The organism is Plantactinospora mayteni, from assembly GCF_016862935.1.
GTDB lineage: Bacteria > Actinomycetota > Actinomycetes > Mycobacteriales > Micromonosporaceae > Plantactinospora > Plantactinospora mayteni.
The window spans coordinates 55143-111395 of the sequence record NZ_BONX01000032.1 but is presented as its reverse complement, the minus strand read 5'-3'; the positions used below and the strand labels follow the sequence as shown (position 1 = coordinate 111395).

Annotated in this window: 53 protein-coding genes, 2 tRNA genes and 1 riboswitch (2 of these 56 running past the window's edge); of the genes, 32 read left to right on the top strand and 23 right to left on the bottom strand. The window is 70.1% G+C overall.

The window, feature by feature from the left end; all coding sequences use genetic code 11:
* Both Pma05_RS42695 and Pma05_RS23585 read left to right on the top strand, forming a co-directional pair.
* Positions 1-313, top strand: the 3' portion of a protein-coding gene (locus Pma05_RS42695) for a hypothetical protein (protein WP_239312960.1). 206 nt of this gene lie to the left of the window's left edge; only the last 313 of its 519 coding nucleotides appear in the window; its start codon lies off the left edge, out of view; the stop codon is at positions 311-313.
* A 295-nt stretch (positions 314-608) separates the two neighbouring features.
* The gene (locus Pma05_RS23585; protein ID WP_203859640.1) at positions 609-1127 is read left to right on the top strand and encodes an AAA family ATPase; all 519 of its coding nucleotides are present in this window, start codon (positions 609-611) and stop codon (positions 1125-1127) included.
* 443 nt (positions 1128-1570) lie between these two features.
* Here the strand turns inward: Pma05_RS23585 and Pma05_RS23580 are convergent, their stop codons facing one another.
* Entirely contained in the window at positions 1571-1858 is a 288-nt protein-coding gene (locus Pma05_RS23580) for a hypothetical protein (protein WP_203859639.1), read from the bottom strand.
* Positions 1859-2031: 173 nt separating this feature from the next.
* Here Pma05_RS23580 and Pma05_RS23575 point away from each other — a divergent pair, with 173 nt between their 5' ends.
* Together Pma05_RS23575 and Pma05_RS23570 are read left to right on the top strand one after the other, a co-directional pair.
* Entirely contained in the window at positions 2032-2265 is a 234-nt protein-coding gene (locus Pma05_RS23575) for a hypothetical protein (RefSeq protein ID WP_203859638.1), read from the top strand.
* A 245-nt stretch (positions 2266-2510) separates the two neighbouring features.
* Positions 2511-4823 carry an ATP-binding protein gene (locus tag Pma05_RS23570; RefSeq protein ID WP_203859637.1) on the top strand — a complete coding sequence of 771 codons (2313 nt, stop codon included), beginning with the start codon at positions 2511-2513 and terminating at the stop codon, positions 4821-4823.
* A 36-nt stretch (positions 4824-4859) separates the two neighbouring features.
* Here Pma05_RS23570 and Pma05_RS44060 read toward each other — a convergent pair whose 3' ends face one another.
* A complete protein-coding gene (locus Pma05_RS44060; RefSeq protein WP_372441540.1) occupies positions 4860-5636 on the bottom strand; it encodes a GntR family transcriptional regulator in 777 nt (258 codons plus the stop codon).
* Between the two features lie 897 nt (positions 5637-6533).
* Between Pma05_RS44060 and Pma05_RS23560 the strand changes: the two genes are divergently transcribed.
* The 12 genes from Pma05_RS23560 (at position 6534) to Pma05_RS23505 (ending at position 15715) form a co-directional block, all read left to right on the top strand.
* Complete coding sequence (locus tag Pma05_RS23560; RefSeq protein ID WP_203859635.1) at positions 6534-6890, top strand: hypothetical protein; 357 nt, start codon at positions 6534-6536, stop codon at positions 6888-6890.
* Positions 6891-6951: 61 nt separating this feature from the next.
* The gene (locus Pma05_RS23555; protein WP_239312943.1) at positions 6952-7764 is read left to right on the top strand and encodes a GntR family transcriptional regulator; all 813 of its coding nucleotides are present in this window, start codon (positions 6952-6954) and stop codon (positions 7762-7764) included.
* Entirely contained in the window at positions 7752-8507 is a 756-nt protein-coding gene (locus Pma05_RS23550; RefSeq protein WP_344920633.1) for a glycosyltransferase, read from the top strand. The genes Pma05_RS23555 and Pma05_RS23550 overlap by 13 nt, the downstream gene beginning before the upstream one ends.
* A gap of 427 nt (positions 8508-8934) precedes the next feature.
* Entirely contained in the window at positions 8935-9336 is a 402-nt protein-coding gene (locus Pma05_RS23545) for a transcriptional regulator (protein ID WP_203859633.1), read from the top strand.
* A gap of 274 nt (positions 9337-9610) precedes the next feature.
* On the top strand, positions 9611-11248 hold the full coding sequence (locus Pma05_RS23540) for an FtsK/SpoIIIE domain-containing protein (RefSeq protein WP_203859632.1): 1638 nt from the start codon (positions 9611-9613) through the stop codon (positions 11246-11248).
* A complete protein-coding gene (locus Pma05_RS23535; protein ID WP_203859631.1) occupies positions 11245-11505 on the top strand; it encodes a hypothetical protein in 261 nt (86 codons plus the stop codon). Before Pma05_RS23540 ends, Pma05_RS23535 begins: the two co-directional genes overlap by 4 nt.
* Before the next feature lie 6 nt (positions 11506-11511).
* The gene (locus Pma05_RS23530) at positions 11512-11700 is read left to right on the top strand and encodes a hypothetical protein (protein ID WP_203859630.1); all 189 of its coding nucleotides are present in this window, start codon (positions 11512-11514) and stop codon (positions 11698-11700) included.
* Positions 11697-11882 carry a hypothetical protein gene (locus tag Pma05_RS23525; RefSeq protein ID WP_203859629.1) on the top strand — a complete coding sequence of 62 codons (186 nt, stop codon included), beginning with the start codon at positions 11697-11699 and terminating at the stop codon, positions 11880-11882. Before Pma05_RS23530 ends, Pma05_RS23525 begins: the two co-directional genes overlap by 4 nt.
* A complete protein-coding gene (locus tag Pma05_RS23520; RefSeq protein WP_203859628.1) occupies positions 11879-12451 on the top strand; it encodes a DUF2637 domain-containing protein in 573 nt (190 codons plus the stop codon). The genes Pma05_RS23525 and Pma05_RS23520 overlap by 4 nt, the downstream gene beginning before the upstream one ends.
* Positions 12448-14205, top strand: coding sequence for a replication initiator (locus tag Pma05_RS23515; RefSeq protein WP_203859627.1), 1758 nt, complete (start codon positions 12448-12450; stop codon positions 14203-14205). The genes Pma05_RS23520 and Pma05_RS23515 overlap by 4 nt, the downstream gene beginning before the upstream one ends.
* A 5-nt stretch (positions 14206-14210) precedes the next feature.
* Complete coding sequence (locus Pma05_RS23510; protein ID WP_239312937.1) at positions 14211-14426, top strand: helix-turn-helix domain-containing protein; 216 nt, start codon at positions 14211-14213, stop codon at positions 14424-14426.
* On the top strand, positions 14426-15715 hold the full coding sequence (locus Pma05_RS23505; protein ID WP_203859625.1) for a tyrosine-type recombinase/integrase: 1290 nt from the start codon (positions 14426-14428) through the stop codon (positions 15713-15715). Before Pma05_RS23510 ends, Pma05_RS23505 begins: the two co-directional genes overlap by 1 nt.
* 89 nt (positions 15716-15804) lie before the next feature.
* Here the strand turns inward: Pma05_RS23505 and Pma05_RS23500 are convergent.
* A tRNA-Gly gene (locus Pma05_RS23500) sits at positions 15805-15878 on the bottom strand.
* 251 nt (positions 15879-16129) lie between these two features.
* Here Pma05_RS23500 and Pma05_RS23495 point away from each other — a divergent pair.
* On the top strand, positions 16130-17092 hold the full coding sequence (locus Pma05_RS23495) for a zinc metalloprotease (RefSeq protein ID WP_203859624.1): 963 nt from the start codon (positions 16130-16132) through the stop codon (positions 17090-17092).
* Position 17093: 1 nt separating this feature from the next.
* On the opposite strand, the gene Pma05_RS23490 is transcribed toward Pma05_RS23495, so the two are convergent.
* Complete coding sequence (locus tag Pma05_RS23490) at positions 17094-17666, bottom strand: pyridoxamine 5'-phosphate oxidase family protein (RefSeq protein ID WP_203859623.1); 573 nt, start codon at positions 17664-17666, stop codon at positions 17094-17096.
* A 111-nt stretch (positions 17667-17777) separates the two neighbouring features.
* Here Pma05_RS23490 and dcd point away from each other — a divergent pair, with 111 nt between their 5' ends.
* Positions 17778-18356: a dCTP deaminase gene (dcd, locus tag Pma05_RS23485; protein WP_203859622.1), complete on the top strand. Its 579-nt coding sequence runs from the start codon at positions 17778-17780 to the stop codon at positions 18354-18356.
* Positions 18357-18475: 119 nt separating this feature from the next.
* Here dcd and Pma05_RS23480 read toward each other — a convergent pair whose 3' ends face one another.
* Entirely contained in the window at positions 18476-19390 is a 915-nt protein-coding gene (locus Pma05_RS23480) for a C40 family peptidase (protein WP_239312934.1), read from the bottom strand.
* 138 nt (positions 19391-19528) lie between these two features.
* Positions 19529-19667: riboswitch (cyclic di-AMP (ydaO/yuaA leader) on the bottom strand.
* A 266-nt stretch (positions 19668-19933) separates the two neighbouring features.
* On the opposite strand from Pma05_RS23480, the gene Pma05_RS23475 reads away from it, so the two are divergent.
* Positions 19934-21910, top strand: a complete 1977-nt coding sequence (locus Pma05_RS23475; RefSeq protein ID WP_203859620.1) for an N-acetylmuramoyl-L-alanine amidase — start codon at positions 19934-19936, stop codon at positions 21908-21910.
* On the opposite strand, the gene Pma05_RS23470 is transcribed toward Pma05_RS23475, so the two are convergent.
* From Pma05_RS23470 to Pma05_RS23460, 3 genes are all read right to left on the bottom strand, one after another.
* The gene (locus Pma05_RS23470) at positions 21907-22953 is read right to left on the bottom strand and encodes a hemolysin family protein (RefSeq protein ID WP_203859619.1); all 1047 of its coding nucleotides are present in this window, start codon (positions 22951-22953) and stop codon (positions 21907-21909) included. The two genes, Pma05_RS23475 and Pma05_RS23470, sit on opposite strands and share 4 nt — an antisense overlap.
* A complete protein-coding gene (locus Pma05_RS23465; RefSeq protein WP_203859618.1) occupies positions 22950-24296 on the bottom strand; it encodes a hemolysin family protein in 1347 nt (448 codons plus the stop codon). The genes Pma05_RS23470 and Pma05_RS23465 overlap by 4 nt, the downstream gene beginning before the upstream one ends.
* Positions 24297-24522: 226 nt before the next feature.
* A complete protein-coding gene (locus Pma05_RS23460; RefSeq protein ID WP_203859617.1) occupies positions 24523-25248 on the bottom strand; it encodes a hypothetical protein in 726 nt (241 codons plus the stop codon).
* 201 nt (positions 25249-25449) lie between these two features.
* Between Pma05_RS23460 and Pma05_RS23455 the strand changes: the two genes are divergently transcribed.
* Positions 25450-26118 carry a DedA family protein gene (locus tag Pma05_RS23455; protein ID WP_203859616.1) on the top strand — a complete coding sequence of 223 codons (669 nt, stop codon included), beginning with the start codon at positions 25450-25452 and terminating at the stop codon, positions 26116-26118.
* Positions 26119-26218: 100 nt separating this feature from the next.
* Here the strand turns inward: Pma05_RS23455 and Pma05_RS23450 are convergent, their stop codons facing one another.
* The 4 genes from Pma05_RS23450 to Pma05_RS23435 all read right to left on the bottom strand — a co-directional run bounded on the left by Pma05_RS23450 (position 26219) and on the right by Pma05_RS23435 (position 30774).
* The gene (locus tag Pma05_RS23450; RefSeq protein ID WP_203859615.1) at positions 26219-26863 is read right to left on the bottom strand and encodes a response regulator; all 645 of its coding nucleotides are present in this window, start codon (positions 26861-26863) and stop codon (positions 26219-26221) included.
* On the bottom strand, positions 26854-28071 hold the full coding sequence (locus tag Pma05_RS23445; protein WP_239312931.1) for a sensor histidine kinase: 1218 nt from the start codon (positions 28069-28071) through the stop codon (positions 26854-26856). The genes Pma05_RS23450 and Pma05_RS23445 overlap by 10 nt, the downstream gene beginning before the upstream one ends.
* Before the next feature lie 70 nt (positions 28072-28141).
* Positions 28142-30331 (bottom strand): (Fe-S)-binding protein, encoded by a 2190-nt coding sequence (locus Pma05_RS23440; RefSeq protein ID WP_203859614.1) that lies wholly within the window; start codon positions 30329-30331, stop codon positions 28142-28144.
* A gap of 179 nt (positions 30332-30510) precedes the next feature.
* Positions 30511-30774 carry a cell division protein CrgA gene (locus Pma05_RS23435; RefSeq protein WP_203859613.1) on the bottom strand — a complete coding sequence of 88 codons (264 nt, stop codon included), beginning with the start codon at positions 30772-30774 and terminating at the stop codon, positions 30511-30513.
* 225 nt (positions 30775-30999) lie between these two features.
* Between Pma05_RS23435 and Pma05_RS23430 the strand changes: the two genes are divergently transcribed.
* The 4 genes from Pma05_RS23430 to Pma05_RS23415 are packed head-to-tail and all read left to right on the top strand — an operon-like array spanning position 31000 to position 34879.
* Entirely contained in the window at positions 31000-31809 is an 810-nt protein-coding gene (locus Pma05_RS23430) for a DUF881 domain-containing protein (protein WP_203859612.1), read from the top strand.
* Positions 31806-33914, top strand: coding sequence for a class E sortase (locus Pma05_RS23425; RefSeq protein ID WP_239312929.1), 2109 nt, complete (start codon positions 31806-31808; stop codon positions 33912-33914). The genes Pma05_RS23430 and Pma05_RS23425 overlap by 4 nt, the downstream gene beginning before the upstream one ends.
* A 6-nt stretch (positions 33915-33920) precedes the next feature.
* Complete coding sequence (locus Pma05_RS23420; protein ID WP_203859611.1) at positions 33921-34223, top strand: hypothetical protein; 303 nt, start codon at positions 33921-33923, stop codon at positions 34221-34223.
* Between the two features lie 5 nt (positions 34224-34228).
* A complete protein-coding gene (locus Pma05_RS23415) occupies positions 34229-34879 on the top strand; it encodes an aminodeoxychorismate/anthranilate synthase component II (protein ID WP_203859610.1) in 651 nt (216 codons plus the stop codon).
* 71 nt (positions 34880-34950) lie between these two features.
* On the opposite strand, the gene pknB is transcribed toward Pma05_RS23415, so the two are convergent.
* The 7 genes from pknB to Pma05_RS23380 form a co-directional block, all read right to left on the bottom strand.
* Positions 34951-36750: a Stk1 family PASTA domain-containing Ser/Thr kinase gene (gene pknB / locus Pma05_RS23410; RefSeq protein WP_203859609.1), complete on the bottom strand. Its 1800-nt coding sequence runs from the start codon at positions 36748-36750 to the stop codon at positions 34951-34953.
* A 19-nt stretch (positions 36751-36769) separates the two neighbouring features.
* On the bottom strand, positions 36770-38140 hold the full coding sequence (locus Pma05_RS23405) for a serine/threonine-protein kinase (RefSeq protein ID WP_203859608.1): 1371 nt from the start codon (positions 38138-38140) through the stop codon (positions 36770-36772).
* Position 38141: 1 nt separating this feature from the next.
* Positions 38142-39647, bottom strand: a complete 1506-nt coding sequence (locus Pma05_RS23400) for a peptidoglycan D,D-transpeptidase FtsI family protein (protein ID WP_203859607.1) — start codon at positions 39645-39647, stop codon at positions 38142-38144.
* Positions 39644-41035 (bottom strand): FtsW/RodA/SpoVE family cell cycle protein, encoded by a 1392-nt coding sequence (locus Pma05_RS23395; RefSeq protein WP_203859680.1) that lies wholly within the window; start codon positions 41033-41035, stop codon positions 39644-39646. Before Pma05_RS23395 ends, Pma05_RS23400 begins: the two co-directional genes overlap by 4 nt.
* A 145-nt stretch (positions 41036-41180) precedes the next feature.
* A complete protein-coding gene (locus Pma05_RS23390; RefSeq protein ID WP_203859606.1) occupies positions 41181-42599 on the bottom strand; it encodes a PP2C family protein-serine/threonine phosphatase in 1419 nt (472 codons plus the stop codon).
* Positions 42596-43078, bottom strand: a complete 483-nt coding sequence (locus tag Pma05_RS23385; protein ID WP_203859605.1) for an FHA domain-containing protein FhaB/FipA — start codon at positions 43076-43078, stop codon at positions 42596-42598. The genes Pma05_RS23390 and Pma05_RS23385 overlap by 4 nt, the downstream gene beginning before the upstream one ends.
* 5 nt (positions 43079-43083) lie before the next feature.
* A complete protein-coding gene (locus tag Pma05_RS23380) occupies positions 43084-43881 on the bottom strand; it encodes an FHA domain-containing protein (RefSeq protein WP_203859604.1) in 798 nt (265 codons plus the stop codon).
* A gap of 275 nt (positions 43882-44156) precedes the next feature.
* Between Pma05_RS23380 and Pma05_RS23375 the strand changes: the two genes are divergently transcribed.
* The 7 genes from Pma05_RS23375 to Pma05_RS23345 all read left to right on the top strand — a co-directional run bounded on the left by Pma05_RS23375 (position 44157) and on the right by Pma05_RS23345 (position 52183).
* A tRNA-Leu gene (locus Pma05_RS23375) sits at positions 44157-44239 on the top strand.
* Positions 44240-44351: 112 nt separating this feature from the next.
* Complete coding sequence (locus tag Pma05_RS23370) at positions 44352-45422, top strand: NAD-dependent epimerase/dehydratase family protein (protein ID WP_203859603.1); 1071 nt, start codon at positions 44352-44354, stop codon at positions 45420-45422.
* A gap of 125 nt (positions 45423-45547) precedes the next feature.
* Positions 45548-46354 carry a WecB/TagA/CpsF family glycosyltransferase gene (locus Pma05_RS23365; RefSeq protein ID WP_203859602.1) on the top strand — a complete coding sequence of 269 codons (807 nt, stop codon included), beginning with the start codon at positions 45548-45550 and terminating at the stop codon, positions 46352-46354.
* 115 nt (positions 46355-46469) lie between these two features.
* On the top strand, positions 46470-47324 hold the full coding sequence (locus Pma05_RS23360; protein ID WP_239312927.1) for an ABC transporter ATP-binding protein: 855 nt from the start codon (positions 46470-46472) through the stop codon (positions 47322-47324).
* Positions 47318-49810: an FtsX-like permease family protein gene (locus Pma05_RS23355; protein WP_203859600.1), complete on the top strand. Its 2493-nt coding sequence runs from the start codon at positions 47318-47320 to the stop codon at positions 49808-49810. The genes Pma05_RS23360 and Pma05_RS23355 overlap by 7 nt, the downstream gene beginning before the upstream one ends.
* A 122-nt stretch (positions 49811-49932) precedes the next feature.
* A complete protein-coding gene (locus Pma05_RS23350; RefSeq protein WP_203859599.1) occupies positions 49933-51327 on the top strand; it encodes a hypothetical protein in 1395 nt (464 codons plus the stop codon).
* Positions 51328-51403: 76 nt separating this feature from the next.
* Complete coding sequence (locus Pma05_RS23345) at positions 51404-52183, top strand: 3-ketoacyl-ACP reductase (protein WP_203859598.1); 780 nt, start codon at positions 51404-51406, stop codon at positions 52181-52183.
* Positions 52184-52252: 69 nt separating this feature from the next.
* Here Pma05_RS23345 and Pma05_RS23340 read toward each other — a convergent pair whose 3' ends face one another.
* Positions 52253-54121, bottom strand: a complete 1869-nt coding sequence (locus tag Pma05_RS23340; RefSeq protein WP_203859597.1) for a S8 family peptidase — start codon at positions 54119-54121, stop codon at positions 52253-52255.
* 245 nt (positions 54122-54366) lie between these two features.
* Here Pma05_RS23340 and Pma05_RS23335 point away from each other — a divergent pair, with 245 nt between their 5' ends.
* Complete coding sequence (locus tag Pma05_RS23335) at positions 54367-54966, top strand: hypothetical protein (RefSeq protein ID WP_203859596.1); 600 nt, start codon at positions 54367-54369, stop codon at positions 54964-54966.
* Here the strand turns inward: Pma05_RS23335 and Pma05_RS23330 are convergent.
* From Pma05_RS23330 to Pma05_RS23320, 3 genes are all read right to left on the bottom strand, one after another.
* Positions 54934-55374 (bottom strand): hypothetical protein, encoded by a 441-nt coding sequence (locus tag Pma05_RS23330; RefSeq protein ID WP_203859595.1) that lies wholly within the window; start codon positions 55372-55374, stop codon positions 54934-54936. The genes Pma05_RS23335 and Pma05_RS23330 overlap by 33 nt on opposite strands.
* Positions 55375-55743: 369 nt before the next feature.
* Positions 55744-55971, bottom strand: a complete 228-nt coding sequence (locus Pma05_RS23325) for a DUF397 domain-containing protein (protein ID WP_372441539.1) — start codon at positions 55969-55971, stop codon at positions 55744-55746.
* Positions 55935-56253, bottom strand: partial view of a helix-turn-helix domain-containing protein gene (locus tag Pma05_RS23320; RefSeq protein ID WP_203859594.1) — the final stretch only. Its footprint extends 563 nt past the window's final position; the window shows 319 of its 882 coding nt (coding positions 564-882); its start codon lies beyond the right edge, outside the window — the gene reads right to left on this strand; its stop codon occupies positions 55935-55937. The genes Pma05_RS23325 and Pma05_RS23320 overlap by 37 nt, the downstream gene beginning before the upstream one ends.

Genomic DNA, 56253 nt, shown 5'->3' with positions numbered 1-56253 from the left:
CGACGACCTCTCGCACCTGCTGGCGGAGGTCTGTGCAAGACATGTCGCCCATACCCTCCGCTTCGAACACCGCATCGGTAAAGCTGCCCACGTCGCGTGGGGGTGCCTCGCACAGTTCGCGGCGCTCGGCAGGTGGCAGGCAGAAGCCCAACTTGACACACAGCTCGTAGAGAAGCCGCTCGACATCCGATTCGTGATCAACGCGCTGTCCCATGCACAGCAGCATGTCCGACCCGGCCAGCGCCACGACGGAGGGCACGGAAGGACACGCCGAACCGGAGGGGCACGCAGGGGGCACGACGGGCGCATTTGACCTGGGCCTTAGCTCGTGGAGCGGGTGACGGGAATCGAAACGCGCACTGTCAGCTCCGCGAGGCGTCAATCAGGTCTACGAGGACGTGCGCAAGCCCACCGACGGCACCGGCAACGTATGACTGCCAGCGATAGATGGCGGTTATCAGCGATGATTGGCAGGATCGTGCCCCCGAGGCCTCCGGTGCCTGAGTCGAGCCCCGGTAACTGAAACCTGGTCACGGTCGTTAGAACCGAATGGCATCAGATCAAACGTCTATCCCCCGGGCGACGCGCTACATGTAGCGTCGGTCCCCATGATCGTGTGGCTCAACGGCACCCACGGCGCAGGCAAGACGACGACCAGCGCACTCGTGCAGCAACTGATCCCGGACTCACGGGTGTTCGACGCCGAGAAGGTCGGCGAGACACTCATGGACATCACGCCAGGGCTGCCTGCGACGGACAACTTCCAGCACTGGCCGCCGTGGCGGCAACTCGTCGTCGAGACCGCCCGCCGCGTACTCGACTACACCGGCGGCACTCTGGTGATGCCCATGACTGTCCTAGTCGAGCAGTACTGGCGCGAGATCAGCACGGGCCTCGCCCACCATGCCATCCCGGTAAGGCACTTCGTCCTCCACGCCGACCAAGACACCCTCCGCAGGCGCATCGAAGGGGAACACCCTACCCCCTCCCCGTTCCGCCTCAAATACCTCGAGCCCTACGCGGAGGCGGCTCGCACGTGGCTACGCGACGAGGCCGAGGTCATCGATACCACGCACCTCATGCCCGCCCAGGCCGCCCTACAGATCGCGAAGGCCATCAAGAGTTGAGGCCCCGCCCCACCCTGTCAACCCTCGGCCAGTTTCGGGCGTCTCCGCCACCCAGACCTGGCAGGAGTGCCCGCCTCGGCCTCCTAGTCGGTAGTAGTCACACAACGGGGACCAGGACCAGGCGCCCGCAGACCCGGAGGGGACACACGCACGGGCACGACGCCCGGAGAGATCAGATACAACGAAGGCCCAGCGTCAGGAAATGTCCTCTGACCTGGGCCTTCATTGTTGGAGCGGGTGACGGGAATCGAACCCGCACTGTCAGCTTGGGAATTGGACCGAGACGGGTCCTGGTACGGCGTTTCGCCTGGTCGACGCGGTCTCGGGCGGCCTGGTTTGGCCTGGAATTACACCGGCTTATGGCCCGTGGATGGCCCGGCCTCCTGCCCTCGGCTTCGGGGCTGACGCACCCAGATCACCGGCCGTGGGAGGAGCACCTTCGTTCACTCGGCGAGTCTGCCATCCCAGCGAACACGTAACCCTCCAACATCGGCCCAGCCCTTGATGGCCGCCGCAAGCGCTCGCCGCTCCTCCCGACTGATCGGCACCATAGCCGGCCGCACCCAGTTCTCCAGGTCGCTAAGGTCAACAGACCAGTCGTGATCCGGACTGTCCGGCAACGTCTCGGCATACAGATCGATCTCCCGGCCGGTGGCGACGCAGGTGAGGAGCAGCGCGCGGAAACTTGGCCGGCTTGCCCTGATGGCGATGTCACCAGGTGTCAGCGTCATCCATCCAGCATCGCGCATCTGGGTGGGCTACGCCTGGAGGTCGACGGGCCGGTACCCGGCGGCTCGGTGGCAAGCCAGTCCCGGGGTTGGACTGGCGCGGCAGTCGGAAGCCCCGACCTCGACGGCGGGTGGTGCGCCGGCTTCCGTTCCGGCGTTCGTGGTCCAATCCTCGGATGGGGTGGGATGAGCGTGTACCGGAGTTGCTGACGCGTCTCGGCGAGTTGGGCTTGGTGGGCGCCATCAAGATTGACGGGGAGCGGGCGTACAAGCCCTGGACCGTGGTGATCTCCGGCCAGCAGCTCGGCGGGGCGTCAATCAGGTACGACGGCGACAGCCTTGACCACTGCTTGCGCGATGCGGTTGCCGCGCTCCGCGAGCGCTACCCGGACGATCTCAGCCTGAGCTGACCTACGCGCCCGGCGGCTCACGACAGCGCGTGGGGCGAGTGTCCCGGCGGCTGTCGGTGGCTCACCGCCCGGCGCCGAAGGCGGCCGGGGCGGCTTGCCGCCGGCCGGGCTTGCCGCCCCGCACCGCGCGGAGCGCGGTGCCTTGATCCAAGAACAGGGAAATTCGGCAGACGGTAAGTGTCAGCATCCTGACCTTTCAGCTCCGCCCCTAGCAAACATGACATCGGCTCATGTACATAGGACCCGTGACGACGCGCGCGGAGACGCCTGATACTGATCCGCCGGAACAGGACCAAGTTGGCGCAGGCGACTTGGACGATCCTGGACCCTCCCGCACGAGCTTACGCACCAAGACGAAAGGCCTACTTGTTGACTTTGCCTACTTGGCAATGGATGGCCTTGAAAAACTCATTGAGCTGGGTATCCGACTCAACTCCGATTGGAAAGAGAATGCAAACGAACGCCGCCTAGAGAGGCGAGAAAGACTGGTAGTCGGTGCCGTTACAGGAATCCTAGCAACACCGGAGTTTTACCACTCAATGAGGGTCCACGGCGGCTCTTCAACATTCGTTCTCTCCTATATAAAAGAGCGCGAAGACGAAATCCTCATGCACTACGCGGCGCTTTACGAAGATCTTCGACAGGGAAGTAAGAAGATCATCGCCTACACTCCGCCGGGCGCACTTGGGCTTTGGCTGTTTGGGAATGCTCTGCGAGATAAATGGCATGAGAATGATAGGAGCGCCCCCGGAACCTTCCCATCTACCGCATGGCTTCAGAAAACTCTCGATACCCTTGGTGATCCTGGCCTAGTGGCCACCTCCTTGGTAGCAATATTTGTGCTCATTTCGATGACTGCCGGGCTGTTCAAAGATGCGATCGACCACCGTAAGGCCTATGTTCGCGTCAAAATGGAACTCAGGGAGGCCATTCTTCCGCATGTAAGAGTTGCCATGAACATATGGTCGGACAAGCATTCGCCAACAGCCCTTCGGTTCGACCAGGCACCGGCCCTGAGCTCGGCCACTGACGATAGGTACCTCATTGATCGAGATGAACTGAAGCGAATTCAAACCTTAGTTAGCGAGCTTGGCGCTTCAGCAGTCGCAATTAGTGGTCCCCGCGGAGCAGGCAAGAGTACCTTGCTACGAAGCCTTACAACGCCACAAGCAGCACCTCGAAACTTGGTCGTCTCACTGGACGCGCCTGCCTCTTACGACGCTAAGGAATTTGTGATTGCACTGTATCGGCAGCTATGCGAACGCGTGAGAGAGCGCCTATCCGGTATGGTCGACGCAAGGTGGAAACGCGTCTCGCGAGGAATACTGAATGCTATTAGAATTTTAGTCGCACTCGCCAGCATTTTTCTCATTCTTATTCAAGTCAGACCAGACGCGATATCAATTCTTCCGATACGTGTCGACCCGATACCGCTACCAAAAAATATATGGCAAATGGCTTCCTATCTAGCACTGTTCGCCGTTGTCTTTACTCTCGCAGGGAGTTTACGGCCCCACAAGGGTCGGACAGGTGCAGCGGAATTGGTTCGACGTTCGATAGAGGAAGAAAAGGCCCTCCGCTTTCTGCAAACCATTTCCGTTGAGCGAAGCGGCGGCCTTAAAGCAAAGGTCGGATTTGAACTAGGAAGAAAGAACACGAGACAGCTGATTGAGCAGGTCGCGTCACTTCCTGACCTCATTCGCGCCTATAGGTCATTCGCGGCAGACTCAATATTGTGGTGGCGTGAGTCGCTCTACGATGGAAATCTCGTTGTAATCATTGATGAGCTAGACCGGGTAACCGATGTTGAATCAGCCGAGCGTTTCATTAACGACATCAAGGGCATCTTCGGCATTCTGCATTGCACCTATCTGGTGACGGTTTCTGAAGACGCACTTGCACAATTTGAGCGTCGCATGGTTGGCATCCGACCGGTACTCGATAGCACATTTGACGAGGTGGTTAGGTTGCCTGTCCTTAATATATCGCAGGCAAAGGAACTGTTGGGTCGCAGGCTTGTCGGGTTCCCTCAAGCCTTCGTTACCCTTTGTCACGCGTTAAGCGGAGGAATTCCACGAGATTTGATACGGACTGCCCGAGCCCTTATCGACGCCCGCCGGAGGCTCGACCAGGATGACCTGGTTCCTTTAACTTACGAGATTGTCCACCAAGAGATTCGGCGCCTCAAATCGGGGCTAATCGGCCGCGTGAATAGTGAACTTACAGGAGAGGCAGCGTTCGATCTACTTAAGGTGCTTGCCGACCCCGATTGGCCAGAACTAGAGTCGGAATCGGTTCTAGCAGCTGCTAACACCGCGCTCCGCCCCGATGCGGACAGGCCTGCTAATAGGGTCTCCATGCAACTTGGCGTAGCCCTTTACTACTACGCCACAATCCTCCAAGTATTTGAGGCGTTTGAACCCCAGCACCCCGAGGATTCGGCTAGGCTCGCTGATTTGGGCCTGAGACTGGCGGTAGCTCGCAGCGTCATGCCGACGAGCGTCGACTTAGCTTATGTGCACGTTCAGAGGCTGCGGATTCAGGAAGGCCTAGGCTGAATCTGATACTAGACGTCTGTAAACTGTTCTACGACGCTATCCCTCCCAGAGAAGTAATTCGTAGTCGAGTTCCGTTCGATCAGCAGGAAGAACGATCTCCATTGCGACTTCAACTACGTCGTCCTGGGCTTCCGTTAGACGGGTCACAGCAAGAACCGAAGCGCCTGCTGACAACCGAAGGATCCTCGCCTCGTCGGTAGTGGGAATACGAGAGCGTACTGTCTCCCGAATCCTGGTAACTGTAACACCAAGCGAACGGAGCTGTGAGATATGGCCCCCGCGCCAAGGTTCACGGCCAGGATCAGCTACAGGTGTGCCTGCGACCATGTCGAATAAATAGTATGAAGTAGTTATTTGTTGCGGGATTCCAGATTCTTTCGCAATTAGACGCCGCTGCAAGAGCATTGTTCCGGGAACTACATTGAATGCCCTCGCAACTTCCGCCGATGCATGTACCTGGGAATAGTCGGCTTCAACCCCTTCCGGGGCAATGGGTGAGCCGCTGGCGCCTGAGCTCGGAACCACGTCACTCGGGCTTAGGGCAGGGCGATATCGATCTGGGCCGAGCCTGCGTACAGCGACGTTGGGACGAGCATAGGTGCCTCTGCCATGTTCGGTGACAACCAGGCCATCAACGCGGAGCACGTTGATTGCTTCGCGGATGGTTCCTCGGGCGACGCGGAACTCTGCGGTTAGTGCGCTTTCGGACGGGATGAGGGCGCCGGCTGGGATGGCGCCTGCGGCGATGCGGCGTCGGAGCTCGTCAGCGATGGCGCGGTAACGGGGTTGTCTGTGCGGGGCTGGCACGGGCATCACCGTACCTGTCTGCCATATTCTCGGCGGCCATCCACGGTCAGAATGGACGTCTAGACAAGCTGTCTACTTGTAGGTACCTTTCGGTAAGTGCGGCCGGGACGGCAGGTCTGGCAAGGGGTTGGCACGCCGCCGGCCCGGTCGCACGACCGGAGAGCACTGACGCGCTGGACAGCGGTTCGACGCGTCCCCGCGTGTGCCTGATCCGGGCACGGCGATACCCGACGCCGCCGATCCGGCGGTGCGCCGTGCCGTCATCGGGCCGGTGGTCGGTCTGCCTTCCCCCCGGGAGCCGGCCACCGGCCTACCTCACCCTGCAAGGAGATCGTGATGGTTCGTGCTCGCTTGCTCATCCGACTCGCGTTCTGGCGGTCGTCGCGGTGTCGCGCTCGTCACTCGGAGCCTGCGCCGTCTGTTCACCGGGGCGTGGCCCACCCGACTCCCCCGCCCGCTGTCCCGTCGTGGGCCATCGCCCGAACGTGCGAGTACACCCGTTGGCGGTCTGTGCCGCTGTTGACTCTCGGGCAGGCGTTCCGGGGGCATGGCGGGCGGCGGCCCCAGTGAGCGCAACGCCTCGGCGGCGGCCTGACGTGGTGCATCCGCCATGGTGCGTACCGCAGCGATGTGAGTTCATGCTGTCTGCTCAGGTCGAACGGGCTCTACGCCATCACAAGGGGCCGGTTCGGTTGCTTGGGGACCGGCGCGGCGGCGGCGCCGTGGCTGTGTATCTGTTCGCTGGGCAGGCCGGTCTACCGATGCTGGGCGTCCACGCTGCTGGTCGATTCCGGGGATCCGGCGGGGCGGTGCTCCGGCTGGCCGAGGTGTGGCGGCTGTCTCGGCACCTGGACGACCTGCTACGCCAAGCAGGATTCAAGCCGCCGCCGCAGGGAGGCGACGATGGTCGAGCGTGACCAGGGCGACGAAGGGAAGACGCGAGTCCGGGTTTTTCCGCGTGATGTGTGCCCCGGGTGGTGTCGGGGCTGCCGGGCGACGGACCCGAAACACCGGAGCCGGCTGGCGACCGTCGGCCGGGAGGGCAGTGGTTGGCTCAGTGTCCAACTCGTCGCCGATCGAGGGGCCGCGCACGCCCCGCTGTTGAAGATCGATGTCACGCACCACGGGTCTACGGAAACGGTGCTGCTCACGTTCGCGCAGACAGGGCGGATGATCGCTGAGATCATCCATCTCCCGCATCCGGTCGGAGCCTGGCAGCTTCAAGAGGATCCGCTGCTTGGGGACGAAGGCGGTGGCTGACCGGCGCGACAGGTCGACGGCCCGGCAGACGTATCAACGTCTAGGCGGTAGCGTAAGCGCCGTGAACTCTCGTGACTGGCGTCCGCGCTACCTCCAGCTTGCGGAGGAGCTGCGCGCCCGGATCGAGAGCGGCGAGCTTCCCCGGGGTACGGCCATGCCGAGCGAGACGGAGTTAGCCGACTCGTCCGGGCTGTCCCGGACCAGCGTGCGTAACGCCATCCGGCAGCTTCGGGAATGGGGCCTGGTCCGGGCCGAGCAGGGTCGGGGCACCTACGTACGGGCGCCTCGGCAGCGGGTCCGCCGGCGTAACACCGAGCGGTATCAGTGGGAGAAGGACCGGGTACTCCTCGACGAGGCCGAACGGCGGCGGACCGGCGGAACCGAGCATGACACCGGCCTGACGGTCGATGACCTCAAGTTCCACGCCGAGTACTCCGAGGTGAAGGCGGACGAGGAGATGGCGGCGGCGTTCGGCCTGCCGGTCGGTGCGCCACTGCTACGGCGGGTCTACTGGACCAGTTCCCGGCACGAAACCGCGCCGCTGTCGGCGTCGTACTCCTACCTGCCGTATGACCTGGTGAAGCGCAACAAGCAACTGCTGTCCGCCGACTACGAACCATGGCCGGGCGGTACCCAACATCAGCTCTCCACCGTCGGAATCGAGCTGGACCGGATCGAGGAGGTCGTACAGGCCCGGCCGCCGCTGCCGGACGAGGCCGAACTACTCGACATCGAGGCTGGGGTTGCTGTCCTGGACGTGCGCAAGACGTCGTACGACATCCAGGATCGGGTGGTAGAGGTCGCGGACGTCGTTTTCCCAGGTGACCGGACGGAACTCTGCTTCACGACGAAGCTGAAGCGGTGGAACGCTTGAGCCGACTCGTCTCGGTCATCACACCGGTCCACGGCCCGAGTGTCGGCTACCTCGCCGACGCCTACGGGTCGTTGGCCGGGCAGAAGATGCCGGACGGCTGGGACTGGCAGTGGCTCGTCCAGGAGGACGGGCAGGACGGGCTACTGCTCGACCAACTCCCCGACGATCCCCGCATCCTTCCCGGCAGCGGCCGGCCCGGCGGTCCCGGCGTCGCCCGAACGCTTGCCCTGGCGCGTGCTGAGGGTGATCTTGTCAAGGTCCTCGACGCCGATGATCAGCTCACCCTAGGTGCGCTCGCCCGCGACATCGCGGTACTCACCGAGAATCCGCACCTCGGCTGGACCACGTCGCGGGTCTTGGACCTGCTCCCGGACGGCACGACTCAGGGATTCGACCAGGATCCGCCCGACGGGCCGATTAGCCGCGGTGCGGTCCTCGCCTTCTGGAAGGCCAACGGCCACCGGGCACAGGTACACCCGGCGACGCTGTGCCTGCGCCGGGACCTTCTCCTCGCTCTTGGCGGCTGGATGGCGCTGCCCGCCAGCGAAGACACCGGGCTACTAATCGCGGCCAGCGTCATCACCGAGGGCTACTTCACCGCCGAAACCGGCCTCCTTTACCGCAAGTGGCCCGGCCAGGCAACCAGCCAACCCGCGCACAGAGAACCCGCCGAACACTCGGCCCGCATGCGGATCATCGAAGCCCGCGCGTACGCGCTCCGCGCGCTGCTGTCGGCCCGCTGACCATCGCCACTCGTCGGCGTTGAAGCCCCGGCCGGTTCTTCAGATCGAACCCTAGGACGGGTGCTTCGGCCCGGGCCACGAGAAATTTCACCGTCCACACCCGGCGTTTTCCCTGCTCACAAAGGTGACTCCCGAAGACTACATAGACGGATTGGAAGCCCCTATGTAGTTCTACAGACGTGCCGGGAACGTCGGACGCTCGACACTGTGTCCACAGTGAGAGACAAACCAAACAGCCGTTCCTGACGGTACAGATGCCTGCCGTCGTTCGAGTGGTTCAACCTGATCACCACCGCTCGTAGACGTGAGCCTCGAATCTCGTCGGCACCAAGACATTGACTTGTCTGCCAAGCGCCCGTACCTTCAAAGCATCAACTTGGCAGACAAGTTGACTACTTGGCAGACAACACCATGGAGGTCTTGAGCGATGGCTCTGCGTGGCGGGACCCGGTTCGCGGTCCGGTGTGAGGACGTGTTCCCGGCGGGGTGCGCGTTGGTGCCCGAGTCGCTGGGTGAGGTGGAGGACTACGACGAGAAGTCGGGTCGCCGTAGCCCGGCTAAGGACAAGGTGACGGGTCAGCGGGTGTGGCAGGTGCGGGTGATGGACCTTGACCCCGAGTTGGGGAAGCGGTCGCGGGAGACGACGGTCAAGATCTCGGCCGACTACCAGCCGGTCCCGCCGACCGGTGCGCCGTTCGAGGCGGTGGAGTTCGAGGGCTTGACGGTCACGCCGTACGTGGCCAACAACGGCCGGATGGCGTACTCGCTGCGGGCGACCGGGATGCGTGCCCCTGCCGGCGTCAACCGCGACTCGATGGCGGCGGCCTGACCGCTGGTTGGTGGGCGGGGCTGTCTGGTCTTGGCGGACGGCAGCCCCGCCCCTCTCTTGTCAATCCCCCTGCTCCTCTGGAGAGAGGTTTCGACGTGTCCAAGCGTAGGCGCCGGACGGCCGAGACGCGGTCGCGGTGTGGTGTGTGTCAGTCCTTGTTCGACCCGGCCGGCAGCGCGGACGGTCAGTGTCCGCTCTGCGTCGACCAGCTCGTCCTACCGCTGCCGGCGGTCCGGGACGCGTCGGGCCGGTTCGTGTCGCTGCGGGGCGTCCGATGATCGGGCGGCGGCCTCGGGGTGAGGTGGTGCTGACCTCGGCCGGGGACCTGATGGTGATCCGGCCCAAGCGTCTCGAACTCCCGTTGTGGCTGGTGATTCCCGGCCTGCTGCTGCGGTGGGGCTGGCGGGCGGTGTGGTGGTGCCTACGTCACCCGGTCGCCACCGCCTCGACGGTGTTCCTGCTCGCCGTGTACGTCGACCACGGCTGGCAGGGTCTCGTATCACTGCTGGTCGGGGTGGCCGGGGTGTCGGCTGTCTGGCGATGGCGGCACGAATCGTCGTGGTGGACCTGGCTGGCCGGTCCGCTGCTCGGCTGGTTCCGTCGGGTGTTCGTCTACCGGCGGATATGGCGCGAGGCGATGACCCTGTGCCGGCTGGCCGCGAAGTACGACCATCAGACGGTCCTGCCCCGGCTGCTGTCCGTGCGCTCAGATCCGGCATTGGACGTGCTGACGATCCGAATGGTGCGCGGCCAGACGCCGGAGGACTTCCAGCGGGTGACGGCGAACCTGGCGTACGCGTTCGGGCGGCGGCATGCCCGGGTGTACTCCGAGCACCCCGACGACCCACCGACGCGGGTTGGCCGGTGGGCGTGGCTGCTCCGACTGGTGGACCGGGTGCGGTTCCGGGACCGGCCGAGCGTGGTCTACCTGGTCCTGGTCCGGACCGACGCACTCCGCACCACCGTTCCGCCGTTCGAGGTGCCGGCGGTGCCGGACTTCACCGCGCTGCCTCTCGCCCGGCGAGAGGACCTGACCACCTGGCGCCTGCACCTGCTGGCGACTCACGTCCTGGTCGGCGGTGCTACCCGACGTGGCAAAGGCTCCGTGCTGTGGTCCCTGGTCCGGGCGCTCGGTGGAGGTGTCGCGTCGGGGCTGGTCCGGCTGTGGGTCATCGACCCCAAGGGCGGGATGGAGTTCGCCATGGGGCGACCGATGTTCGCCCGGTTCGCTTGCAAGTCGTTCGAGGCCATGGCCGACCTCTTGGACGAGGCGGTAGCCGTGATGCGGGAACGGCAGGCCCGGCTTGCCGGCGCGGTCCGGGTCCATACGCCGAGCGTCGCCGACCCCCTGGTCGTGGTCGTCATCGACGAAATGGCGGCGCTGACGGCATACCTACAGGACGCTGAGCTGCGGAAGCGGATCGCGGGCTCGTTGGGGCTGCTGCTGTCCCAGGGCGCCGGGGTCGGTGTGCTGGTGGTGGCGGCGTTGCAGGACCCGCGCAAAGAGGTGCTGCCGTTCCGGGACCTGTTCCCCACCCGCATCGCACTCGGCCTCACCGAGGCGTCGCAGGTTGACATGGTTCTCGGTGACGGTGCCCGTAACCGGGGTGCTCTGGCTGACCAGATGCCGCGCTGGGCCAAGGGCGTCGGGTACGTGATCCTCGACGGCACCCCGGAACCGGCCCGGGTCCGCTTCTCCTACATCTCCGACGACGAGATCCGGGCCATGGCCGCGACCTATCCGGCGCCGGTGGATGCGGCGGACATCTTGGCCCAGGTCGGCCGGGAAACCGCCGACGAACCCGCGCGGCCAGCCCTGCCCCGGCAACGGTCGTCCGGGCCACTGCTGCCCGACGCGCTACTGAACCTCCTCGACCCGGACCGGAACCGCGACGGGGGTGAGCAGGCATGACCGACTCGACCGGGCGGCGGTTCTTCCGCCTCCGCACCCCGAACGACACCGGGTCAGGCACCGCCGTTTCGGTACGCGTCGACCCGGACCGGCCGGACCCGTACCCCGTCTACCTGGCCGTCGGTGCCGGCCGCCGCCGGATGTACCTGACCGAGGGCGAGGCGTGGGCGTTGTGGCGGTGCCTCTCCGAAGCTGTCGCCACCCTCGGCGAACCGCCCGACAACATCCGCACCACCATCCGACCGGCCCGGAGGTAGCCAGCCATGACACCCCTCAACCGGATCGCGGCTGCACTCCGCCGGCCGCTACGCATCCGACTCGTCGCCCCACCCGACAAGGCTGCGGCTGCTCTGCGCGGCCTGGCTGCCTTCATCCACCACCGCACCGAACTGCGGTACCGGCGCATCCGCATCGACCTGACCATCCGGCCTGACGAGGAGGGCAACCGATGAACTCGTGCACCCTCCACCCCGGCGAGTTGGCCTGCGATCGGTTGGGCCTCATCGAGATCGAGGACAGGACCGGCGCCCGTGCCTGGACCTGCGAGGACCACGCGATCCGCGCCATCTGGACCATCGACGGTGCTCGCATCGTCCGCGACCTGCGCACCGAGCGAACGGGGGCCGGCCGATGATGCGGGTACGTGCCGAAGCTGCGGCCCGGCTGCTGATTCTGCTCGCCATCGGCGGGATGGCCGGCGCTGCCGCGTTCACCCATGTACATGACCTGACCGTCGCGCACGGTCAACCCGACTGGATCGGCTGGGCCAACGCGGTTGCCGTCGAGCTGATGGCCATCTACCTCGGCCTGGAGATCCGCGCCCGGCGTCGTGCCGGTCGTCCGGTCGGGTTCGTCGCCGTGCTCCTGGTCGGCTTCGCCATCCTCTCCCTCGCCGCCCAGGTCGCCGAAGCCGAACCGTCCGTCTGGGGCTGGATCGTCGCCGCCGTTCCCTCCCTCGCCTTCCTCGCTCTGGTCAAGGTCGTCCTGTCCAGCGCACCCGCCTCCGTCCCGACCACCGATGAGCAGGCGTCGGCCGTCGTAGACGACCCCGACCCGGAACCCGTCACCGTTGACCACGAACCGGTCCAGGACCGTACGCCGGTCGTCTACGCCCCGGTGCCGGCATCGCGGCCGGGGTCGTCGGCGGTGCTGCCTCCGCTCGGCGTCGTCCATCCCACCCGGTCCGCTCGGGTCGCCCGATGACTGCACCGGCCCTTCCCGGCCTCGGCCCGTCCGCCCCGACTCCGGAGCAACCTCGGCCGGGGTCGCGGGCGGCACGAATGGGCCTACCCCGCGCCGTCGACGTCCTCAAAGACGTCGCCACCGAGTACGGCGTCTGCATCCGGCCCCTCGCCATGCGCCGCACCGACCTGAACACCGGGCAGACCGAGGTCATCGACCTGCCCTGCGGCGCGACCCGGGAGGACAAGTGCCCGGCTTGCGCGAAGAAGAACCGCCGGCTACGGCAGGCGCAGATCCGGGAGGGCTGGCACCGCTCGGACGAACCCCTGCCCGGTCCGGAACCCGCGACCGAGGAGCAGAAGGCGCTGGTCGTGCTGCGGGCGCACCTGGAGTACGGCCGCGACGAGGCGGCCCGCGCGTCCGAGTGGGATCAGGTCGAAGACCTCGATGAGGCCATCCGGGAGGTGGAAGAGGCGATTACGGCCGAAGGGCTGCGCGGTCGGGTGGGTCCACCTCACCAGTCCGGCGACGACGGCCAAGACGACGAGGACACCGGGCGGCGGCGGAAGCGCTCGACCAGGCGGCGGCAGGACGCACCCGACCTTCCTCGACGCAAGGTCGAGCGCCGCACGGTCGGCAAGGTCTACACCGCCCCGGACGGCTCGACCTACCAGCCGTCGATGTGGCTGACCCTGACCCTCGACTCGTACGGCCCGGTCCGTCCCGACGGCACTCCGGTCAACCCCGACCGGTACGACTACCGCCGGGCAGCCTGGGACGCGGTCCACTTCCCCCGCCTCCTCGACCGGTTCTGGCAGAATCTCCGGCGCTGTGAGGGCTGGAACGTCCAGTACGCGGGCTGTGTCGAGCCGCAACGCCGACTCGCCCCACACGCGCACTTCGCCATCCGGGGCACCATTCCGCGTGACGTGCTGCGCACCGTGGCGGCGGCCACCTATCACCAGGTGTGGTGGCCTGCCGTCGACGTGCAGCTCTACACCCGCGACCGTCCACCGGTCTGGGACGAGGAGGCGGCGGCCTGGGTCGATCCCGACACCCGGCGACCACTGACTACCTGGAGCGAAGCGCTCGACGCTATCGACCAGGACCCGGACGCCGAACCCGTGCACGTCGTCCGGTTCGGCAAACAGGTCGACGCACGCGGCGTCATGCCTGGTACCGACGACGCGGCCCGGACGATTCGCTACATCACGAAGTACATCACCAAGGCCACCGGCGACTGCCACACCATCGCCACCGAGCGGCAGCAACGCCACCTCGACCGGCTCTGGCAGCAACTCCAGATCACCCCATGCACCGACCGATGCGCCAACTGGCTGCTCTACGGCGTCCAACCGAAGAAGGCGCACGCCAAGCTCAAGCCCGGCCGCTGCAAAGGCAAGGTGCACCAGCGGGAGACCCTCGGCATCGGCGGCCGGCGCATCCTCATCTCGCGGGACTGGTCGGGAAAGACGCTCGCCGACCACAAGCACGACGCGCGGGCCTGGGTACGCGCGCTGCTCGGCGTCACCACCGACCTTGCCGGCGTCGACCACGCCCAGGGCGCCACCACCGAACCGGTACGCCACGCCTGGGAACTCGCCCGACCGGACGATCCGGACGTCGGACCCATGGCACACCGGCTCATGCGCGCCATCTCCGAACGCGCCCGATGGCGAACCGAACTCCTCGCCGCGAAGGACCGAGCAGCCCAGGGAACCACTCCCGATCTCTCGGCAACCGCGTGCAGCACAACAGTCAACGGGGAGGACTGACCACAGTGGATGAGGTTCTGACCATCGAGCAGGCAGCGGCCAGGCTTCAGATGAGTGAGCGGTACGTGCGGCGGCTCGTCGCCGAGCGGCGTATCCCGTTCCACAAGCTCGGCCGGTGCGTCCGCATCAAGGCGGTCGACCTGGCGGCGCATGTCGAGTCCGGTCGGGTCGAGTCGATCAGCCGTACCGACGTGTGGCGCGGCCTCGGACGGGTGGCGTGATGGCGGCCGGTCGTCGGCATTTCGGCAGCATCCGCAAGCGGGAATCCGGCCGCTACCAGGTCCGCTATCCCGGACCGGACGGGCGGCAGCGAAATGCGCCCGACACCTTCGCCCGGAAGAGGGACGCCGACCAGTACCTGTCGATGATCGAAGCGCAGATGATGCGCGGGGAGTGGATCGACCCGGAACGCGCGAAGGTCACCCTTGGCGACTACGCGGAACGGTGGATCGCCCAACGGCCGAACCTCCGTCCCCGCACGGTCGCGCTCTACCGGTGGCTGCTCGGCAAGCACATCGCGCCGTACCTCGGTGACACCGAACTCGGCCGGCTGGACACGCCGCTGATCCGGGAGTGGCGGGCGGACCTGCTCGGCAACGGCGTCTCGGAGAGCATGGCGGCGAAGGCGTACCGGCTGCTGCGCGCGGTGCTGATGACGGCGGTCAACGAAGACGAGCTGCTGCGGAAGAACCCGTGCCGCATCCCCGGCGCCGACCAGGAGAAGGCGCCGGAACGGCCGGTGCTGACCATGGCCCAGGCGCTCAAGCTGGCCGACCTGATGGAAGAGCGCCACCGCGCCCTGGTCCTCGTCACCACCTTCGCCTGCCTGCGCTGGGGTGAGGTCTCCGCGCTGCAACGGCAGGACATCGACGCCGACGCCGGGCTGATCCGCATCCGGCAGGCGTACACCGAGGTTCGGGGCATCGGCCTGGTCCTCGGCCCGCCGAAGTCCCGGGCCGGCGTGCGTACCGTCTCGGTGCCGGCGGCCGTCCTGCCGGCGCTGCGCGACCACCTGGCGGCGTTCGTCGACGACAACCCGAACGCGCTGGCCTTCACCGGGCCGAACGGGCGGCCCATCTGGCGCGGCAACCTGAACAAGCTCATCGGCTGGTCGGCGGCGGTCGGCAAGCTCGGCGTGCCAGGGCTGCACTTCCACGACCTCCGACACACCGGGAACACCCTCGCCGCCCGGACCGGCGCCAGCACCCGCGAACTGATGGCACGGATGGGCCACGACTCGCCGCAAGCGGCAATGATCTACCAGCACGCCACCGCCGAAGCCGACCGGGCCATCGCCCAGGCGGTCAACACCGCGATGAAGGCCGAGCGGAAGAAGGCGAACAAGGCGGCGGCCAGCGAGGCGCCCACGAAGTCGAAGGCCAAGGGCAGCAAGCCGAAGAAGAGCGACGCACCGAAGAAGGGCGACGGGTCGAGAAAGGCGGGCAAGGGCAAGCGGCGCGGCGACGACCCGGACGACGGGATGGCCGGCGCGGTGGCCCGGCGGCGCTAATGGCCCGTGGATGGCCCGTCGCATGATCGCGGCCCGGAACACATCGAAGGCCCTGGCTGGGACTGATGTCCTGACCAGGGCCTTCGGGTTGGAGCGGGTGACGGGAATCGAACCCGCACTGTCAGCTTGGGAAGCTGATGTTCTGCCATTGAACTACACCCGCGAGCGGACCCCACTGTACCTGGTCGGGTCCGATCATGCACTCATCCTCCCCCGCGTACGGCTGCGGCCGCTCTGTCACCTGGTCGGATCGGTCGTGAACCACGCCGTACCGCCTCGTTTGCAACAGCGGCCATGCCGAGTAACGTCCGCCCCACCTGCAACTATGGCTCTGTGTCATCGCGGAGCCACTCTCCGAAGGCAAAGGGTGTGGCAATGGCGTTTCGTGGACTGCGATCGTCGGCGCGTTCCGGCATGACCGGCTTGGCGAGCATTCTTCTCGTCCTGCTGCTCGGACCCGGTCCGGTGGTGGCGGCACCTCCGGGGTCGGCCGGGCGGTCGGACGGATCGGGCTGTGCCGAGACGACCGGAGGTCACCCGAACGCGGCAGCCCCGAACGCCAAGGCGAGGCCCGGTGCGCCGTACAGCACCGAACCGAACGAGCTGACCTCGGCCGAGGCAGCCGAGTTGGACCGCGCGGTCGACTCGGCGTACGCGGAGCGGGTCGGGGTTGCGCCGCTCGGCGTACCGGACAGGCTCGGGATCACCGTCGACGTGGTGTTCCACGTGATCAGCGAGCGGCGGACCCGGGCCGACGGGGACATTCCGGTGTCACTGATCAACGCCCAGTTGAGGGTGTTGAACGACTCGTTCGGTGGGCGTACCGGTGGAGCCTGGACGCCGTTCCGGTTCAGGTTGAAGAAGGTGAACCGGGTGGTGAACCCGGCCTGGTATCCGATCGTGCCGGAGAGCCCGGCGGAGGCGCAGATGAAGCGTGCGCTGCGGGTCGGCGGCAAGTACACGCTGAACGTCTACACCGGACTGCTGGAGGACCAGTTGCTCGGCTGGGCGACCTTCCCGAAGCGGGAACTCGACTCGTACGACGGGGTGGTGGTGCTCGCCGAGTCGCTGCCGGGCGGTACGGCGACGCCGTACAACGCGGGTGACACGGCGACGCACGAGATCGGGCACTGGCTGAACCTCTACCACACCTTCCAGGAGGGATGCGAGGGCCAGGGCGACCACGTCTTCGACACGCCCGCCGAGGCGGAACCGGCCTTCGGCTGCCCGGAGCGACGGGACACCTGCACGACGAAGCCGGGCCTCGACCCGATCCACAACTTCATGGACTACTCGGTCGACGCCTGCATGTACGAGTTCACGTACGGTCAGGTGTTCCGGATGTTCAAGGCGTGGAAGGCGTTCCGCGAGCCGTAGGTCAGGACGTGGGTACCGGTTGCTCTTCGACGGCCCGGCGCCGGCCGCGCCGCTTTGCCGCCCCGGCGGCGGTGCCGTCCGGTGCGGTGACGGCGCCGGCCGGGTCGAGCCAGACCTGCACGGCGGGCCGCTCGGACCGCTCTCCGCCGGCGAGCGGGGTGGCGCCGTTGCTGCCGTGCCGGGCCACCATCGCCACGTCGACGGTGAACTCGAAGAGCCGCCAGTCGACCTGCGGTGCGGCCCGCAGGTTGCCGGCAAGCCGGTCCACCCGCGCCTGGTCGGTCACCGGCCGGGCCCGACCGGCGACGTACGCCTCGTCGTCGCTCTCCTCGGGCGGGAACGAGTGCAGCGCGTAGCGGCCGTCCCGTTCGAGGTCGCGCCGCTTCGGAGAGTCGACGACGAAACAGAAGAGTCCCTCGTCGGTGATGACCGGGGACACCGGGTGCACCCGCGGCCCACCGTCGGCGCGTACGGTCGCCAGGTAGCCGAGACCCGGGCCGTACTGCTGGATGAGGACGCGGATCGCGTCGGCGAGTCGGGGCTCGTCGGAGGCGAATTCGGACCAGGATGCCATGAACACATTCTATCGAACACCTGTTCGATCACCTACCCCGATCCCATCCCGATCCCACCCATCGGCGAGGTCGCGGCCAGCCGACTTCGGTCGACTCGCTAAGGTGATCCGGTGCTGCTCTCCGACCACGACCTAGTGATCGAGATCAAGGCGGGCATGCTCGCGCTGGAGCCGTTCGACCCCGCGCTGGTGCAGCCGTCGAGCATCGACGTACGCCTGGACCGGCTGTTCCGGGTCTTCAACAACCACCTCTACACACACATCGACCCGGCGGTGCAGCAGGACGAGCTGACCTCGCTGGTCGACGTGCCGGACGGCGAGCCGTTCGTGCTGCACCCGGGCGAGTTCGTGCTCGCCTCCACGCTGGAGGTGATCTCGCTGGGCAGCCAGCTCGCCGGGCGGCTGGAGGGCAAGTCGAGCCTTGGCCGGCTCGGCCTGCTCACCCACTCGACGGCGGGCTTCATCGACCCCGGCTTCTCCGGTCACGTCACGCTGGAGCTGTCGAACGTGGCCAACCTGCCGATCCGGCTCTGGCCCGGGATGAAGATCGGCCAGCTCTGCATCTTCCGGCTCTCGTCGCCGTCCGCCCACCCGTACGGGTCGGCCGTCTACGGTTCGCGCTACCAGGGGCAGCGCGGCCCCACCCCGAGCCGCTCCTGGCAGAACTGGCACACCTGGCCCACCCGCTGAGGCCACCCGCCCGAGCCGCCAGACGCACTGACGAGTCGCTCGCCCGCACACACCGAACGGACAGAACCCCCGCCGCGTGGCGCGACGGGGGTTCTGCCGTTGACTCGGTCCGGGAGACGTCAGCCAGGTCTGCCGAAGCTGTGGATCTCGCCGTCGTCCATCCGCTTCATCTTCACCGGTACGCCGGCCCGGGAGGCGTGCACGATCCAGCCGTCGCCGACGTACATGCCGACGTGGCTGAGGTCGGCGTAGTAGAAGACCAGGTCACCGGGGCGTAGTTCGGAGCGGCTGATCCTGGCGGTCTGGCCGCGCTGCGACCGGGCGTTGTGCGCCAGCGACACCCCGCCCTTGGCCCAGGCGGCCCCCGTCAGGCCGGAGCAGTCGTACGAGTCGGGGCCGTCCGCGCCCCACACGTAGGGCTTGCCGATCTGGGCACAGGCGAACTTGACCGCCTCGCCGGCCGCGCCACCGGGGTAGCTCGCCGGGCAGGGCGCCGGCCGGAGCGGGCCGGCGGAGCCGTTGCCGTACGCCCGGAGCCGCATCTTCTGCAACCGGTCGATCTCGGCGTCGATCTCCTTCTTCTTCGCCGCCAGCTCTTTCTCGGTCTTGGTCAACTGGCTGACCAGCCGGTCCAGCGGAGCCTTCTGGGCGTCGTACTTGTCCTTGAGGTCGATGACCGCCTGCACCTCGCGCTGCTGCTGCCGCGCGAACTGGTCGAGCACCGAGAGCTGGCCGACCAGCGCACTCGGCGACTTCGAGGTGAGCAGGGCGTTGAACGTCGATGCCTTGTCACCCTTGTACGCCTGCACCGCGAAGTCGCTCACCCGGTTCATCGCGGTGTCGATCTGCGACTGGAGCGGGGCGATCTTCTTTTGCAGGGCGGCGGCCTGCTTCTTCTTCGCGGCCAGGTCCTGCCGGGTGGCGTTGTGCTTCTCGATCACCGGCTCCACCTTGCGCCACTCGGTGTCGATCTGCTGCTCGATCTCGGCCACCGACGGTTCGGCGAGCGCTGGCGTCGTGCCGGTGAACAGCACGGCAGTGCTGGCCAGTGCGGTAAGCGCGATGGCGAGAATGGACCTTCGAGAGCGCGGCTTCGCGTTCCCGGCGCCGGCGGATGCCGACTGGGGGGATTGCGACCGCGACGGGGCAGGGGGAGCCACCGGGGTCCGTACTCCTTCTTCCGTAGCCCGCCTACCGGGTTAGCTGACGGGTTCGGGCGGGAAGATTGTCGCCCTACCGCGTGAGGCGGATTCACCCCATGAAGCTCGGGTCCCCGGTTCGCTCAGTGTGACGATTCGGCGGTGTCGAGACGTCGCCGCCCGGCTAGGCGGCCTGCCGTCGGCTCGACGGTCCCCAACACTAGAGAAGGGTGTTATCCAAACGCAACCCCGTGATCTGAGTCGATTCGTTAGGTATCGGAGCGGTCGCTGACGGTGGGAGCCACCCGGACCCGCCGAACACGCTCGGTACCGATGAAAGATTTCTACATAGCGACGAGCTTGGTTGGCAGGTATTGACCGACGCCGGTCCCGGGTGGAGGGTGATCTTCAAGCCCACCCCCGGCTCATGGAGGTTCGATGCTTCCCACCACACGCCCGCTGAGCAGGAGAATCGCGATCGGGGCCGCAGTCGTCGGCGCCGCCGCGCTGCTGCCGGCCAGCCCCGCACCAGCCACCGTCGCACCCCCCGACACCCGACAACAGGAGTACACCGCCGCGGCGGCCGAGTTCGGCGTACCCGAGAGTGTGCTGCTCGGCGTCTCCTATCTGGAATCTCGCTGGGACACGAACGCCGGCACGCCGAGCACCAGCGGCGGGTACGGCCCGATGCACCTCACCGACGTCGCCGGGCTGGCCGGCGGGCCGGAGCACCCCGAGCACGGCGAGGACCGGCGCGGCGACCCGGCCCGGCCCGCCCGACCCGCGACCGGACTCGTCGGCCCGCACACCGACCGGACCGGCGACGCGCCGCCCGGCGGGCAGACCCTGGACGCCGCCGTCGCGCTGACCGGGGTCGACGCGCAGGTGCTCCGCGCCGAGCCGGCGGCGAACATCCGGGGCGGGGCGGCGCTGCTGGCGTCGTACCAGAAATCGCTGGCCGCGCCGACGGGCCCGGCCAGCGACCCGGCGGCCTGGTACGGCGCGGTGGCCCGGTACGCCGGCAGCGACCGCGCGGACGCCGCTGCGGCCTTCGCCGACGAGGTGTACCGGACCATCGCCGACGGCGCCAGCCGGACCACCGACGACGGCCACCGGATCACGCTGCCCGGCCGAGCCGGAATCGACCCGCAGCGCTCCTGGCTGGACCGGCTCGGCCTGCCCGGCAAGCCCCGCCCGGACGGGCTGGAGTGCCCGCGCGACATCTCCTGCGAGTGGATCCCGGCGCCCTACCAGGCGTTCGGGGACGGCGACTACGGCAACCACGACCTCTCCGACCGGCCCGGCCGGCAGAAGATCGAGTACATCGTCATCCACGACACCGAGGGCAGCTACGACACCACGCTCCGGCTGGTGCAGGACCCGACCTACGTGAGCTGGCAGTACACGCTCCGCTCGGCGGACGGGCACATCGCGCAGCACGTCAAGGGCAAGGACGTGGCCTGGCACGCCGGCAACTGGTATGTCAACGCCAAGGCGATCGGCCTCGAACACGAGGGCTTCGCCGCCCAGGGCACCTGGTACACCGAGGCGATGTACCGGACCTCGGCCAAACTGGTCCGCTACCTCGCCGACCGGTACGACATCCCGCTGGACCGCAACCACATCATCGGGCACGACAACGTACCCGGCATCCTGCCGGCGAACGTGCGCGGCATGCACTGGGACCCGGGCCCGTACTGGGACTGGTCGCACTACTTCGACCTGCTGAAGGCACCGTTCCGGGGCATCGGCCTGCCGGCCGCCGGCCTGGTCACCATCGACCCGGACTTCGCCACCAACCGGCCGGCCTTCACCGGCTGCGAGACCGCCGGGGTGCCGTGCCCGGCCCGGGGATCGTCGTCGGTGATCCTGCGCAGCGCGCCGGCCGCCGACGCGCCGCTGGTCAACGACATCGCGCTGCGGCCGGACGGCACGCCGAACACCATGCACATCTCCGACCACGGGGCGCGGGCGTCGGCCGGGCAGACCTACGCGCTCGCCGGCCGGCAGGGCGACTGGACCGCGATCTGGTATCTCGGGCAGCGGGCGTGGTTCCACAACCCGAGGAACAACCCCACCGCGAAGTGGACGGTCGGGCTGGTCGCGACGCCGAAGCCGGGCCGGGCGACGATCCCGGTGTACGGCAGGGCGTACCCGGAGCCGGACGCCTACCCGGCCGGCGTACCGGTGCAGGCGGTCACGCCGTTGCAGTACACCCTCGCCGCCGGGCAGCGGTACGCGGTCGGCAACGTGCTGCCCGGCGAGTACTACCGGGCCACCACATTCGACGGCTCGTCACCGGGTGACTGGACGGTGGTCCGGGGCGACCTGAGGTACGTCCAGATCCAGTTCGGTCACCGGATCATGTTCGTCAAGGCCGACGACGTACAACTGCTGCCGTCGCCGATCGGCTAGACGGTCGGCGCGGGCTGTGCAGCGGTGCCGGTGGGGTCGGTGGCCGTCCCGACGACGGCGGTGAGCACGTCGTCCAGGGTGACCACCCCCATCGGCACCCGCCCGTCGCTGACCAGCACCATGTGCCGGCGCTCCCGGCGCATCGACAGCAGCAGGTCGGCGAGGCTCCGGTCCGGCGGCACCACGGCAAGCGGCCGGAGCAGTTCGGTCGGCACCGGCGCCCGGCGGGCCGCACCGGAGTACCCGAGGATGTCCTTGACGTGCACGAAGCCCAGCACCCGGCGGGTGGCCCGCTGCACCACCGGGAACCGGGACCGCCCGGTGCGGGTCGCCAGCACCTCCAGGGAGGCCGGCGAGACGTCCTCGGCCACGGTGGTGACGGTGGCCCACGGTCGCAGCGCGTCCGAGGCGGTACGCCGGTTCAGCGCCAACGCGCCGGTGATCCGGGCATGCTCCTCGGAGCCGAGCAACCCCTCGGTACGCGCCTGCGAGACCAGCCCGGCCAACTCCTCGGCGGTGAAGACGGTCTTCACCGCGTCGGTGGCCTCGACCCGCCACAGCCGCAGGATCCGCGCCGACGTCCACTTCATCGCCAGCAGCAGCGGCTTGGTGGCCACGCAGAACGCCAGCATCGCCGGGCCGAGCCAGAGCGCGGACGGCTCCGGCCCGGCCAGCGTGATGTTCTTCGGCACCATCTCGCCGATCACGGTGTGCAGGAAGACCACCACGCCGAGCGCGATCACGAAGGCGACCGGATGCACCGCGCGGTCCGGCAGCCCCAGCGCGTGGAACGGCTCCTCCAGCAGGTGCGCCAGCGCCGGCTCGGCGATGGCGCCGAGGCCGAGCGAGCAGATGGTGATGCCGAGCTGGGCGCCCGCGATCATCAGCGGGATCTGGTTCATCGCCGCCAGCGCCCACCGGGCCCGCTGCGACCCGACCGCCAGCGGCTCGATCACGGTACGCCGGGACGCGATCAGCGCGAACTCGCTGCCCACGAAGAAGGCGTTGCCGAGCAGCAGCCCGAGGGTGATCAGCAGCTTCACTCGACGGCCTCCTCGGACCGGACCACCCGGACCTGCTCGATCCGGTGCCGGACCACCTCGACCACTGTGAACTCGAAACCCTGCTCCTCGACGGTCTCGCCGGCCACCGGAATGTGGCCGAGCCGGGCCAGCAGAAACCCGGCGAGGGTCTCGTACGGGCCCTCGGGCAGCCGGAAGCCGGCCTGTTCGACCAGCTCGTCCTCGCGCAGCACCCCGTCGACCAGCACGACACGTTCCCCGCCCGGCACGGTCAACTCGACCGGGCTCTCCGCGACGGCGTCCGGGGCGAACTCGTGCACGTGCGGGGTGGACTCCTCGGCGACCGGGTCGAACTCGTCGGCGATCTCCCCGACCAGCTCCTCCACCAGGTCCTCCACCGTCACCACACCGTCGGTGCCGCCGTACTCGTCGACCACGATCGCCAGGTCCGCGCCGGCCGCGCGCAACGCCGCGAGTACGCCGTCCAGGTCCAGGCTCTCCGGCACGTACACCGGCTCCCGGGCCACCGCCGCCACCGTGGTGGACGCCCGGCGGTTCGGTGGTACGCCGAGCGCGTCGACGACCCCGGCCACCCCGGTGACCAGATCGACGGTCTCCTCGTAGACCGGGAACCGGGTCCGGCCGGTCTGCTGGGCCAGGGCCAGCAGCTCGGCGACCGAGGCGGTGGCCCGCAGCGCGACCACGTCGACCCGGGGCGTCATCGCCTCGGCGGCCCGCTTGTCGCCGAACCGGATCGTCCGTTGCAGCAGCATCGCGGTCTCCCGGGGCAGCGCACCGGCCCGCGCCGAGATCGCCGCCAGCAGGCCGAGTTCCTCGGGCGACCGGGCGCTGGCCAGCTCCTCCTGCGGTTCGACGCCGAGCCGGCGGACCAGCCAGTTCGCCGAGTTGTTCAGGCCCCGGATCAGCCAGCCGAAGATCCGGGAGAACGCCCGCATCGGCCCGGCGGTGGCCAGCGCGGCCGGCATCGGCCGGGCCAGCGCGGCGTTCTTCGGCACCAGCTCGCCGAAGAGCATCGACAGCAGCGTGGCCAGGGCCAGCGCGAGCAGCGGGGTGACCCGCCCGGTGGCGTCCCCGGCGACCGGGCGAAGCAGCGGTGCGAAGAGCTTCGCCAGCGCCGGCTCGGCGAGATAGCCGGTGAGCAGGGCGGTGATGGTGATCCCGAGCTGCGCGCCGGAGAGCTGGAAGGAGAGTTCCCGGAGTGCCTTGCGGACCGTACCGGCCCGCCGGTCGCCGCCGGCCACCCGCCGGTCGAGTTCCGCCCGGTCGACGGTGACCAGCGCGAACTCGGCCGCGACGAAGAACGCGTTGCCAACGGTCAACAGGACGAAGCCGGCCAGCGGCAACAGGGTGGTGAGGAGTAGGGCGTCGATGATGCGTTCACCTCGACCGTGGGCGCGTCCGGCCCGCGATTATCGAGCACAGTACCGGCCCGACCAGGGGCCGGCTGCCCGGTGCCCACGGTGACCGGGGGCGGTCTGCCCCGGGTGGCCGGAGCACGCCGGGGCCGCCCCCGGGTGGCCGGCATGGGTGCCGCGCCCCGGGCCAGCGGCAGCCATCCCGGCCGGTGGCTCAGCGCCGGAAGCAGCGCCAGCCGAACGGGTCCCGGCCCTCCGGATTCTGCGCGAACGCGCCGTCGCCGTAGGTGTCCCGGCAGGCCAGGTCGATGTCGACGGTGCGGGACGACAGCAGCAGGCGGTCGCACTCCCAGCCGCCGTCGCCACGGGTGTCCGCCCAGCTCGTCACGCCGACGTGCTCGTCGCAGTAGCGGTCCATCATCCGGGCCAGCCCGTCCCGGCCGTCCGGGCCGAGCAGCACGGGCTGCGGGGGCGGCGGCGGGGCGGCCGGCGGGGGCGGGCCGGTGGTCGCGGGTGACGTCGGTACCGCCGCGCCCTGGATCGGTGGCCGCGACGACGTCGACGGTGCGGGTGGGGTGGACGCCGGAGCACCGTCGGCCCGGGAGGTCGGGGTCGGGGTCGCCGTCGGGGTCGCCCCGGGCGTACCGGTCGGCAGGACGCCGTCCGGGGTCGGCTCGGCCACCGGCGTCGACTCCGGCCCCGGCGGGCTGGCCACCGCTGCCGGTACGCCCACCTGCGGCTCGGCCCCGCCGCCCCAGACCACCGTCCGGAGCGTCTCCGCCCCGAACGGGATCGCGAGGAGCAGCAGCCCGACCCCGAGCCCCACCGTGGAGATCAGCCGGAGCCGGCGTCCGGACCGGGCGCGCCGGTCGACCGGACCGGCCTTCCGGTGTCGTCCGCTCGACTCCGCCGCCATCCGGTGTGGTGCGCTTTCCGCCACGCGGCGCCCGCCTCCTCGCGGTCCTGGGGCCGTCGTCGGGCCCACCATCGCCTGGTCGAGACCGCCGAGGGCGGTCCGACATCGACAGGTACGAACGAGCGCCGTGTGTGGTTCACCGCAGTCCGTGACTGTGGTGCCCGGCAGAGGACCGGGCGCCGCTCCACAGGGTGTGGACAGGTGGCACCGGCTAGCGTCGAATTCATGATCGATGATACGGCCCCGCTGGCCGCCGAACCCACCCCGCTCGGCGGAATCGCCGAGTGGGCGACCGACCTGATGGACACGCTCGGTGCCCCCGGAGCGGGCCTGGCGGTGGCGCTGGAGAACCTCTTCCCGCCGCTGCCCAGCGAGATCATCCTGCCGCTCGCCGGCTTCGCCGCCAGCCGGGGCGAGATGAGCCTCTGGTCGGCGATCTTCTGGACCACCCTCGGCTCGGTGGTCGGCGCGCTGGCGCTCTACTACATCGGCGCGCTGCTCGGCCGGGAGCGTACCCGGGCGATCGCCGCCCGGCTGCCGCTGGTCAAGCTCGCCGACGTGGACCGTACCGAGGCGTGGTTCGTCCGGCACGGGGTCAAGACGGTCTTCTTCGGCCGGATGATCCCGATCTTCCGCAGTCTGATCTCGATCCCGGCCGGCATCGAGCGGATGCGGCTCGGCACCTTCCTGCTCTGTACCGCCCTCGGCAGCCTGATATGGAACACCGTCTTCGTGCTGGCCGGCTATCTGCTCGGCGAAAACTGGCACCGGGTCGAGGAGTACGCCGGCGTGTTCCAGAAGGTGGTGATCGTGGCGGTGGTGGTCGTGGTCGGCTGGTTCGTGCTCTCCCGGCTGGCCCGACGCAACCGTTCGGGCAGCCGCCACCGGATGTGACCCGTCGCCGGGCCGGGCCGCCCACGGCGGCGGCCCGGCCCGGCTCGGTCCCGGTCAGCGGCCCGGCTCGACTCCGGTCAACGGCCCGGCTCGGCTCCGGTCAGCCGCCCAGGTAGCGGAGTACGGCGAGCACCCGCCGGCTGTACCCGGTGACGTGCGCCAGGTCGAGCTTGTCGAAGATCGCGTTCACGTGCTTCTCGACGGCGCTCTGCGAGACGTGCAGCACCGCTGCGATGGCGGCGTTGGTGTGCCCCTGCGCCATCAGGTCCAGCACCGCCCGCTCCCGTACGGTCAGCCGGCTCAGCGGGTCGGTGTGACTGGTCCGGGCCAGCAGTTGGCGTACCACCTCCGGGTCGAAGGCGGCACCGCCGGCGCCCACCCGGGTCAGCGCGTCGAGGAACTCGCCGACCTGGGCCACCCGGTCCTTGAGCAGGTAGCCGACCCCGCCGCTCTGGCTGGTCAGCAGCTCGACGGCGTAACGCTTCTCGACGTACTGGGAGAGCACCAGAACCCCGACGGCGGGCCAGCGGCGGCGGATCTCCAGTGCGGCGCGCAGCCCCTCGTCGGTGTGGGTCGGCGGCATCCGTACGTCGACCACCACCGCCTCCGGTGGGTCCGCCGCGACCGCCGTGACCAGGGCGGTCGCGTCGCCGACGGCGGCGGTGACCTGGTGTCCCTCCTCGGCCAGCAGCCGGAGCAGCCCCTCCCGGAGCAGGATCGAGTCCTCGGCCAACATCACCCGCATGGCAGCTCCGCGACGACGGTGGTGGGACCGCCGGCCGGGCTCGCCACCCGGAATCGGCCGTCCAGGGCGGCGACCCGGCGGGCCAGGCCGGAAAGGCCGACACCGGCCGGATCGGCCCCGCCGACGCCGTCGTCGACGACCGTCACGACCAGCCGGTCGTCCCGGACCGCGACTTCGACGTCGACCCGGCCGGCCCGGGCGTGCTTGGCGGCGTTCGTCACCGCCTCCGAGACCACGAAGTACGCGGCCGTCTCGACCGCCCGGGCCGGCCGCCCGGTCAGCCGGTAGTCGACCCGGACCGGCAGCCCGGCGTGCTCGGCGACCCGGGCCAGCGCGTCGGCCAGCCCCAGGTTGTCCAGCGCGGTCGGGTAGACCCGCCAGGCGACCTCGCGGAGGTCGTCGAGGACCCGGCCGGACTCCTCGTGCGCCTGGCGCAGCAGCTCCGCCGCCTTCGTCGGGTCGGTGGTCCGGCGGGCCCGGCCGACCAGCATGCCGAGCGCGACCAGCCGCTGCTGTACCCCGTCGTGCAGGTCCCGCTCGATTCGGCGCCGCTCCGCGTCGACCGCCGCCACCACCCCGGCCCGGCTGGTGGCCAGCTCGGTGATCCGGCGTTCCAGCACCTCCCGGCCGCTCGGCCCGAGGAACCGCCGGGCCAGTCGGCGGTCCAGCGCGATCACGCCGCTGGCGCCCTGCACCACCAGGAAGAGGCCGACCAGCCCGAGTACGAGCTGCGCCACGAAGGTCAGCGGAGTGCTCTCGCCGCGCACGGCCTCCCAGATCCAGACCCCGCCGGAGAGTACGCCCCAGCCGAAGATCGCGAGTACGAAGCCGCCGAGCCCGCCGACCGCCCAGCGCAGGGCGAGATAGCGTACGGCCCGTCGACCGGTGTAGTCGGCCGCGTTCTCGCTGCCCAGGAAGGTGGCCAGCCGCCACCGTTCAACCTCGGCCAGCTCGCGGGCGCCGGTCTCGATCCGCTCGACGATCCGGTCCGCCCCCGCCCGGCGGGACCCGGCCGGTACCCGGAGCACCAGCAGGATCGACCCCAGCCCGAGCAGGTACGTCAGCTCCACCGTCGCGGTCACCGCGCCGATCAGGAGTCCGACGCCGAGCCGGAGCGACCGGCGGAGCAGACCGGGCAGGGCTCGGCCGGCGTCCCGCCGGGTCGCCGGTACGGCGTCCCCGGTCACGTCCTCCGGCCCCGCTGACACCTCTGGAGGCTACCGGTGTGGTTTTCCACAGGTACGGGGCTGGGGAAGCCCCGACGGACGGCCGAGGCGCTCAGCCGGCGGTGCCTGCCGGTTCCGGATCCACGGTGCCGGCCGGCCTGACCGAGCGGAGCAGTACGGTGGCGACGTCGACCACCTCGACCTGGTCGCCGGCCTCCTTGCCGTTGACCCCGTCGTTCAGCATCGTCGAGCAGAACGGGCAGCCGACCGCGATCGTCTTCGCCCCGGTCGACATCGCCTCCTCGACCCGGTCGACGTTGATCCGCTTGCCGATCCGCTCCTCCATCCACATCCGGGCACCGCCCGCGCCGCAGCAGAAGGAGCGCTCCTGGTTGCGCGGCATCTCGGTGATCCCGTCGGCCGCCGCGCCGAGCACCTCGCGGGGCGGGGAGAAAACCCGGTTGTGCCGGCCCAGATAGCACGGGTCGTGGTAGGTGAGCCCGCCGTCCACCGGCTGGACCGGGGTGAGCCGGCCCTCGGCGACCAGGTGGGCCAGCAACTGGGTGTGGTGCACGACCTCGAACTGGCCGCCGAGCTCGCCGTACTCGTTGCCGAGGGTGTTGAAGCAGTGCGGGCAGGTGGCGACGATCCTGCGCTTCGCCGGCTCGCGGTCGCCGAACGCCTCGTTCAGGGTCTCCACGTTCTGCTGGGCGAGCATCTGGAAGACGAACTCGTTGCCGATCCGCCGGGCCGGGTCGCCGGTGCAGGTCTCGCCCTCGCCGAGGATGGCGAAGTTCACCCCGGCCTCGTGCAGCAGGGTGGCCACCGCCCGGGTGGTCTTCTTGGCCCGGTCCTCGAACGCCCCGGCGCAGCCGACCCAGAAGAGGTATTCGAAGTCCTCGACCTCGCCGACCCGGGGCACCTCGAAGTCGAGCCCCTTGGTCCAGTCTTCCCGGGTGTTCGGCGGGGCACCCCACGGGTTGCCCTTGTTCTCCAGGTTGCGCAGCATCACGCCGGCCTCGGAGGGGAAGCTCGACTCGATCAGCACCTGGTAGCGGCGCATGTCCACGATGTGGTCGACGTGCTCGATGTCGACCGGGCACTGCTCGACGCAGGCGCCGCAGGTGGTGCAGGACCAGAGTACGTCCGGGTCGATCACCCCGAACTCATCGGCGCCGCCGATCAGCGGCCGGTTCGCCTCGGCCAGCGCCAGCACGTCCATGTGCGCGAGTTGGGCCTCGGTCGCCTTCTCCTCGCCGGTCAGGTCCTTACCCCCACCAGCCAGCAGGTACGGCGCCTTGGCGTACGCGTGGTCGCGCAGCGACAGCACCAGCAGCTTCGGCGAGAGCGGCTTGCCGGTGTTCCAGGCCGGGCACTGCGACTGGCACCGCCCGCACTCGGTGCAGGTGGTGAAGTCCAGCAGTCCCTTCCAGGTGAACTGCTCGACCTGGGCGACCCCGAACTGGTCCTTCTCCGGGTCCGCCTCCTCGAAGTCGAGCGGCTTGCCGTTGCTGGTCATCGGGCGCAGCGCGCCGAGCCCGGAGCCGGCCCGGCCGGGCTCACGCTTGAAGAAGATGTTGGGGAAGGCGGCGAACCGGTGCCAGGCGACACCCATGGTCACGTTCAGCGAGATGACGATGACCCAGGTCATCGAGATCGCGATCTTCACCAGGGCGGTGACGCTGGTACCCGCGTCCCAGGCCGGCAGCAGCGCGCCGACGGCGTGACTGACCGGGGTGGCCCAGGCCGGGAACTCGAAGTGGTCCGTGGCGACCTTGAAGCCCCGGATCAGGAACCCGCAGACCAGCACGGCCAGCACCACGGCCTCGACGAAGTAGCCCTGCCACATGGTCGAGCCGGTGAACCGGGACCGGCGGGCCGGGTTGCCCGGCCGGTTCGCCAGCCGGATGCCGATCAACACCAGGATCCCGACCACCCCGAGGATCCCGATCAGTTCGGTGACCAGTCCGTAGCCGACCCATTGCCCGACCAGCGGCAGCCCGCCGGTCGGGGTGACCACCTCGAAGTACGCCTCCAGCACCAGCAGCGACAGGACGACGAAGGCGACCATCACGAACCAGTGCGCGGCGCCCACCACGCTCCAGCGGAGCATCCGGGTGTGCCCGAGCGTCTCGACCAGCATGTTCCGGGCCCGGGCGCCCCGGTCGGTGAACCGCCCCGGGTCGGGTTGGCCGAACCGGATCACCGCGGTCATCCGCAGCACCGCGCGGACCGCCAGCCACACCGCGACCGCGGTGATGCCGGCGGCGAGGATCGTGGTCACGATCTGGACGCTGCCCATGCCTGTTTGGCCTCTCCGTCCTGCTGCCTGACCTCGTCCGCCGCCGGGCCGACGCGTCGTCCACCGGCGGCGATGTACGCAGCCTACGCGGCGAGGTTACTCATTGGTAACGTGACTATCGTCGCAACGACGGTCACCCGCCCCGGCTGCCGGGACGGGTGGGGAAAGTAGGACCGGAGTCAGCGCCAGCGGGAGAGCAGACCCAGCGAACTGACCATCGCCCCGAATCCGATGGCGAGGTTCCAGTACCGCCAGGTGGCGACGGGGTATTCCATGTCGGACAGGTAGAAGACCACCAGCCAGCCGATGCCGAAGACGATCAACCCGACCGCCGTGGCCGGCAACCAGACCGGGCTAGGCTTGCGGGTCGCCGCGGTGGACGTCGGACGGACGTCGGTCGGCGGGGTGTACACCTTCTTCTTACGTACCTGAGACTTGGGCACGGCGCTCTCCTGAGGGGGTGGTGATCCTCGTCCGGCCTGACAACCGGACGCAAGGGCGACGGTCCATGGCCAATAATGTTCGACAGCTAGCGTAGTCGCGAGAACCCGTTCAGGCCACGGACCCGGCAACCTGGGTACGGACTGTTGAACGCCCGGATCGCCTCGGTAATTCCCGCGATTAGGACATAATTACCAGATCGGCACGATCGTGAGGGGGAAGGCGCGATGGAGTACACCTCCGGCGTCGCGTCCTGGCGGAAGGTGCTCCGCCGCGCGGCCGTGGGGCTGCTGCCCCGGCGTTCGGCCGAGCGCCGGCCCGGGTGGTCGGTGGGCGTACCCCTGATCGCGCTCGCCGCCGGGCTGCTCTTCACCACCACGGCCACCACCGCCGACGGCACCTCGCTGCGCGAGGACCGTCGCCCGGAACTCGCCCAGCTCATCGAGGACCGCCGCGACCAGGTGGCCTCGGGACAGGAGCGGGCCGCCGCGCTCCGCGACGAGGTGGAGAACCAGACCGAGGCGCTCGGCGGCTCCGACGGCCGGGTGGCGGCCCAGCGCGACCGGGCCACGGGCAGCCGGGAGGCGGCCGGGTTCACCGCGCTGACCGGCCCGGGGCTCTCCGTCGAACTCGACGACGCGCCGCAGCCGGGCGACGGCAAGCTGCCGGCCGACGCCAGCAACGACGATCTCGTGGTGCACCAGGGCGACGTGCAGGCGGTGGTCAACGCGCTCTGGGCCGGAGGTGCCGAGGCCATGACAATCATGGGTGTCCGTGTCCTCTCCACCAGCGCGGTACGCTGCGTGGGGAACACCCTGCTCCTGCACGGGCAGGTGTACTCGCCACCGTTCAAGATCACCGCCATCGGCGATCCCGCCGCACTACAGCGAGCACTCGCCGCGTCCGAGGGGGTCCGGTTGTTCAGGGACGCGGTCACCCACTACCACCTTGGATACCACGAGGCAGTGGAGCCCAACGTGACGGTTCCCGCGTACGACGGTCCCGGCGGACTCCGGTCGGCCGAGGTTCCCGGGTGAGCCCGGTGGCCGGCGACCCGAACTCCGCCCGCAACGGTCGGCACCGCGCGCCGGACGGCGACGACGCGACCATGTACATCCCCCGGCTGCCGGAGGCCGACGAGCCGCCGACGGCCGACCGGGCAGCGCGTCCGTCCCGCCCCGAGTCGGCGGAGCCGGGCGGCCCTCGCCCGCGGATCACCGTCGACCACGTCGTGGCGCCGCCACCGGGCCGGGCACCGCGCGCGCCCGAGCCGCCCCCGCCGGCCGCCCACGACGGCGTGGACCTGCCCCCGCGCGGCACCATCGGCCCGCCCGGCGGCGATCCCGGCCGCTATCCGAGCGCCGATCCGGCCGGGCGTGGCCCGTCCGCGCCGCCCGAGCCGCGTCCGGGGGAGCACGGCCACCCCGGCGAGCGCCGGGGACCGTCCGACAGCCACCGCCCGCAGCCATACTCGCCGGTCGAGCCCGAGTTCCGGATCGCCCACCCTCCGGCGGACCGTCGGGAGTCAGCCCCGCCAGCCGGTCGGCGGGACGCGGCCGGAGACACCGAGCGCTGGCCGCCGGGACCGAACACCGTCCCCGACCGTTGGGAGCCGGCACCGCCGGTCCGACCGGGCGCCTGGGAGCCGGCCTCGGGCGTCGACCCGGGCGCCTGGGCACCGACCTCGGCCGCCGACCCCGGCCGCTGGGGGCCACCCCCGGGTGGTGACCCGGGCCGACGGACCTCCCCGCCGGCCACCCCGGACCCCTGGGCACCGCCTGCGGCTTCCGGTGGCGTCGCCCCACCAACCCCCGGCGGTACGCCCGACCGGCTCGCCGGCACGCCCACCCAGTTCACCGCGAACGGCCACACCCCCGAAACCAGCGGTACCGGTCACGCCCCCGCGACCGGCTACGCCTCCGGCACGAACGGCACCGGTCACGCCCCCGGGACCGGGCACACCTCCGGGACCAGCGGAACCGGCCACGCCTCCGGGACCAGCGGGACCGGCCAGGTCAACGGCAACGGTCGCGCCGACAGTCCGACCGCGCTCATCCCGGCCGTCACGCCGCCGGACCCGGAGACCACCGCGCCGATCCCGCAGACGGCGCAGCGCGGTTCCGGAGCCGGTGGCGCCACCACCGCGCTGCCGCACGTCCGGCCCGCAGCCACGTCCCGCCGGGAGGACGTCGAGTCCACCGGGCTGACCGGAGCCGACGGCGCCACTACCGCCCTGCCGCACGTCCGGCCGGCAGCCAAGCCTCGCCGGGACGACATCGAGTCCACCGCGCTGATCGGCGCGATCCCGCCCCGACCGGCCGGCGGCGACGACGCGGACGGCTCGGACGACGGAACGGACCCCGAGCAGCGTCCCCGGCGCGGTGACCGGGTCGTCCAGCTCCGGCCGGAGCAGACCGGCGAGGGCTACAGGAGCGTCTACTCCGAGCTGACCCGGCCGTCGGTCGGCTCCCGGATCCGGACCGGCATCCGGGCCACCGGCGAGGTGCTGATCACCTTCGGCCTGGTCGTGCTGCTCTTCGCGGCGTACGAGGTGTGGGGCAAGTCGACCATCGTCAACGCGCACCAGGACGACCTGAGCCAGCAGTTGGCCCAGCAGTGGGACGAGCCCGACCCGACGGTCGGCCCCACCCCCACCGCCACCCCGAAGCCGGCCAAGCCGGTACCGGGCAAGCCGATCGCCGGGCTCTACATCCCGAAGCTGGACAAGCACTGGACCGTGGTGGAAGGCGTCAGCCAGAAGGACATCCGGTACGCCCCCGGCCACTACCCGACCAGCGCGCTACCCGGCCAGGTCGGCAACTTCTCGGTCGCCGGCCACCGGAACCGGGCCACCTTCTGGCGGCTGGACGAACTCGACAACGGCGACGCGATCGTGGTGGAGTCCAAGGACGCCTGGTTCGTCTACCACGTGTCGCAGACCCGGATCGTCCGGCCGTCCCAGGTCGAGGTGGTCGCCCCGGTCCCCGGCAAGCCCGGCAAGAAGCCGACCGAGGCGATGCTGACCCTCACCACCTGCAACCCGAAGTTCGACAACTACCAGCGGTTGATCGTGCACGCCGAGCTGATCCGTACCGAGCCGAAGGCGGCCGGCTCGCCCCGCCCACCCGAGTTGGACGGCTGACCGGCCATGTACGGGTGGATCTGGCGCAAGCTGCCGTTCGGGATTCCGGGCAAGTTGATCGGCTCGCTGCTGATCACCGCGAGCCTGCTCGCCCTGTTCTGGTATGTCATCTTCCCGTGGGCCGAGCCGCTGCTGCCGTTCGACGACGTCCAGGTGACCCAGGAGAACGGGGTACCCGGGGACCCGGCCGGTGACCCGGGAGTGGACGGCGAGGATCCGGGCGTCGACGGTGAGCCGTCCGGCGACGAGCACGAGTTGCCGTACGACACCGACCGGAACAACACTCCGCCCCCGAGCCCGACCAGGTAGGCCCGATGCGCGTCCTCGTGATCGACAACTATGACTCGTTCGTCTTCAACCTCGTGCAGTACCTCGGCCAGCTCGGCGCCGACTGCGAGGTACGCCGCAACGACGAGATCGACCTCGCCGAGGTGGGTCGGCTCGACGTGGCCGGAGTGCTGCTCTCCCCCGGCCCAGGTACCCCGGACCGGGCCGGCGTCTGCCTCGACGTGATCCGGGAGTACGCCGGCAGGCTGCCGATCCTCGGCGTCTGCCTCGGCCACCAGGCGATCGGGGCCGCCTTCGGAGCGACCGTCGAGCGGGCACCCGAACTGCTGCACGGCAAGACGTCCGAGGTCCGACACCGGAACGTGGGCGTACTGGCCGGGCTGCCGGACCCGTTCACCGCGACCCGCTACCACTCGCTCGCCGTACCCCCGGAGACCCTGCCGGCGGAGATCGAGGTCACCGGCTGGACCGAGTCGGGCGTGGTGATGGCGATGCGGCACCGCGACCTGCCGATCGAGGGCATGCAGTTCCACCCCGAGTCGGTACTGACCGAGGGTGGTCACCTAATGCTCGCCAACTGGCTCGCCGGCTGTGGCCTGCCCGCCGCACTGGACCGGGCGCCCGCGCTGGCCGCCGAGGTCGACGCCCGGCGCCGGGCCGCCTTCGTCACGGTCTGACCCTGGCCCGGTAGGCCGGGGTGGTCGGCGTGCGGAGAGCGGTCAGCCTCTCCGCACTGGTGCGATCAGCGTCATTCCGGCCGGGTGACCGGCGGGCTCAACGGTGGGAACAACCCGCTCCCGCCGCCGCCCCCGGTGCTGGGCGTGGGCGTGGGGCTGGTCGGGGTCGGTTCCTCCTGTTCCGGCACGCTGACCGTGATCGTCACGAGCGTGCCGGTCGACTTCTTCTCCCCGCCCCTCGGGTTCTGCCCGGTCACCTCACCGGCCTCGGCCCGCGGCACCGGCTCGCCGTCGACGACCCGTACATCGAAGCCGGCATCCCTCAGCAGATCCCGGGCCTCGTCCTCCTGGAGCCCGGTGACCCGAGGCACCTCGACGACGTTGCCCCGGGAGACCTCGACGACCACGGTGCTCTCCGGGGCGACCTTCTTACCCTCGCCAGGGTCGACCCTGGTGACGATGCCCTTCGGCTCGTCGCTGTTGACGTCCTTGCGCTGCACCTTCAGTTCGAGGCTCTTGAGCTGGCCTTCGACCGCCTCGAACCGTCCGCCCACCAGGTTCGCCGGGATCTGCACCGTCGCCGGGCCCTCGCAGACCCGGATCTCGACCTCGGTACGCGGATCGACCTTGGACTTCGCCGGCTCGCTCTGCGTGGTGACCTGCCCCACCTCGCAGTCCTCGCTGTTGTCCGCGGCGCCGAGCTTGGGGGTCAGCTCGGCCTGCCGCAGCGTGTTCTCGGCGGCCTCCCGGGTGCTGCCGACCACGTTCGGCACCTCGACGGTGGTGGTCGGGCCGCCACCGTCGTCGCCGTTGAGCAACAGGGCGGCGACCAGGGCGATCACCGCGAGCACCCCGAGACCGCTCAGCGTGGCGATCACCCAGGCGGACGCCTTGCGGCGCCGGGCGTCGCCGACCCGGGCCGGCGGCATCGGCCGGCCCCCGGCGGTGGGGATCGCGCGAGTCGTGGCGGTGTGCGACATCGCCATCGTCTCGTCCTCGCGCAGCACCGGGGTGGCCATCACCGGCCGGCCGGCCGCCGCGCGGAGCAGGTCGGCCCGCATCTCCGCAGCGCTCTGGTAGCGGTTGAGCGGGTTCTTCGACAGCGCCTTGAGCACGATCGCGTCGATCGGCGGGGTGACGTCCGGGTTGAGGTCGCTCGGCGATGGCGGAGCTTCGCGTACGTGCTGGTAGGCGACGCTGACCGGGCTGTCGCCCACGAACGGCGGATGGCCGCAGAGCAGCTCGAACAGCACACAACCGGCGGCGTAGACGTCGGATCGGGCGTCCACCGCCTCGCCCCGGGCCTGCTCGGGGGAGAGGTATTGTGCGGTACCGATCACTGCGCTGGTCTGCGTCATCGTGGTGGCACCGCTGGCCAGCGCCCGGGCGATGCCGAAGTCCATCACCTTGACCTGGCCGGTCTGGGTCATCATCACGTTGCCGGGCTTGATGTCCCGGTGGATGATGCCGTGCCGGTGGCTGAACTCCAGCGCGGCGCAGACGTCGGCGGTGATCTCCAGGGCCCGTCGGGGCATCAACCGCCCCTCGGCGGCGAGCACCTCCTTGAGGGTCCGGCCGTTGACGAACTCCATGACGATGAACGGCAGCGTCTCGCCGGTCGGCGCGATCTCCTCGCCGGTGTCGTAGACGGCGACGATCGCCGGGTGGTTCAGCGAGGCGGCGTTCTGCGCCTCCCGCCGGAAACGCATCTGGAAGGTGTCGTCACGGGCCAGATCGGTACGAAGCATCTTGATCGCGACATCGCGACCGAGCCGGAGGTCACGCCCACGGTGCACCTCGGCCATGCCGCCGTATCCGAGCAGCTCGCCGACCTGGTACCTGCCACCCAGCAGGCGGGCCTGCGCCGTCATCTCGTCTGTCGTCCTTCGCTCATCTGGTCACCCCGTCGGGGTACACGGTCCGCTGCACCAGACGGTACGGCGCACCGGGCGATGCGTCGCGTCCGGCTTCCGACCGGAGTTCCGATATCGCCGTCTGGGGCGCTGGCATGCTGCTGTTGTTCTGGTTCTGGTCTTGTCTCCACCTGAAGGCAATCACGCCCGAGCAGATCAGTACCAACAGGCCCAGCACGACAAAAAGCGCGATCAGCAACGAGCGGTTCCCGGGCGACGGCTGCGGTGCGGCCGGACGCCCCGGATACGAGTATGCGGCCTCCGGCCGGGGCCGGACCGGCTGCGGCACCGCGGCCGCACCCCGGTTGTAGCCGGCGGGGCCGACCGGCGCCGTACCGGCCGGCGGGCGGGCCATCGGCGGGACGGCCGGCGAGTGTGGCGCGGGGGGTCCCACCCGGGCGGCGCCGGGCGGCACCCGGGGCGCGGGCGGGACCGAGGTCGGCCCGTGCGGCATCGCGGGCGGCAGCGGGGCGGGGCGCTGCGGCGGCACCGGCAGCGACGCGACCGGTCGGCCGGGCTGGTTCGCCATCCCGATCGTGGCGGCGGCCTGCCGGGACACCGCGGCCAGCTCGGAGGCGCTCTGCCAGCGGGCCTTGGGGTCCTTCGCCATCGAGCGCTCGACGATCGCCCGGATCGCCGGCGGGATGTCGCCGGGAAGCTGCCGGGGAGCGTCCCGGACGTGCTTCATGGCGATCTCGATCGCGCTGTTGCCCTCGAACGGCCGCCGGCCGGCAAGGCACTGGTATGCCACCACGCCGAGCGCGTACACGTCGGAGGTGGCGGTGGCGACCTCGCCGGCCGCCTGCTCCGGCGAGATGTACGACGCCGTGCCGAGCACCGAACCGGCGGCGGTGAGCTGGCCGACCAGGGCCGAGCGGGCGATGCCGAAGTCGGTGAGTACCAGGGTGCCGTTCGGCCGGACCAGCAGGTTCCCCGGCTTCACGTCCCGGTGCACGATGCCCTTGTCGTGCGCGGCCTGCAACGCGTCGGCGGCCTGCGCGACCAACGCCATGGTACGGGCCGGGGTGAGCCGGCCGACCCGGCCCAGCGTCCGGGACAGCGCGTCGCCCTCGACGTATTCCATCACCAGAAAGGCGATCTGCTGGTCGCTGCCGTAGTCGTAGACGTCCACCACCCCGGGGTGGTTGATCGTGGCCATGGTCCGGGCCTCACCCCGGAACCGCTCGGCGAAGCCCGGCTCGTCCAGCAGCGCCGGCAGCAGGATCTTGACCGCCACCGTACGGCCGAGCACCTCGTCGGTGCCCCGCCACACGTCGCCCATGCCGCCACCGGCGATCCGCTCGTCGAGGCGGTACCGGTTACCGAGCAGCACTCCGGGCTTCAGCATGTCAGCGGCCTCCCCGGTCGGCGATGACCGCCCGCATGATCTGCTGGCTGATCCGCGCCGCCTCGGCGCTGCCACCCGGCCCGGCGGCCTCCAGGAAGACGCAGACCGCGGAGATCGGCTTACCGGCGCTGTTGATCGCGAACCCGATGAACCAGCCGTGGTCGGTGCTGTTCCCGCCGGTCTCGGCGGTACCGGTCTTGCCGCCGACGCGGTATCCGTTGATCCTCGCGTTGGTACCGGTGCCGTTCTGCACCACGCTGACCATCATGTCCTGGAGTTGGCGGGCGACGTCGGCGCTGACCGGCTCGCGCAGCTCCCGGGGGGCCGCGGTGTAGTAGTCGGTGGTGCGGTCCGGGCCGAGCTGCTGCTGCACCAGGTAGGGCCGCATCTGGCGCCCGTCGTTGGCCACCGTGGCCGCGATCAGCGCGCCCTGCAACGGGGTCATCCGGACGTCGTTCTGCCCGATGGAGGACTGGGCCACCAACGGCGGATCGTCGTTGCCGGCCGGCGTCACCATCCCACCGGTACGGCTGGCCGCCACCTTCTGGCCCGGCCCGTTGAGCCGGCCCGCGGCCAGATCGTCGTCCTCGAAGCCGAACTGGCGGGCCTCGTCCTTGAGCTTGTCGGCGCCGAGCTTGACGCCGAGCTGGGCGAAGCCGGTGTTGCAGGAGTCGGTCAACGCCGTGGTCAGGGTCACCTGGGCCTGCGGGCAGATGCTCGGCACCGCGTTGCGGATCTCCTGTCCGGCGGTCGGGGCCAGGTAACTCGGGCCGGCCGGGATCCGGGTCTCCGGGTCGTATCCGTTCTCCAGTGCCGCGGCCGAGGTGATGACCTTGAAGGTGGAACCCGGCGGGAAGGTCTCGGAGAGTGCCCGGTTCTTCAGCGGGCCGTCCTTGGCGGCGTCCAGCCGGTCGTACGCGGCCTGGGCATTCTCGGTGTCGTGGTCGACCAGCGGGTTCGGGTCGAAGCTCGGCATCGAGACGAGCGCCTGGATCGCCCCGGTGGTGGGGTCGAGCGCCACCGCCGCGCCCTTGGTCACGCCGTTGCGGTTGTCGGCCAGCTCGCGGAACGCGGTCTCCTGGGCCCGGGGTGAGAGGGTGAGCAGGATGTTCCCGCCGGCGGTCTGGTTGCCGGTGAAGATGTCCCGCACCCGGTCGCCGAAGAGCTGGTCGCTGGTGCCGGCGAGGAAGTCGTTCTCGCTCTTCTCGATGCCGGTGTCGGCCAGGTTGACCGGCTTGTACCCGAGCGCGTGCGCGTACACCTCGCCCTTGGGATAGGTACGGAGGAAGTTGAGTTTTCCGCCCGTCTCCTTGCTGGTCGCCAGGGGCGTACCGCCGGCCTCGATGATCCCGCGCTTGCGCTCGTACTCGGCAACCTGGACCCGGCCGTTGTAGTCGCTGTTGCGATATTCGTCGGCCTTGTACGCCTGTACGTAGTTGAGGTTGACGAAGAGCAGGCCGAACAGGACCATCACGACGACGCCCACCCGGCGCAACGGTGCGTTCACGGTCTGATCACCTCCGTTGTGGCGCCGTGCAACTGGGCCGGCGGTCCGGCGGGTACCCCGCTGGGCCGGGCCGGCGACGTGGAGTCGACCGGCCGGCGCGCGGCGTCGGAGATCCGGAGCAGGGCCGCGACCAGCAGCCAGTTCGCCATCAGCGACGAGCCACCGGCGGAGAGGAACGGCGTGGTCTGGCCGGTGAGCGGGATCAGGCCGCTGACGCCACCGATGATCACGAAGAGCTGGAGGCAGACCGTGAAGGAGAGGCCTCCGGCGAGCAGCTTGCCGAACGAGTCGCGGACGGCCAGCGCGGCCCGCAGACCCCGCTCGATGATCAGCAGGTAGATCACCAGCAGGGCGGAGAGCCCGAACAGGCCGATCTCCTCACCCAACCCGGCGAAGACGAAGTCCGTGTGCACCTCGGGAATCTCCGTCGGCTGCCCGGCACCCGGACCGGTCCCGAAGAGCCCACCGGTACCCAGGCCGAGCAGTCCTTGCAGGGTCTGCCAGCCCGTGCCGTACGGGTCGCCGTACGGGTCGAGCCAGATGTCGACCCGGGTGTAGAAGCTGGCAAACGGCCCGCCGACAGTGCTGCCGAGATACCAGGCGAGCACGGCACCGCCGAAGAAGAGCAGCAGACCGATGATCAGCCAACTGACCCGTTCGGTGGCGATGTAGAGGGTGACCACGAACATGCCGAAGTAGAGCAGCGAGGTGCCGAGGTCCTTCTGGAAGACCAGCACCGCGAGGCTGATCAGCCAGACCACGATGACCGGGCCGAGGTCCCGGCCGCGCGGGAAGTCGATGCCGAGGAAACGCCGGCTGGCCAGCGAGAGCACCTCGCGCTTGCGGACCAGGTAGTAGGCGAAGAAGACCAGCAGGGCCAGCTTGGCGAACTCACCGGGCTGGATCGTGAACCCGCCGACGCTGATCCAGAGCTTGGCGTCCGACTGCGGGTTGACCTGCGAGTATTTGGCGGGCAGCAGCGCCGGGGTGATCACCAGCACGATGCCGGCCAGTACCAGGGTGTAGGCGTACCGGGAGATCGCCCGGTGGTCCCGGATCAGCACCAGCAGCCCGGCGGCGAGCGCCACCGAGATCAGCGTCCAGGCCAACTGCCGCCCACCGGTGCCGGAGAACATGGTGAGGTCGGCCCGCTCGTCCGGGGTGGCCCGGCCGAGGTCGAGCCGCCGGAGAAAGGCCACGCCGAGGCCGTTGACCAGGGCGACCGCCGGCACCAGCACCGGATCGGCGTACGGCGCCAGGAACCGGACCACCACGTGGATCGCCAGGAAGACGGCGGTGATCGACGCGATCGGCACCCAGAAGTCGAACGTCACCGTGTCGAGCAGGTTCGCCTCGGCCGTCGCCGCGTACGCCGCCACCACGACCATGGCCAGCAGCAGCAGCGCCAGCTCAGCATTCCGCCTGGACCTGGCGGCGAATCGGACACGTGGCAGCTCGCCCGTGGGCGCGGGCGTCGATGCCGATCCAGGCGGGGCGGTCACGTGATATCCCTCGGATCGTCGGAGCTGACGCTCACTCGATCGACCGGCATCCCGCAGGGTCGGTGACCGGCGGGATCGGGTCGGACGGTGGCGCGTCGGGCGTGTCCGCCGGAGTGGCGGTCGCCCGCACGGTCTGGCCGGGGGTAGGGGTGGGCGCGGACGGGGTCGGGGTGGTGGCGCTCGGCGTCGGGGTGGGGCCGGGCGTGGCGCTCGGCTGGCAGAGCGGCTTCAGGTTGGGATTGCCCGGATCCTCGTTGGTCAGCTCGGCGAGCCGGCGTTCCGCGTCGGGCTCGTCGTCGGCCTGGATGCCCTGCTTCACCTGCTCCTGGGCGGCGTCGGTCAGGTCGTCCAGCTTCGTCGGGCTGGTCGCGTGCACGTTCGACAGGTCGAGCCCGGCGATCCGGCCGGGAACGCCCTGGAAGACCGCGAGCTGACCGTCGTCGGTGGCGCCGACATAATATTGCCGCTGGGTGTAGTCCCAGCCGAACCAGAACCCCGCGCCGACCACCCCGAGCAGCGCCACCACGAGTACGGCGGTGCGCAGCGGGTGCCGGCGCGGACGCATCGACTCGTCGTCGGCGGCCGGCTCGGGCTCGGCCGGCTCCGGGCTCGCCGGCCGCGGTGGGGAGAGCGCCGAGGCCCGGGCGGCCGGTGTCGAGTCGTCGGCCGAGGTCGCCATGCCCCGGTCCCGGGAGGCCGCGCCGCCGACGATCGGGGCCGCCTCCAGGATGTCCTGGTCGGTGGCGTCCGCGATGATCACGGTGATGTTGTCTGGGCCGCCGCCCCGGAGCGCAAGCTGCACCAGCCGCTCGACGCACGCCTGGGGGTCCCGGAGGCCGCGCATGGTGTCCGCGATGGTCTCCGCGCTCACCACGCCGGAGAGCCCGTCGCTACAGATCAGGTAGCGGTCACCGGTACGCACCTGGCGTACGGAGTATTCGGGGTCGATGTCGCGACCGTCCAGTGCCCGGGTGAGCAGCGACCGCTGCGGGTGGCTGCTCGCCTCCTCCAGGCTGATCCGGCCCTCGTCGACCAACATCTGGACGTACGTGTCGTCCTTGGTGATCTGGGCGAACTCGCCATCGCGGAGCAGGTAGGCGCGGGAGTCACCGATGTGCACCATGCCGATCTTGCTGCCCGAGAAGAGCAGAGCGGTGAGCGTGGTGCCCATCCCCTCGAGATGCGGATTGGCGTCCACGGTGTCGCGCAACTGTTGGTTGGCGGTGTCCACGGCCGACCGCAGCGCGTCGACGAGGGCGTCACCTGGGACGTCCTCGTCGAGCGGGGCCATGGCACCGATGACGATGTTGCTGGCGACGTCACCGGCGGCCATCCCGCCCATGCCATCGGCCACGGCGAGAAGCCGTGGCCCGGCATAGACGGAATCCTGGTTGCCGTCTCGGATCAGCCCGCGGTCGCTGTGCGCCGCGTAACGCAGGGTCAGAGTCATGGCCGTAATTCGAGAGAAGTGCGGCCGATCCGGATCGGCACGCCGAGGGGGACGGGGGTAGGTCCGGTGACCTTAGCGCGATCGAGGTAGGTCCCGTTAGTCGAGCCGAGATCTTCGACGAACCACTGCCCGGATCGGGGCACGAGCCGGGCGTGCCGGGCCGAGGCGTAGTCGTCGGTGATCACCAGCGTGGAGTCCTCCGCCCGGCCGATGGTGATCTGTGCTTCGCCGAGCGTGATTCGCGTGCCGGCGAGCTGGCCAGCGGTGACGACCAACTGGTGCGCCGCCCGGCCCCGCTTGACCTTCGCCGGTTTGTTCTGTCCCAGCACGGCCCCCACCCCGCGCGGCGCGGCGACGAGGCGACTGGACCTCGCGCCGGCGAAGAGGTCCCGACGGATCACCCCGACCACCGTGAAGACGAAGATCCACAGCAGGACGATGAAGCCGATCCGGGCAACGGTAATGACAAGTGCGGGCAAGGTGCTTAGCCGTCCACGCGGAAGGTCAGGGTGGTGGTGCCGAGCTGGATCATGTCGCCCGGGTTGAGCGCCACGGCGGAGACCCGCTGCCCGTTGACCATGGTGCCGTTGGTCGACCCGAGGTCGGTCAGCACCACCTGGGCACCGTCGAAGTCGAGCCGGGCGTGCCGGCGGGAGATGCCGACGTCCGGCAGCCGCAGGTTCGCCTGGTCACCCCGGCCGATCACGGTCGAGCCCATCTGCAAGGGATAGGTGCGACCGTCACCGGAGACGAGCCGGATGTTGCGACCACCGGCGCCGTGTCCCGGCGGCGGGCCGTAGCCGCCACCCTGGTCGTACGGCGGGTAGCCGCCCGGCTGGCCCTGCTGGTCGTACGGCGAGGAGTGCACCGGAGCCACGTCGCCGCCCGTGTAGACCTCGGCGGTGACCCGGAACATGCCCGTGTCGAGGCCGTCCCCGCGCTCGATCTCGACGATGACGTCGCCGTAGACCGTCCACGCCTGCTCGCCGATGAACTCCGCCTGCGACTGGGCCAGCTCCTGGGCCAGCGCGGCGGCGTACGGCGCCAGCCGACTGTGGTCGTACGGCGAGAGATCGATCACGTAGCGGTTGGGTACCAGAGTGCGCCCACCGGCGAGGATCGCCTTGTGCGCCTCTGCCTCCCGCTGCATCGCGTTGAGGATCTCGACGGGGTGCACGACCCCTTTGAACACCTTTGCGAAGGCCCCCTCGACCAGGCCCTCCAGACGCTTCTCAAAGCGTTGCAGCACGCTCACCGGCTCCTCCTCGGGTTCCGAGGACATGATGGTATCCGGCCGCCGCACGTGCGGCTCGCACGCCGCTCGGCCGCCTGCTACCGGCCTCTCCTCAGCGGCCGGGTTTGGTCGTGCTACTCTTCCATCCGCTGCGAGCGGGAACGCCCACAGCGGCAGTAGGGACAGCGTAGTATGTCCCGGCACATGCCGAAGAGCGGGCTCCGGACACAATTGTTATTGTCCTGTGGCGCGCTCGGGGATGAGTCGGGTTGTCCCGGGTCTCTCGTCGAGAGGGCACGGGCGACGCGGGTCACGCCTCGCAAGGGGAAGTGGCGGAATGGCAGACGCGCACGGTTCAGGTCCGTGTGCCCGAAAGGGCGTGGGGGTTCAACTCCCCCCTTCCCCACCGCTTCGAGGGGCTCCGTGGTGACACGGGGCCCCTCGTTCATATCGGGGCAAAGGCGCCACCGCGCTATGCTCCGGTGGTTTCCGACCCGAGGGCGAACCAGGAGTGACGTGTGACAGTCGCGTTGGTGACCGGATCCGGCGGCCTGATCGGATCCGAGGCGGTCCGGCACTTCGCCGGGCTCGGCCTGGACGTGGTCGGAATCGACAACGACATGCGTCGGCGGTTCTTCGGCGCGGAGGCGTCCACCGCGTGGAACGTACTGCGGCTCACCAGCGACCTCGGTGACGCGTACACGCATCACGACGTGGACATCCGCGACCGGGACGCGCTGGCGGAGATCTTCCGGCGGTATGGCCGCGACATCGGCGTGGTGATCCACACCGCCGCGCAGCCCTCGCACGACTGGGCCCTGCGCGACCCGTTCACCGACTTCGACGTGAACGCGGGCGGCACGCTCAACGTCCTCCAGAACGTCCGCGAGCACTGCATCGACGCGCCGGTCATCCACTGCTCCACCAACAAGGTCTACGGCGACCGGCCGAACAGCCTCCCCCTGGTCGAGCGGGAGACCCGCTGGGAGCTCTCGGCGGACCACCCCTACTTCGACGGCATCAAGGAGGACATGTCGATCGACGGCTCGCTGCACTCGGTCTTCGGCGCCTCCAAGGTCGCCGCCGACGTGATGGTGCAGGAATACGGCCGCTACTTCGGCATGAGGACCGCCTGCTTCCGGGGCGGCACGCTGACCGGTCCGGCGCACTCCGCCACCGAGCTGCACGGGTTCCTGGGATACCTGATGCGCTGCAACATGGAGCGCCGGACATACAAGATCTTCGGGTACAAGGGCAAGATGGTCCGGGACGCGATCCACAGTCACGACGTGGTCGCCGCCTTCGAGGCGTTCTTCCGGGAGCCCCGCTCGGCGGCGGTCTACAACCTCGGCGGCGGGCGGCACTCGAACTGCTCGCACCTGGAGGCGTTCGCGCTCGCCGAGCAGATCACCGGGCAGGAAATGACCACGGAATACCACGAGGCCAACCGGGTCGGCGACCACCAGTGGTGGATCGGCTCCAACGCCGCCTTCCAGCGCGACTACCCGCACTGGAAGCAGGTCTACGACGTGCCGATGATCCTCCAGGAGATCCACGCCGCCAACGTCGACAAGTGGGTGCCGCAGTGAACCTTTTCAACCTCCCCTGGCGGCCCGTCGTGGCCGCGGGTGGAAGTCGGGGCGCAGGCGCCGCGCGGTCCAGGTTGAAAAAGGTTCGGCCGTGAGGGCGGCGACCAGCGAGGCAGGGGGAAACTGTGATCTCGCGGGGTAAGCGGAACGTGCTCGGCGTACTGGTCGACGCGGTCGACTACGAGGCCGCGACCGAGCATGTGGTGGCCGCCGGGCGGGAGCGTCGACCGATGGCGCTGACCGCGCTGGCCGTGCACGGGGTGATGACCGGGGTGCTCGATCCGGCGCACAACGCCCGGCTCAACGCCTTCGACATGGTCACCCCGGACGGGCAGCCCGTCCGGTGGGCGCTCAACCTGTTGCACCGCGCCGCCCTGGCCGAACGGGTCTACGGCCCCGACCTGACGCTGAGCGTGCTGGCCAGGTTCGCCGACGAGGGAATGCCGGTCTACCTCTACGGCTCCACCGACGACACCCTCGCCCGGCTGATCCCGGAGTTGGAACGGATGTTCCCGGCCCTCAAGATCGCCGGGGTGGAGTCGTCGAAGTTCCGGCCGGCCCGCCTGGGCGAGGACGCCGAGATCGCCGACCGGATCCGCGCCTCCGGGGCCCGGCTCGTACTGGTCGGGCTCGGCTGCCCCCGGCAGGAGGTCTTCGCGTACGCGATGCGACCGCTGCTCGACATGCCGCTGATGGCGGTCGGGGCGGCCTTCGACTACCACGCCGGCCTGCTCCGCAAGCCACCACCGTGGATGCAGCGGGTCGGCCTGGAGTGGCTGTGGCGGTTCGGCCTGGAGCCGAAGCGGCTCTTCCACCGCTACATGGTGCTCAACCCGGCGTACGTGGCCCGGCTGACCGCGCAGCGGCTCGGCATCTGGAAGGCGACCCCGCCGGCACCGGCGAGCGATCGCCCGGCCACCTTCGCGGTCTGACCGGCCCGTCCGTTCCCGGGTAGGGCTGCCCCTACCCGGGAGAGGCCGGTCGCCGGGAGTGTTTCGGGCTGCCCGGTCCGATTGACTCGCTGCCATGGATGCGGTGCGAGCTGTCATGGATGCGGTGCGACTGGCGGAGGTCAGCAGACGGTACGGCTCGGGCGACGGCGCGGTCACCGCGCTGGATCGGGTCACCCTCGGCTTCGAGAACGGCACGTTCACGGCGGTGATGGGCCCGTCGGGTTCCGGCAAGAGCACGCTGTTGCAGTGTGCGGCCGGCCTGGACCGGCCGACCGCCGGCACCGTCACCGTCGGCGACGTCGACCTCGGCGGGCTCTCCGAGACGAAGCTGACGCTGCTGCGCCGGGACACCATCGGCTTCGTCTTCCAGTCCTTCAACCTGCTCTCCGCGCTCACCGCCGAACAGAACGTGGCCCTGCCGCTGCGGCTGGCCGGGCGCCGGCCGCGTCGGGGCGACGTCCGGGCCGCACTGGCCGCGGTGGGGCTGGCCGGGCGGGCCCGGCACCGGCCGGCTCAGCTCTCCGGCGGTCAGCAGCAGCGGGTGGCGATCGCCCGCGCGCTGATCACCCGGCCCCGGGTGCTCTTCGCCGACGAGCCGACCGGCGCGCTGGACTCGACGGCCGGCCGCGAGGTGCTGCGGCTGCTGCGCGGGCAGGTGGACCGGGCCGGGCAGACGATCGTGATGGTCACCCACGATCCGGTGGCCGCCGCGTACGCCGACCGGGTGGTCTTCCTCGCCGACGGTCGGGTGGTGGACGAACTGCGGCAACCGACCGCACCGGCGGTGGCGGAGCGGATGACCGCGCTGGAACCGGCCGCACCCGAGGCCGCCGCCCCGGAGCCGGCGCCGCTCGGACCGGTCCGCCTCGGACCGAATCACCTCGTGCCGAACGGCGTCGGAGCGGATCGCCGAGGAGCGGTCGGGGTGGAGCGGGTGGCGCCGTGCTGACGCTCGCCGGCCAGACGTTCCGGAGTCGCTGGACCGCGTTCGTCGGTACCTTCGTCGCGCTCTGTCTCGGCGTCTGCCTGCTGGCCACCACCGGGCTGACCCTGGCGGCCAGCGTCACCGGCACGGATCGGGCCCCGCAGTGGTACCGGAACGCCGACGTGGTGGTGGCCGGGCCGAAGTCGGTCAGCGTCACCACGGGTACCGGCGACGAGCGGTACACCTCGACCACCGGTACCGCGTACTCGCGGCCGGTGCCGGCGGAGTTGGCGGCCCGGCTCGGCACGGTGCCGGGGGTCGCCTCGGCGGTACCCGACCGTCAGGTGCCGGTCGGCCTGGCCGGTACCGCCGGAATCGCCCGGCCGTGGTCGGGTGCGGCGCTCGGTGGGTACGCCCCGCTGGTGGGCCGGCCGCCCACGGTGGACGACGAGGTGGTGCTGACCGAGCCGGGCGGGCACCGGCCGGGGGACCGGATCCCGGTGCAGACCCCGGACGGGCCACGGACGTTCACCGTCAGCGGGGTGCTGACGCCGGTCTCCGGCACCGCCGACGAGGATGGGTCCGCCGTCGTCTTCGTCACCGACCGGGCCGCCGCCGCGCTGGCCGGCGACCGGATCACCGCCGTGGCGCTCCGGGCCGGCGACGGGGTCTCCGCCGGTACGCTGGCCGGGCGGGTCCGCGCCGCCGCCCCCGGGTTCCGGGTGCTCACCGGCGACGACCGGCGGGCCGCCGAGCCCGACCCGGACGGCGACGAGCTGGCCATCGCGGCGTCGCTGCTGGGTACCACCGCCGGGGTGGCCACCTTCGTGTCGGTCTTCGTGGTCGCCGGTACCTTCTCGTTCGCGGTCGCCCAGCGCCGGCGCGAGTTCGCGCTGCTGCGTACGTCCGGGGCGACGCCCCGGCAGATCCGCCGGCTGGTACTCGGCGAGGCGGTACTCGTCGGCGTGCTGGCCGGGCTGGCCGGCAGCGCACTCAGCCTGGTCACCGCGCCGCCGTACGCGCACTGGCTGGCCCGGTCCGGCTTCGCACCGGAGGACTTCACGGCCCGGTTCATCCTCTGGCCACTGCTCGCCGCCTCCGGGGTCGGGCTGCTGGTGGCACTGCTCGGCGCCGGAGTCGCCGCCCGGCGGGCGGCCCGGGTACGCCCGATCGAGGCGCTGCGCGAGGCGTCGGTCGACACCCGGGTGATGGGCTGGGGACGCTGGCTGTTCGGGCTGCTCTTCCTCGGTGGCGCCGTGCTGCTGCTCACCGCGCTGCCGAACATCGGGGTCTCGGACGGCCTGGCGATGGTCATGCTGGTCGCCCAGTTGGGGCTGGCCGCCGCCGGGCTGCTCGCGCCGGTGCTGATCCGGCTGCTCGTGCCGCTGCTCGGCGCTCCGTTGCGGGGGCAGACCGGCACGATCGCCCGGTCGAGCGCGATGAGCGCGCTGCGCCGCACCTCCGCCACCGCCGCGCCGATCCTGGTCACCGTCGGCATCGCGGCCACCACACTGTCGCTGACCGCGACGCTCTGGGAGGCCGAGCAGCGCTCCGCCCGGGAGCGGGTCACCGCCAGCGCCGTGGCGACCGCGAACAGCCCGGTCGGGCTGGCCGAGCCGACCGTCGCGGCGCTCGGCCGGGTCGCCGGGGTGCGCGCCGCCGTGCCGAGCCGGCAGACCGAGGTGTACGTGCACAGCGACGACTACGCCGAGGGGTACTCCGCCCGGTACGTCGGGGCGGGGCTGGACCGGGTGCTGCGGCTGCCGACCGTGGCCGGTTCGGTCGACGGGTTGACCGGTACGGACACCGTGGCGGTGAGCCGGTCGATGGGCTGGCAGCTCGGCGAGCGGGTCCAGGTGTGGCTCGCCGACACCACCGAGGTACGGCTGCGGGTGGTGGCCGTACTCGCCGACTCGATCGACCTGGACCGGACCCTGCTGCTCCCCTGGGAGCTGGGCCGGGCGCACCAGCCCGGTGGCGGCGCCGACGTCGTCTACCTGGACGGCGGCGATCCGGCGGCGCTCGACGCGGCGGCCGTTGCCGGTGGCGGTCAGGTGCTGCCGACCGCCGAGCACCAGGTGGTGGGGGACGCGGTGCAGTACGAGCGGAACCGGGTGGCGCTGCTGGCGGTACTCGGGATGGCGCTGCTCTACACCGCCATCGCCATCGCGAACACGCTGGTGATGGCGACCAACGACCGGCGCCGGGAGCTGGCGGTGCTGCGGTTGACCGGGGCGACTCCCGGGCAGGTGCTGCGGATGATCGGCCTGGAGGCGGTGCTGGTCGGGCTGGCCGGTACGACGCTGGCCGCGCTGGTGGCCGCGGCGATGCTGGCCGGGTTGCAGGCCCGGTTGGCCGAGTTGGTGGCGCAGCCGCAGGTCAGCGTGCCGTGGTTGCCGATCACGCTGATCGCGGCCGGCTGTCTGCTCGCCGCCGTGCTGTCCAGTCTGGTGCCAGCGGTGCTGGCGCTGCGTACCCCGGCCGCCCAGCTCGCCGGGGTGCGGGAGTAGCCGACCTGGTCCGGGGCGTCCGGCGTCGGCCGGCGGGCGCCCCGGGACCGGTCCGGTCCGCACGACTGCCCTCTGTCAGATGCCCTCTGTCGGAGGGGATAGCGCTTTCCTATGCTGGGCCGATGATGAGGATCGACCACGGCCTGACCCCGTCCGCGCTGCGACCCAAGCTCGACCGACTCTGGGAGGTTTCCGCCCAGAAGATCGACTCGATCGAGAAGACCTGCCCGCCCGGCGCCGCCTCGCCGGTCTTCACCGTCGACGGGCAGTACACCGCGCGGGGCTGGACCGAGTGGACCCAGGGCTTCCAGTACGGTGCCGCGCTGCTCCAGTTCGACGCCACCGACGAGCGGCGGTTCCTCGACTCCGGGCGGGAGCAGACCGTGGCGGTGATGGCCAGCCACGTCAGCCACATCGGGGTACACGACCACGGGTTCAACAACGTCAGCACGTACGGGAACCTGTGGCGGCTGATGAACGAGGGGCGGATCCCGGCCGACCGGGCCGAGCGGGACTTCTACGAGTTGGCGCTCAAGCTGACCGGTGCGGTGCAGGCGGCCCGCTGGAAGACCACGGCGGACGGCACCGGCTACGTCTACTCGTTCAACGGGCCGCAGTCGCTCTTCGTCGACACCATCCGGTCCTGCCGGGCGCTCGCCGTGTCGCACCTGCTCGGGCACGTGCTGATGGGCGAGCGGGACGAACGGATCTCGCTGCTGCGCCGGCTGGTCGAGCACGCCGGCAACACCGCCCGGTGGAACGTCTACTACGGCGAGGGCCGGGACAGCTACGACATCCCCGGGCGGACCGCGCACGAGTCGATCTTCAACGTGAACGACGGCAGCTACCGCTGCCCCAGCACCCAGCAGGGGTACTCGCCGTTCAGCACCTGGACCCGTGGGCTGGCCTGGGCCATGCTCGGCTTCCCGGAGCAGTTGGAGTTCCTCGCCGTCCTCTCCGACGACGAACTGACCCCGTACGGCGGCCGGGCCGAGATCGAGGCGACACTGCTCCGGGCCGCCACCGCCACCTGCGACTTCTACCTCGCGCACACCCCCACCGACGGCGTGCCGTACTGGGACACCGGTGCGCCCGGGCTGGTGCGGCTCGGCGACTACCTGGACCGGCCGGCCGACCCGTACAACGCGCACGAGCCGGTGGACTCCTCGGCTGCGGCGATCGGGGCGCAGGGGCTGCTCCGGCTGGGCCGCTATCTGGACCGGGCCGGCCGGACCGAGCAGGGCCGGAAATACTGGCAGGCCGGGCTGACCGTCGCCGACACGCTCTTCGGCGAGCCGTACCTGAGCATCGACGTCCGGCACCAGGGTCTGCTGCTGCACTCGGTCTACCACCGGCCGAATGGCTGGGACCACGTACCGGCCGGGCAGCGGGTGCCGAACGGCGAGTCGAGCATGTGGGGCGACTACCACGCCCGGGAACTGGCCCTCTATCTCCAGCGCGTCGCCCGGGACGAGCCGTACTACACCTTCTTCGGCCCGTCGGCGGTGACCGCATGAGCGAGCGGAGCGAGCGAATCAGCCAGCTCAGTGCCAATGAGCCTCATGACGCCCCGGAGCGCAGCGGAGGGGCGGCATGAGCGGCCGTCCGGTGGCGGTGGTGACCGGTGGGTCGCGCGGGATCGGTCGGGGCGTGGTGCTGGCGCTGGCCGGCGCCGGGTACGACGTGGTGGTCAACTACGCCAGCAACGCCGACGCGGCGGCGGAGGTCGGCAAGGAGGTCGAGGCGCGGGGCGGCCGGGCGCACCTGGTCCGGGCCGACGTGTCCCGGGCCGACGACCGGCGGCACCTGGTCGACGAGACGACGGCGGCGTTCGGCCGGATCGACCTGCTGGTCAGCAACGCCGGGGTGGCACCGAGCGTCCGGGCGGACCTGCTGGAGGCCGGCGAGGAGTCCTTCGACCGGCTGGTCGACATCAACCTCAAGGGGCCGTACTTCCTGATCCAGCTCGTCGCCAACACGATGGTCGCGCAGCAGGCCGCCGGGCGGGTCGAACGGCCGAAGATCGTGGTGATCTCGTCGATCAGCGCCTACACGGCCAGCGTCAACCGGGGCGACTACTGCGTCACCAAGGCCGGGCTGGCGATGACCGCCCAGCTCTACGCCGCCCGGCTCGCCGAGCACGGGATCAACGTCTACGAAATCCGGCCCGGCATCGTCGAGACCGACATGACCGGCCCGGTCAAGGCCCGGTACGACGATCTGATCTTCAACCAGGGCCTGACCCCGATCCGGCGCTGGGGGCAGCCGGACGACGTCGGCCGGGCCGTCGTGGCGGTCGCCACCGACCTGCTGCCGTTCAGCACCGGTCAGGTGATCGACGTGGACGGCGGCTTCCACCTGCGTACCCTCTAGTTCACCGAGACGACGAAGCGGGCCCCTTCCCGGGTGGGGAAGGGGCCCGCTCGCTGCGGCGTCAGCGCACTACAGGGTCAGGGTCCAGGCGTTGATGTAGCCGGTGTCCCCGGAGTAGACGTCCCGCACCTGCAACCGCCAGAGACCGTTGCCGGGCTCCGAGGAGAGGTTGACGGTGTACGTCGCGTTCACGTTGTCGGCACTGTCGAAGATGCTGCTGTTCTTCAGCCGGTAGGCGCTGCCGTCCGGAGCGATCAGGTCGATGACCAGGTCACCCCGGTAGGTGTGCACGATGTCCACGGCCACCGTGGACGTGTTGGAGGCGTTCCGGTTGCAGCCGGAGAGGGTGATCCCGCTGACCACGTTGACGTTGGTGTCCGGGATGGCCACGTCGGTCGTGTTGCTGCCCGTGCAGCCGGTGCTGGTACCGGTCACCGTCAGCGTGTAGGGGGTGGAGCGGGTGGCCGACGCCCCGGTGCCGGTGATGGTCAACGGGTACGTCCCGGGCGTGGTGCTGCCGGTGGTGGCGATGGTCAGCGCGGACGAGCCGCCCGAGGTGACCGTGGCCGGGCTGAACGTGGCGGTGGCGCCGCTCGGCAGGCCGCTCGCCGAGAGCGTCACCGACTGCGCCGCACCGGCCGTGGTGGCGGTGCTGACGGTGGCCGACACCGAGCCGCCCGGCGTCGTCGACCCGGCGCCCGGCGAGACCGAGACCGAGAAGTCGTTGACCGGGGTGTCGTTGACCACGTAGAGCAGCCGGTTCGGGGTACCGGTGCCGGGGTTGGTCACCACGTTGGGGGTGGAGTTGTTGACCAGGTAGTCGCGGACCTGCTGCGGCGACCAGGTCGGGTTGGCGGAGAGCACGAGCGCCGCCGCGCCGGCCACATGCGGCGAGGCCATCGAGGTACCACTGATGGTGTTGGTGGCGGTGTCGCTGGTGGACCAGGCGGAGGTGATGCCGACGCCCGGCGCCAGGATGTCGACGCAGGTGCCGAAGTTGGAGAAGCTCGCCGCCGCGTCGTTGTTCTGGGTCGCGCCGACCGTGATGGCGTTTGGCACCCGGGCCGGGGAGTAGTTGCAGGCGTCCTGCCGCACGCCCAGCGAGTTCCCGTTGCCGGCCGCCACCACATAGGTGATGCCGGCGTTGATGGAGTTGTTGACCGCGGTGTCGATCGCGCTGTCCGCGCCGCCGCCGAGGCTCATGTTGGCCACCGCCGGGCGTACCGCGTTCGCGGTGACCCAGTCCATCCCGGCGACCACCTGGGCGGTGGTGCCGCTGCCGGAGCAGTTCAGCACCCGTACGCCGTAGACCCGTGGGCCCTTCGCGACCCCGTACGACGTGCCGGCGACCGTGCCGGCGACGTGCGTGCCGTGCCCGTGGCAGTCGTCGGCGGTACCGCCGTCGATCGCGTCGAACCCGCTCACCGCCCGGCCACCGAAGTCGCTGTGGCTGAACCGGATACCGGTGTCGATGACGTACGCGTTCACGTTCGACGCCGTGTTCGGGTAGGTGTACGAGCTGTTCAGCGGCAGGTTCCGCTGGTCGATCCGATCGAGGCCCCAGGACGGGGGGTTCGGCTGGGTGCCGGTGACCTGGAACGTCTGGTTCTGCTGGACGTACGCCACGCTCGGGTCGGCGGCGATCCGCCGCGCGGCCTGCCCGGACACGCTGACCTCGAAGCCCCGCAACGCGGCGCTGTAGGTGCGGCCCACCTTGCCGCCGTGCTTGCCGATCAGGCCCCGGGCCGTCGTCGACACGTTGGCCCGGGCGACCGAGGTGTCCTTGAACACCACGATGTAGCTGTCGGCGACGGCGTTCGGGCTGCCGACGCCCCGGACAGGTGCTTCCGGTGGAGCCGCGGCGGCCGGCAGGGCGGCAGCGGCGATCATGGCCAGAGTGGACACTCCGACGACAACGGACCTACGAGGGAGACTCATCTCCCCTCCTCCCCTCCGATCGGTACACGACCACCCGTCCCGTTGAGTGACGGGTCAGTACGACCGATCGAGCTGACACTAGTCAGAACCTTTGCGAAACAGTAGATCCCGAACGTTCTATCTCTATGGAAAGATGACTGTCTCTGCGTTGGGCCGCCGGCACGCACCCCTACGGGTGCATTCTCCGGGAATCGGTGGGGGCGGGCCCGGATTCGCCCGGCCGGAAATCGGGCAAGGCTGTTGGCATGGACACCGACCTCGCCATCCTGCTCGCGATCGCCACCGTCTGGCTCGCGGCCGGTCTCGTCGTCGAGGGGTTGCCGCGGCTACCGGCCGCGCGACCGCTGCGTCAGCGTACCGGAGTGCTGCTCGCGCTGGTCGGGTCCGGCCTGGCCGGGCTGGCCGGGGTACTGCTGGCCGGTCTGGTCGAGGCGGAGCCGACGCTCGCCGACCGGACCGCGGTCGGGCTCGCGCTGCCGGCGGTGCCCGCGGCGGTCGTCGCGGCGGTGACCGTACGCCGGCTACGGCAGCTCTGGATCGGTGCCGGCGCCTTCGCCTCGGCGCCGGAGACCCCGGCCCCGCCCGCGCTGCGCGCCGCCGCCGCTCATCCGATGATCGCGTTGCCGGTGCAGGTGACCGGCCTGGTCATGCTGCCGGCGCTGGTCACCGCCACCGGTCTGGTGCCGCTGACCAGTCCGGGCATGATCGGGGTGGTGCTCACCGCGGCGGTACTCGTCGTCGGCACCATCGGGGTACGGCACGCGCTGCGGCACAGCCGGCTGGTGGAGCGGGCGATCACCGTACGGTCGCGCTCATCGCGTACGGCTGGCGTCCTGCACGTATAGCAGTTCGAGGATCGCCCGGGCGGCCTCGAACCAGCGGTCGAGCCAGAGCGAGCCGGGGACACTGCCCTTCGGCGGCAGCTCCAGCAGCAGTCCACGCAACAGTGGATGGTCGACGAGCGGCTCGGTCGGCACGTCCGGCCAGCCGGCCGGCGGGAAGACCGGCTCGGTCAGTCCACCCATGTCCAGCGACGGGAGCGTCGGCGTACGCTCCGGCGGACTCGCCGACGTCAGGCCGGCACCCAGCTCGGCGACCCGCTCCGCCGGTACGCCCTCAGACGGCCCGAGGTCGGTGTCGACCGGCACGTCCTCCACGGTGGTGCTGGTGTCCCGGCGGGCGCCCCGGTACTTGCCGCCGAACCGTTCCGGCTTGGCCGAACCGTTGCCCAGATTCTCCGACCCGATCGTCATCCGTCTCGCCTGCCTCGCTCGGTTTGCGAACCCCCTGCGGCGGTCGGTCATGCCGACTCCCGCCGTCTGGTACAACGACCCGGCCGGTCCCTGGCGACGGCTCACCGGTTCCGCCGACCGCTCACGGGTCACGGGTCCCTGCTCACCGGCCACCCGGTCACGGGTCGCCGGTTCGGCGCAGTGCACCGGGCCGGGAACGCAGCCAGCGCGGCCATCCGGACAGCTTCGGCGCTGACCGGGTGACCGCGCTGGGTTGAACCCTCTTCACCCTGAACGACGCGGCGCGTACGCCCCGACTTTCACCTGCGGCCACGTGCGGACCGCAAGGGGAGTTGAAAGAGGTTGGTTGGTCGCCGGTTCTCGTGACCGTCAGGTCAGGTCGAATTCGCCGTCCCTGGCACCGCCGACGAACGCGTCCCACTCGTCGGGCGTGAAGATCAGGGCAGGCCCGGTCGGGTTCTTGGAGTCGCGTACCGCGATCGCGCCGCCCGCGAAGGCCACCTCGACGCAGTTGTCACAATTGGGTCCGCTACGCGAACTCTTGTGCCAGGCTGCCCCGCTCAGGTCGACGCGGTACCCCTTTGTCTCCACTTCCACAATGGCTCCTCTGCCAACTTCGAAATCAGCGCGACGGACTCCTCCGGGCGTAGGGCTGCCGCGCGGATATGATCGAAGATAAATATGTACTTCTGTAGTTCATCCCGCTTCTCCAGAAAAAGCCCACCCGTGGCGTTTTCGGCGTACACCACGTCCGGATCGCCCGGTTCGGGGAAGCCGAGGATGGTGAAAGTGCCGTCCATGCCGGCGTGTGCACCGGCGTCGAACGGCAGGACCTGGAGCGTGACGTTCGGTAGGTCAGCGGCCTCTACCAGCCGCTCC

What these genes read in the sequence shown, in the direction of transcription:
- Pma05_RS23585 (WP_203859640.1), top strand. Translation starts at nt 609, where the DNA reads ATGATCGTGTGGCTCAACGGCACCCACGGCGCAGGCAAGACGACGACC.
- Pma05_RS23580 (WP_203859639.1), bottom strand. Translation starts at nt 1,858, where the DNA reads ATGACGCTGACACCTGGTGACATCGCCATCAGGGCAAGCCGGCCAAGT.
- Pma05_RS23575 (WP_203859638.1), top strand. Translation starts at nt 2,032, where the DNA reads ATGGGGTGGGATGAGCGTGTACCGGAGTTGCTGACGCGTCTCGGCGAG.
- Pma05_RS44060 (WP_372441540.1), bottom strand. Translation starts at nt 5,636, where the DNA reads ATGCCCGTGCCAGCCCCGCACAGACAACCCCGTTACCGCGCCATCGCT.
- Pma05_RS23560 (WP_203859635.1), top strand. Translation starts at nt 6,534, where the DNA reads ATGGTCGAGCGTGACCAGGGCGACGAAGGGAAGACGCGAGTCCGGGTT.
- Pma05_RS23545 (WP_203859633.1), top strand. Translation starts at nt 8,935, where the DNA reads ATGGCTCTGCGTGGCGGGACCCGGTTCGCGGTCCGGTGTGAGGACGTG.
- Pma05_RS23540 (WP_203859632.1), top strand. Translation starts at nt 9,611, where the DNA reads ATGATCGGGCGGCGGCCTCGGGGTGAGGTGGTGCTGACCTCGGCCGGG.
- Pma05_RS23535 (WP_203859631.1), top strand. Translation starts at nt 11,245, where the DNA reads ATGACCGACTCGACCGGGCGGCGGTTCTTCCGCCTCCGCACCCCGAAC.
- Pma05_RS23530 (WP_203859630.1), top strand. Translation starts at nt 11,512, where the DNA reads ATGACACCCCTCAACCGGATCGCGGCTGCACTCCGCCGGCCGCTACGC.
- Pma05_RS23525 (WP_203859629.1), top strand. Translation starts at nt 11,697, where the DNA reads ATGAACTCGTGCACCCTCCACCCCGGCGAGTTGGCCTGCGATCGGTTG.
- Pma05_RS23520 (WP_203859628.1), top strand. Translation starts at nt 11,879, where the DNA reads ATGATGCGGGTACGTGCCGAAGCTGCGGCCCGGCTGCTGATTCTGCTC.
- Pma05_RS23515 (WP_203859627.1), top strand. Translation starts at nt 12,448, where the DNA reads ATGACTGCACCGGCCCTTCCCGGCCTCGGCCCGTCCGCCCCGACTCCG.
- Pma05_RS23505 (WP_203859625.1), top strand. Translation starts at nt 14,426, where the DNA reads ATGGCGGCCGGTCGTCGGCATTTCGGCAGCATCCGCAAGCGGGAATCC.
- Pma05_RS23495 (WP_203859624.1), top strand. Translation starts at nt 16,130, where the DNA reads ATGACCGGCTTGGCGAGCATTCTTCTCGTCCTGCTGCTCGGACCCGGT.
- Pma05_RS23490 (WP_203859623.1), bottom strand. Translation starts at nt 17,666, where the DNA reads ATGGCATCCTGGTCCGAATTCGCCTCCGACGAGCCCCGACTCGCCGAC.
- Pma05_RS23475 (WP_203859620.1), top strand. Translation starts at nt 19,934, where the DNA reads ATGCTTCCCACCACACGCCCGCTGAGCAGGAGAATCGCGATCGGGGCC.
- Pma05_RS23455 (WP_203859616.1), top strand. Translation starts at nt 25,450, where the DNA reads ATGATCGATGATACGGCCCCGCTGGCCGCCGAACCCACCCCGCTCGGC.
- Pma05_RS23450 (WP_203859615.1), bottom strand. Translation starts at nt 26,863, where the DNA reads ATGCGGGTGATGTTGGCCGAGGACTCGATCCTGCTCCGGGAGGGGCTG.
- Pma05_RS23440 (WP_203859614.1), bottom strand. Translation starts at nt 30,331, where the DNA reads ATGGGCAGCGTCCAGATCGTGACCACGATCCTCGCCGCCGGCATCACC.
- Pma05_RS23430 (WP_203859612.1), top strand. Translation starts at nt 31,000, where the DNA reads ATGGAGTACACCTCCGGCGTCGCGTCCTGGCGGAAGGTGCTCCGCCGC.
- Pma05_RS23420 (WP_203859611.1), top strand. Translation starts at nt 33,921, where the DNA reads ATGTACGGGTGGATCTGGCGCAAGCTGCCGTTCGGGATTCCGGGCAAG.
- Pma05_RS23415 (WP_203859610.1), top strand. Translation starts at nt 34,229, where the DNA reads ATGCGCGTCCTCGTGATCGACAACTATGACTCGTTCGTCTTCAACCTC.
- pknB (WP_203859609.1), bottom strand. Translation starts at nt 36,750, where the DNA reads ATGACGGCGCAGGCCCGCCTGCTGGGTGGCAGGTACCAGGTCGGCGAG.
- Pma05_RS23405 (WP_203859608.1), bottom strand. Translation starts at nt 38,140, where the DNA reads ATGCTGAAGCCCGGAGTGCTGCTCGGTAACCGGTACCGCCTCGACGAG.
- Pma05_RS23395 (WP_203859680.1), bottom strand. Translation starts at nt 41,035, where the DNA reads ATGGTCGTGGTGGCGGCGTACGCGGCGACGGCCGAGGCGAACCTGCTC.
- Pma05_RS23390 (WP_203859606.1), bottom strand. Translation starts at nt 42,599, where the DNA reads ATGACTCTGACCCTGCGTTACGCGGCGCACAGCGACCGCGGGCTGATC.
- Pma05_RS23380 (WP_203859604.1), bottom strand. Translation starts at nt 43,881, where the DNA reads ATGTCCTCGGAACCCGAGGAGGAGCCGGTGAGCGTGCTGCAACGCTTT.
- Pma05_RS23360 (WP_239312927.1), top strand. Translation starts at nt 46,470, where the DNA reads ATGGATGCGGTGCGACTGGCGGAGGTCAGCAGACGGTACGGCTCGGGC.
- Pma05_RS23350 (WP_203859599.1), top strand. Translation starts at nt 49,933, where the DNA reads ATGATGAGGATCGACCACGGCCTGACCCCGTCCGCGCTGCGACCCAAG.
- Pma05_RS23345 (WP_203859598.1), top strand. Translation starts at nt 51,404, where the DNA reads ATGAGCGGCCGTCCGGTGGCGGTGGTGACCGGTGGGTCGCGCGGGATC.
- Pma05_RS23340 (WP_203859597.1), bottom strand. Translation starts at nt 54,121, where the DNA reads ATGAGTCTCCCTCGTAGGTCCGTTGTCGTCGGAGTGTCCACTCTGGCC.
- Pma05_RS23335 (WP_203859596.1), top strand. Translation starts at nt 54,367, where the DNA reads ATGGACACCGACCTCGCCATCCTGCTCGCGATCGCCACCGTCTGGCTC.
- Pma05_RS23330 (WP_203859595.1), bottom strand. Translation starts at nt 55,374, where the DNA reads ATGACGATCGGGTCGGAGAATCTGGGCAACGGTTCGGCCAAGCCGGAA.